General features: G+C 73.0%; 35 protein-coding genes (2 of these 35 cut by a window edge). 16 read left to right on the forward strand and 19 right to left on the reverse strand.

The annotated features are described in order from the left end of the window. A protein-coding gene (locus IF30_RS0112250; protein ID WP_030236185.1) for a glycoside hydrolase family 48 protein crosses the window boundary here: on the forward strand, positions 1 to 167 show its 3' portion. Its footprint begins 2,815 nt before the window's first position; only the last 167 of its 2,982 coding nucleotides appear in the window; its start codon lies off the left edge, out of view; its stop codon occupies positions 165 to 167. A 138-nt stretch (positions 168 to 305) separates the two neighbouring features. Here IF30_RS0112250 and IF30_RS0112255 read toward each other — a convergent pair whose 3' ends face one another. The 11 genes from IF30_RS0112255 to IF30_RS0112305 all read right to left on the reverse strand — a co-directional run bounded on the left by IF30_RS0112255 (position 306) and on the right by IF30_RS0112305 (position 15,656). Next, on the reverse strand, positions 306 to 2,894 hold the full coding sequence (locus tag IF30_RS0112255; RefSeq protein WP_051709993.1) for a glycoside hydrolase family 3 protein: 2,589 nt from the start codon (positions 2,892 to 2,894) through the stop codon (positions 306 to 308). A gap of 4 nt (positions 2,895 to 2,898) precedes the next feature. Next, a complete protein-coding gene (locus IF30_RS43440; RefSeq protein WP_030236190.1) occupies positions 2,899 to 3,690 on the reverse strand; it encodes a PIG-L deacetylase family protein in 792 nt (263 codons plus the stop codon). Further along, complete coding sequence (locus tag IF30_RS0112265) at positions 3,687 to 4,700, reverse strand: glycosyltransferase (protein WP_063752603.1); 1,014 nt, start codon at positions 4,698 to 4,700, stop codon at positions 3,687 to 3,689. Before IF30_RS0112265 ends, IF30_RS43440 begins: the two co-directional genes overlap by 4 nt. Beyond that, positions 4,697 to 5,974, reverse strand: a complete 1,278-nt coding sequence (locus tag IF30_RS0112270; RefSeq protein WP_051709994.1) for a sugar efflux transporter — start codon at positions 5,972 to 5,974, stop codon at positions 4,697 to 4,699. Before IF30_RS0112270 ends, IF30_RS0112265 begins: the two co-directional genes overlap by 4 nt. After that, entirely contained in the window at positions 5,971 to 7,527 is a 1,557-nt protein-coding gene (locus tag IF30_RS0112275; protein ID WP_078891339.1) for a flavin-containing monooxygenase, read from the reverse strand. Before IF30_RS0112275 ends, IF30_RS0112270 begins: the two co-directional genes overlap by 4 nt. A gap of 120 nt (positions 7,528 to 7,647) precedes the next feature. Then, on the reverse strand, positions 7,648 to 8,790 hold the full coding sequence (locus IF30_RS0112280) for a radical SAM protein (protein ID WP_051710004.1): 1,143 nt from the start codon (positions 8,788 to 8,790) through the stop codon (positions 7,648 to 7,650). Between the two features lie 300 nt (positions 8,791 to 9,090). Then, positions 9,091 to 10,539: a GH1 family beta-glucosidase gene (locus tag IF30_RS0112285; protein ID WP_030236203.1), complete on the reverse strand. Its 1,449-nt coding sequence runs from the start codon at positions 10,537 to 10,539 to the stop codon at positions 9,091 to 9,093. Positions 10,540 to 10,593: 54 nt separating this feature from the next. After that, positions 10,594 to 11,562: a carbohydrate ABC transporter permease gene (locus IF30_RS0112290; protein ID WP_030236206.1), complete on the reverse strand. Its 969-nt coding sequence runs from the start codon at positions 11,560 to 11,562 to the stop codon at positions 10,594 to 10,596. Between the two features lie 17 nt (positions 11,563 to 11,579). Beyond that, complete coding sequence (locus IF30_RS0112295; protein ID WP_030236207.1) at positions 11,580 to 12,581, reverse strand: carbohydrate ABC transporter permease; 1,002 nt, start codon at positions 12,579 to 12,581, stop codon at positions 11,580 to 11,582. A 148-nt stretch (positions 12,582 to 12,729) separates the two neighbouring features. Next, a complete protein-coding gene (locus IF30_RS0112300) occupies positions 12,730 to 14,031 on the reverse strand; it encodes an extracellular solute-binding protein (RefSeq protein WP_037899781.1) in 1,302 nt (433 codons plus the stop codon). Between the two features lie 599 nt (positions 14,032 to 14,630). Next, positions 14,631 to 15,656, reverse strand: a complete 1,026-nt coding sequence (locus IF30_RS0112305) for a LacI family DNA-binding transcriptional regulator (protein WP_030236212.1) — start codon at positions 15,654 to 15,656, stop codon at positions 14,631 to 14,633. Between the two features lie 303 nt (positions 15,657 to 15,959). On the opposite strand from IF30_RS0112305, the gene IF30_RS0112310 reads away from it, so the two are divergent. From IF30_RS0112310 to IF30_RS43445, 11 genes are all read left to right on the forward strand, one after another. Beyond that, positions 15,960 to 16,934, forward strand: a complete 975-nt coding sequence (locus tag IF30_RS0112310; RefSeq protein ID WP_051710007.1) for a glycoside hydrolase family 6 protein — start codon at positions 15,960 to 15,962, stop codon at positions 16,932 to 16,934. Between the two features lie 167 nt (positions 16,935 to 17,101). Continuing rightward, positions 17,102 to 18,409 carry a glycoside hydrolase family 6 protein gene (locus IF30_RS0112315; RefSeq protein WP_030236218.1) on the forward strand — a complete coding sequence of 436 codons (1,308 nt, stop codon included), beginning with the start codon at positions 17,102 to 17,104 and terminating at the stop codon, positions 18,407 to 18,409. Between the two features lie 266 nt (positions 18,410 to 18,675). After that, positions 18,676 to 20,868, forward strand: a complete 2,193-nt coding sequence (locus IF30_RS50200; protein ID WP_030236220.1) for a cellulose binding domain-containing protein — start codon at positions 18,676 to 18,678, stop codon at positions 20,866 to 20,868. A gap of 309 nt (positions 20,869 to 21,177) precedes the next feature. After that, on the forward strand, positions 21,178 to 22,167 hold the full coding sequence (locus IF30_RS0112325) for a LacI family DNA-binding transcriptional regulator (RefSeq protein ID WP_051710009.1): 990 nt from the start codon (positions 21,178 to 21,180) through the stop codon (positions 22,165 to 22,167). A gap of 483 nt (positions 22,168 to 22,650) precedes the next feature. Next, complete coding sequence (locus tag IF30_RS0112330) at positions 22,651 to 23,634, forward strand: ABC transporter substrate-binding protein (RefSeq protein WP_030236227.1); 984 nt, start codon at positions 22,651 to 22,653, stop codon at positions 23,632 to 23,634. 77 nt (positions 23,635 to 23,711) lie between these two features. Further along, entirely contained in the window at positions 23,712 to 25,235 is a 1,524-nt protein-coding gene (locus IF30_RS0112335; protein ID WP_030236228.1) for a sugar ABC transporter ATP-binding protein, read from the forward strand. Further along, complete coding sequence (locus IF30_RS0112340; RefSeq protein WP_030236231.1) at positions 25,232 to 26,314, forward strand: ABC transporter permease; 1,083 nt, start codon at positions 25,232 to 25,234, stop codon at positions 26,312 to 26,314. The genes IF30_RS0112335 and IF30_RS0112340 overlap by 4 nt, the downstream gene beginning before the upstream one ends. Further along, a complete protein-coding gene (yjfF, locus tag IF30_RS0112345; protein ID WP_078891341.1) occupies positions 26,311 to 27,282 on the forward strand; it encodes a galactofuranose ABC transporter, permease protein YjfF in 972 nt (323 codons plus the stop codon). Before IF30_RS0112340 ends, yjfF begins: the two co-directional genes overlap by 4 nt. A gap of 221 nt (positions 27,283 to 27,503) precedes the next feature. Next, positions 27,504 to 28,943: a family 43 glycosylhydrolase gene (locus tag IF30_RS0112350; protein WP_030236236.1), complete on the forward strand. Its 1,440-nt coding sequence runs from the start codon at positions 27,504 to 27,506 to the stop codon at positions 28,941 to 28,943. Positions 28,944 to 29,004: 61 nt separating this feature from the next. Further along, positions 29,005 to 30,426, forward strand: coding sequence for a glycoside hydrolase family 43 protein (locus IF30_RS0112355; RefSeq protein WP_030236239.1), 1,422 nt, complete (start codon positions 29,005 to 29,007; stop codon positions 30,424 to 30,426). A gap of 178 nt (positions 30,427 to 30,604) precedes the next feature. Beyond that, positions 30,605 to 31,372: a hypothetical protein gene (locus IF30_RS43445; RefSeq protein ID WP_051710011.1), complete on the forward strand. Its 768-nt coding sequence runs from the start codon at positions 30,605 to 30,607 to the stop codon at positions 31,370 to 31,372. Between the two features lie 79 nt (positions 31,373 to 31,451). On the opposite strand, the gene IF30_RS0112365 is transcribed toward IF30_RS43445, so the two are convergent. The 6 genes from IF30_RS0112365 to IF30_RS0112390 all read right to left on the reverse strand — a co-directional run bounded on the left by IF30_RS0112365 (position 31,452) and on the right by IF30_RS0112390 (position 49,885). Next, positions 31,452 to 32,324 (reverse strand): TauD/TfdA dioxygenase family protein, encoded by an 873-nt coding sequence (locus IF30_RS0112365; protein WP_030236243.1) that lies wholly within the window; start codon positions 32,322 to 32,324, stop codon positions 31,452 to 31,454. Positions 32,325 to 32,359: 35 nt separating this feature from the next. Further along, the gene (locus IF30_RS0112370; RefSeq protein WP_030236244.1) at positions 32,360 to 33,055 is read right to left on the reverse strand and encodes a hypothetical protein; all 696 of its coding nucleotides are present in this window, start codon (positions 33,053 to 33,055) and stop codon (positions 32,360 to 32,362) included. Then, positions 33,018 to 34,067, reverse strand: coding sequence for a GSCFA domain-containing protein (locus IF30_RS0112375; protein ID WP_030236246.1), 1,050 nt, complete (start codon positions 34,065 to 34,067; stop codon positions 33,018 to 33,020). Before IF30_RS0112375 ends, IF30_RS0112370 begins: the two co-directional genes overlap by 38 nt. A gap of 105 nt (positions 34,068 to 34,172) precedes the next feature. Then, on the reverse strand, positions 34,173 to 43,832 hold the full coding sequence (locus tag IF30_RS0112380) for a non-ribosomal peptide synthetase (RefSeq protein ID WP_030236248.1): 9,660 nt from the start codon (positions 43,830 to 43,832) through the stop codon (positions 34,173 to 34,175). Further along, complete coding sequence (locus tag IF30_RS0112385; RefSeq protein WP_063752605.1) at positions 43,832 to 48,055, reverse strand: non-ribosomal peptide synthetase; 4,224 nt, start codon at positions 48,053 to 48,055, stop codon at positions 43,832 to 43,834. Before IF30_RS0112385 ends, IF30_RS0112380 begins: the two co-directional genes overlap by 1 nt. A gap of 1,026 nt (positions 48,056 to 49,081) precedes the next feature. Then, on the reverse strand, positions 49,082 to 49,885 hold the full coding sequence (locus tag IF30_RS0112390; RefSeq protein WP_030236251.1) for an exodeoxyribonuclease III: 804 nt from the start codon (positions 49,883 to 49,885) through the stop codon (positions 49,082 to 49,084). A 359-nt stretch (positions 49,886 to 50,244) separates the two neighbouring features. Here IF30_RS0112390 and IF30_RS0112395 point away from each other — a divergent pair, with 359 nt between their 5' ends. Next, positions 50,245 to 51,027 carry a GntR family transcriptional regulator gene (locus IF30_RS0112395; protein WP_051710030.1) on the forward strand — a complete coding sequence of 261 codons (783 nt, stop codon included), beginning with the start codon at positions 50,245 to 50,247 and terminating at the stop codon, positions 51,025 to 51,027. A gap of 133 nt (positions 51,028 to 51,160) precedes the next feature. Here IF30_RS0112395 and IF30_RS0112400 read toward each other — a convergent pair whose 3' ends face one another. Together IF30_RS0112400 and IF30_RS0112405 are read right to left on the reverse strand one after the other, a co-directional pair. After that, on the reverse strand, positions 51,161 to 52,324 hold the full coding sequence (locus tag IF30_RS0112400) for an ROK family protein (RefSeq protein ID WP_030236255.1): 1,164 nt from the start codon (positions 52,322 to 52,324) through the stop codon (positions 51,161 to 51,163). A gap of 449 nt (positions 52,325 to 52,773) precedes the next feature. Beyond that, a complete protein-coding gene (locus IF30_RS0112405; RefSeq protein WP_158834954.1) occupies positions 52,774 to 54,318 on the reverse strand; it encodes a hypothetical protein in 1,545 nt (514 codons plus the stop codon). 276 nt (positions 54,319 to 54,594) lie between these two features. On the opposite strand from IF30_RS0112405, the gene paaK reads away from it, so the two are divergent. From paaK to IF30_RS0112420, 3 genes are all read left to right on the forward strand, one after another. Continuing rightward, complete coding sequence (paaK, locus tag IF30_RS0112410) at positions 54,595 to 55,929, forward strand: phenylacetate--CoA ligase PaaK (RefSeq protein ID WP_030236258.1); 1,335 nt, start codon at positions 54,595 to 54,597, stop codon at positions 55,927 to 55,929. Positions 55,930 to 56,201: 272 nt separating this feature from the next. Beyond that, complete coding sequence (locus tag IF30_RS0112415; protein WP_030236260.1) at positions 56,202 to 57,335, forward strand: sugar ABC transporter substrate-binding protein; 1,134 nt, start codon at positions 56,202 to 56,204, stop codon at positions 57,333 to 57,335. A 70-nt stretch (positions 57,336 to 57,405) separates the two neighbouring features. Next, a protein-coding gene (locus tag IF30_RS0112420; RefSeq protein ID WP_030236262.1) for a sugar ABC transporter ATP-binding protein crosses the window boundary here: on the forward strand, positions 57,406 to 57,671 show its 5' portion. The gene runs 514 nt beyond the window's last position; 266 of the gene's 780 nt are visible here — the first part of the coding sequence; it begins with the start codon at positions 57,406 to 57,408; its stop codon lies off the right edge, out of view.

The raw sequence follows: 57,671 nt of genomic DNA on the forward strand, positions 1-57,671 counted from the left end.
TCCGGCCCTGGTACACCAGCGACCCGCAGTGGTCCAAGGTGCAGACCTACCTCGACGGCGGCGCCGCGCCGACCTTCAACTACCACCGCTTCTGGGCGGAGGCGGACATCGCCACCGCCTTCGACACCTTCGCCCAGCTGTTCCCGACGGTGAACCCGGGCAGCTGAGCGGCCCACCGACGCCGACCGGGCGGGGGAACGGATCCCCCGCCCGGCCGGCGTCGCGGAACTGCGCCTCACGGAGGACGCGCTACGGCATGCGCGCCGCGGACGGCGCCCTGCGGCATGCGCGCTGCGGACGGCGCGCTACGGAAGGCGCCAGGAGACGTCGGCGACCTCCAGCTCCGCCGTGCCGTCCGTGTAGAGCATGAACGGCACGTCGACGTGCCGCAGGTCCGTACCGACCGCGGCCAGCTCGGTCAGCGGGACGGAGACGGTGGTCCAGTCCGTCGGCCCGGCCGCGCGCAGCCGCTCCGTCAGGTCGACGCCCGGCTGGGCCGGGAAGTCGTCGTGGCAGGCCAGGTAGAGCGGGGCGGAGGGCGGCTGCAGGACCCGCACGGCGAACCGTACGTGCGCCCCGCCCTCCAGGTACCCGCGCAGGTCGGCGGGGCGTCCGGTCGGGGATTCGGCGTACACGAAGGCCGGGTTGCCCTTGAAGCGCAGCCGCAGGGCGGTCCCGTCCGGGGTGGGGAACGGCGTGGCGTGGACGATCAGGCAGTCCATCGGCTTGTCGAGGCTGACGTCCTCCCGGGACCACGTGTTGTGGCCGCCGACCCGGAGGCGGTAGGCCGTGCCCTCCGCGTCGAGCACGCGCAGCGGCCCGCCGACCCGCGGCGCCGGGGGCGCCGGCGCCGGAGTGTGCAGCGGCAGCGGCTCGCCGACCGGGGCCGGGTCGTGCAGCGACAGGCCGTAGCCCACCGGGAACAGCGGGGTGTGGCTGCCCTCCGGCGCCGTCTCCTCCGCCGGTACGCGGTAGTCCGGCAGGTGCGCGGGGACGGCGTTGACGGCGCTGGCGTCGCGCGTCCTCGGCCAGGAGGAGGGCAGCCGCCCCTGGAAGTCGTGGGCGGGCGCACCGTCCTCGGCCGCGAACAGCACGTCCGTCACCCCGCCGGCGTACGGGCCCGGCAACCAGGCGACCACGAAGGCGTCCGAGAGGTTGATCTCCTCCGTGCAGTACAGCGGACGGCCGGTGAAGAGGACGGTGACCGTGGGCACGCCCGCCGCGCGCAGCCGCCGCAGCAGCTCCAGGTCCCGCGCGTAGCTCCGCTTGAGGTCGGCGTAGCCCATCGAGCGCCAGGGCCTGACGGTGCCGCGCATCTCCGCGTAGGCGTCCTCGCCGATGCAGACGACCGCGACGTCGTACTCCCCGGGGGCGGTGGGGGCGGGTGCCGGGTCCACCGTGCAGTCGGCCGCGCCGACGACCGCGCGGACCGCGTCGGCCATGGTGGCGCCGCCGGGCAGGTCGGCGCGGTCCAGGTCGTCGCCCTGCCAGGTGAGGGTCCAGCCGCCGCACTGCTTGCCCAGGTCGTCGGCCGCGCTGCCGGTGACGAGCACCCGTCCGGCCCGGGGCAGGGGCAGCAGCCCCGGGGTGTGCTTGAGCAGCACCAGGGACTTGCGGGTCGCCTCGCGGGCCAGTGCCCGGTGCTCCGGCGAGCCGATCACCGCCGGGGCACCCGGGACGGTCAGCGACCGCTGGGACGGCCGGGGCTTCTCCCACAGGCCGGCGCGCAGCTTGACCCGCAGGACGCGGGAGACGGCGTCGTCGATCCGCTCCTGCGGGATGACGCCGGCCCGGACCTGCGCCACGGCCGTGCGGTGGACGCTCTGCCAGGCCTCCCGGCCCGCCACCATGAGCACGTCGAGGCCCGCGTTGATCGCGTACCCGGCGTCCCCGGCGGAGCAGCGCGAGACCTCGGCGTGCGCGTCCCAGTCGCTGATCACGATGCCGTCGAAGCCCACGGCGTTCTTGAGCACGTCGGTGATCAGGTACCGGCTGCCGTGCACCTTGTGGTTGTAGGGCTCGCCGCGGTCCGGCGTGTGGTCGTAGTTGGCCGGGTGCTCCCAGCTGCTGAAGGAGACCATCACGCTCTGCGCCCCGGCCCGGATGCCGGCCAGGAAGCCCTGGGCGTGGATGTCGCGCAGGACCTGTTCCGAGCACCGCGCGGTGCCCCGGTCGCGTCCGTCCGCCGTGCCGCCGTCGGCGATCCAGTGCTTGAGCGTCGCCAGGACCCGCTGGTCGGTGCGGAGGGCGGCGAGATCGCCCTGCAGGCCCTCGATCATGGCCTGGCCGTAGGCGTGGCCCAGCGCCGGGTCCTCCCCGTAGCCCTCGTAGTAGCGGCCCCAGCGGCGGTCGCGCGGGTTGGTGACGGTGGGGGCGAAGATCCAGTCCATCCCGGTGGCGGCGACCTCGCGGGCCGTGGCGGTGCCGATCCGGCGGATCAGGTCGGGGTCGCCGGCCGCGCCGAGGCCGATGTTGTGCGGGAAGACCGTGGCGCCGTGGACGTTGTTGTGGCCGTGGACGGCGTCGGTGGCCCACATGAACGGGATCCGGAAGGGCCGGTCCTGCCAGGTCTGCTCCGCGGCGGTCCAGAAGTGGTCCACCAGCTCCACCCAGTCCCGGACGGTGGCGTGGCGGCGGCCGTGCGGCCAGATCCCGGCTCCGTTGAGGGCCGACCCGATCTTGTACTCGCGGATGTCCTCGGCGGTGAGCTGGGCGAGCTCGGGCTGGACGAGCTGCCCGACCTTCTCCTCGAGCGTCAGCTGGGCCAGGATCGAGGCGACCTGCTGCTCGACCAGGGGGTCGGGTGCGATCGCGGAGGCCACCCGGGGCCAGGCCGTCAGCGGCGCGAGCGCGGGCAGCGGGGTGCGTCCGGTGGACGGCAGGGGCTCTGACACTGTGTCACTCCGTTTCCGGCCGGGCGGGCGCCGGCTCGCTGATCCAGAACTCCTCGACGGCGGAGGCGAGTACGCGTTCCTGGAACGGCTCCGGCACGACCGGGCGGGTCTGGCCGGGGGCGAAGAGCTCGACCTGGGTGCGGTGTTCGCGGAAGGCGGCCCGCTTGAGCGGCAGCTGCTCGGTGATGTCGACGGTGACGAGTCGCTCGGCCGCGCCGGCGCCGTCGGCGGGCGGGTTCCGGTTGACGAAGGCGAACTCCTGCTCCGTCCGCTCGTCCCAGACCACGTAGCGGTAGACGGTCGGTGTGAGGTCCAGCTCCGCGAGGCAGCCGAGCACGGTCTCGCCGGTCAGCCGGTGGTCGGCGTTGAGTTCCCGCACCTCGTGCGGGAGGTAGATCTCGGCGACGCCCGGGTGGACGCGGAGCAGTTCCAGGACCCTGTCGTGGAACGGCTTGAGGTGGTCGGCGAGCCGGGTGTCCGGGAAGTCCAGGAAGTGCACGGCGTCCTCCGGCAGTCCGAGCGCCCGCGCGGCCGCCCGGGCCTCCTGGCGGCGGATGACCCGCAGCTCGGCCGGGGTGGGGTCGCTGTGGATGCCGAGCACCGCGGAGTGCGACATGGCGCCGTCGGTGGCGAAGACCACCCGCACGCCGGTGCCCTCGGAGACCAGCCGGGCGATGGTGCCGCCGCAGGCGATCACCTCGTCGTCGGGATGCGGTGCGAAGACCAGCACGCTGCCGCGGGAACGCCGGGTGCGCAGGTGCCATTCGGTCCACGTGCCGAGGAGCGGCGGAGTCATCGGCTGCTCCCCTCGGTGACGGCCTGCGCGACGGCCCGCCCGGCGACGCGCCCGGCGGGCTGCTCGGCGGGCGGGCCCGGTTCGGCGGCCCGGTCGATCGCGCGGGTGACCGTGCCGAAGAGGTCGGTGACAGCTCCCTCGGCGAGCCCGCGGGAACGCAGGATGTCCTCGATCTCCTCGAAGTGGTGGTCGGGGACGAGCCTGGCCACCGGAGTGTCGAACTTGTCTGCGAAGTAGCGGTAGTTGGCGGCCGCCGCCGCCATGTTGTCCTGGTAGCTCTTGGGGTGGGGCACGTGCAGCGAGGCGGCGTCGCGGCTCAGCTCGAACCGGGCGCCCGCCTGGTGCAGCCGGTAGCCGAGGTCGACGTCCTCGGCTCCCCAGGAGCGGTACGCCTCGTCGAACCCGCCGACCTCGCGCAGTTGGGCCGTGTTCGCGGACACGTGGCACGTCCACCACATGAGCCAGGGCGCGGTGAGTACGCCGAGCTCCTCGCCGTACCGCTCGTAGTAGGTCTCCCGGAGGTCCAACCAGCGGCGCTGTTCGCCGAACCGGCGTATGGAGGCGTCCGGGTCGGCGAAGTCGATCTCCTGGAGGATCCGTTCGCCGTCCTCGTTGCCCTCGTTGAAGCAGTGGACGTAGCCCTGGACGGCGACCGGGCCGTCGGCCCGGCGGTGCGCGGCGAGGTGTGCGGCCAGCGCCCCGGAGTGCAGGACGACGCCGGAGTCCACGAAGACGCAGATCCCGCTGCGGGCGTTGTCGATGCCGACGTTGCGGGCCTTGGCGACCCGGTAGCCTTCGTCCTCCTGGAAGAAGTAGTGGGCGTCGAGCCGGTCGTGGTAGCCGGCCACGACCTCGGCCGTGTCGTCGGCGGAGCCGTCGTCGACGACGATCACCTCGAAGGCCTCGCCCGGGGCGAGGCGTTGGCGGGCCAGTGAGTCCAGGGTGTGCCGGAGCAGCTCCGAGCGGTTGTAGGTGGGCACGATCACCGTGCAGGCGGGCAGCGCGGTCATGCGGCGTTCCCTTCGGGGATCTCGGTCGGTGCGGAGGTGCGCGGGCTGCCGGGTGCGAAGACCAGCAGGCCGGCGAGGGCGGTGAGGCCGGCGCACACCCAGAAGACCTGCCCGTAGCCCGTCCAGGTCGCGACCGTGCCGACCACCAGGCCGCCGAGGAACATGCCGGTCTTGAAGGCACTCGCGTAGAGCGAGGAGGCGGTGCCGGGGCGCCCGGGCAGGGAGTCCTGGAGCATCACGACCGGGATGTTCATCACGACCGCCGTCCAGAACGCGTTGGGCAGTTGGAGGAGCAGCAGCAGCGTGCGGCTGTGGACCAGCGGCAGGGCCGCGAAGAAGAGCGTGGCGCAGACGGTGGCCAGCAGCAGCAGCCTGGTCTTGCCGATCCGGTCGGCCCAGACGCCGACCCCGATCATCAGCGGGATCTCCAGCACCGCGCTCAGCCCGAGCAGGAGGCCGGCGAAGGCGGTGCTCAGGTGGAGCTCCGAGGTGACGCGCAGGGAGAGGTCGATCTGGTACATCATGTTGGCGCCCAGCAGCAGCACGATCGCCGCGAGCAGCCGCGCGGTGTGCGCGCCGAGCCCGGCGAAGAGTCCGCGCAGCCCGGGAGCGGTGTCGGCGGACGGGTCGTCCGGGGCCGGCCGGGGGAGCCGGGGCAGGCCCCAGCGGCAGATCGCCGCGGCGAGCAGCGACAGGCCGGCCGCGCTCGCGTAGAGCACCGTGAAGGACCAGCGGGCGACCAGCCAGAAGGCGACCGGCGGCCCGATCACCCAGGCGAGCGACGTGATCGAGCGCTGGAAGCCGTTGAAGAACGGTGCGTCGACCTGCCTCGCCTCGGCCAGCTCCCGGGTGTAGGCGAAGAGTTGGCCGAAGCAGGCGCCCCCGAGGCCGAAGCACACCATGCCGGCCGGCAGCAGCAGGTAGTAGTCGCGGAACACGGAGTAGCAGAGCGCCCCGACGGCGTTGCAGAGCGCGGTCAGCACCAGCACCGTACGGCGGTCGCGCAGCCGGTCGGAGACGACGCCCATGGCCAGGTCGGTGCCGATCTCCCCGACCGACCTGACGGCGAAGAACAGGCCGATCATCAGCGGGGTGGCGTGGACGGCGTCCGCCAGGAAGAGGCTGACGGTCGGGATCACGAACGCGCCGGCCAGCCCGACCACGCCGTTCGCGGCGATCAGGCTCTGGACCGACCGGTCGGCGAGCAGGCGCCACCGGCTGACGGCGGGCACCGGGGCGACGGGCACGGCGCTCTCGACGGGTTCCGCGGTCATGCCGTCGCCTCCTCGGGCCCGCCGGTGCGCTGCCGGTACGGCAGCCAGGGGGCCAGCTCGCGCCCGGCCGGGACGCGGGCGGCCGCGGCCAGGTCGTCCGGGCCGATCACCGCCCCGGCGAGCAGGCGTTCGCGGGTGTGCGCCGGGAGGGCGGCCAGGATGCGGTGCCGTACGCCGGCCAGGTCCAGCCGGTCGTCGAGCGCGGCCGGGATCGGCGTGGCCCGGCCGGGCTCCAGGTTTCCGGGGGCGACCTGGCTGGAGACGACCGTCCAGTACGCGGCGAAGTCGACGGCCGGGTCCGGCAGGCTGCCGCTGAGCAGGCCCAGCCGGATGGTCTCCAGCCAGCAGTCGAGGTAGCGGCGGTCCTGGAGGGCGCCCATGTGGCGGCTGCACCAGTCGGCGCGGGCGTCGGCGTCGGGCAGGGCCGCCTTCCCGGTGATGACGGCGATCGCCCAGCCGGCCACGGCTTCGAAGTACGGGCAGGCGGTGCCGAACGCCTCGGTGTCCACCGGGGTGTTGACCACGGCGAGGGTCGGGTCGTGGCGCCAGAAGTGGTGCTCGTACAGGTCCTCGCGGCGCAGTCCGTCGATGAAGCCGTAGTCGGGCATCTCGTAGCCGAGGCACAGCACCACGGCGTCGTACTCGCGGCGGGAGCCGTCGGCGAACTCCACCGAGCCGTCCTCGGCGAACCGCTCGAAGGCCGGCGCCGGGTGCACGTCCCCGGCGTGGACCCGGGGGACGATCCGGTCGTTGACGTGGACCGCGCCGTGGAAGCCCTCCTCGGGCAGCAGGCCGGTGGCCCGGTACATCGCCATGTACTCGGGGAGGTGCTCCGTGAGCCAGTCGAGGTAGACCGCGTACGGCACCTCCTCGACGGCGACGCGTCCCGCGTACGAGAAGAGCGCGTCGTTGTAGAGGTCTCCGACGAGGCGCGGCAGGAAGAGCTGGTGGCGGCGCACCGACCAGTCCACGTGCGCGGCGGCGCCGCCGAGGTCGGCGGCGATGTCGGCGCCGCTGACACCGCCGCCGACGACCAGCACCCGCCGGCCGGTGAACTCCGCGGGGCCGCGGTACTCGGGGGCGGTCAGGATCCGCACGGGCGCTGTCGGGGCCGGCAGGCGGGCGGGCAGCCGGGGCTGCCAGAGCTCGCCGTTGGCGACCAGGACGGCGTCGGCCGTCCCGGTGTGCTCCCGGCCGTCGGCCGTGCGGGTGGTGACCTGCCAGCAGCCGTCCGTCCTGGCGACCCGGACGACCTCGGTGCCGAGCTCGACGGCATCGAGGAGGCCGTACCGGGCGGCGTAGGAGCGCAGGTAGTCCTGGACCTCGTGCTGGGTGGGGAAGTCGGTGGTGAACCCGGGCGGGTGGTCGCTGAACGGCATGCTCATGCGGGAGCTCTGCATGCGCACACCCGCGTAGGCGCCGCCGCCCGAGGGGTTCCAGATGCCGCCGAGGTCGTCGCGCTTCTCGTAGCAGACGACGTCGAGGCCGGCGGAGCGGGCCTGCCGCACGCAGGTGAGCCCTGCGGGGCCGGCTCCGATCACGACTGTTCGCATGGAGTCTCCAGGCTCATGGTCGGGTTCACGGGCGCGTTCACGGGCTCGTTCACGGGAGCGTTCGTGGGAGCGTTCACGGGCGGGCGCACGGTCGGGCTCGGCACGGGATCCGACCGGCCGTCAGATGAACGGGTCGAAGTCGTCGCACAGCTCCGCCTCCGGCCTGCTCGGCAGGATGGCGATCTCCTGGTTGGAGGGGTGTCGCGCGCAGACGAACCGGCAGTCCCGGCTGGGGTCGATGACGCCGGTGTCGGCGGCCGACCACATCTCGGCGAAGGTCGACTGCTGGATGTCGCCGATCCGGCCCTTGGGGTTGCCCCGGTGGTACGGGCAGACGTAGACGCCGGTCGGCGTGACGGTGGTGCGCAACTCGGCGACGGCGCACCGGTGGTAGTCCTTCTCCTCGACGGAGTCGGTGCTGCTCCGCACGGACTGCCAGTTGGAGGAGTGCAGGACGTGGAAGCCGTCGTCCTCCAGCTCGCGCAGCCGGGCTATCTGCTCCTCGACGGCCGCGATGTCCTCGGCGCGCTGGTTGACCGTGTAGTGGTCCTCGTCGAGCATCGCCTTGACCTCGAAGTAGTCGCAGCCGATCTCCTTGGCGAGCACGCCGGCCCGGTACACCTCGGCGTAGTTGGAGTCGGTGACCCGGCCCGCCTCGTCGAAGCGCTGCATCAGCAGGAACGAGTAGCCGAGCCGGCCGGACTTGCGGGCGGCCAGCGTCCGCATGTTGTCGATGACCTGGGGGAACGCGCTGCGCTTGCCCCGGCTGGGGCGGAACTTGGCGTAGGTGTCGGCGGTGCCGGCGTCGATCGAGACCCGCACCCAGGAGAGCATGTCGGCGAGCTGGTCGAGGTAGCGGTGGATCTGGGTGCCGTTGGTGACGAGGCCGAGCTTGATCCCGGCCTCGTGCAGCACCTCGATGATCCGGCCGGCGGAGCGGTGCATCAGCGGCTCGCCCCCGCCGATCAGGATCACGGCGAGGACCTTGGAGTCGGCGAGTTCGTGGGCGAGGCGCAGGATGCGGTCCTGGCCGATCTGCCCGTGGTGCAGGACCTGGGAGGAGATGCACTCCGGGCAGGCCAGGTCGCAGACGGTGGTCGGGTCGAGGTCGACGACGAGGGGGGAGGCGAGGCGCCGCCCCTGTGCGACGTCGAGGACGGCGGGGTGGACGGAACGCTGGTAGAGCTTGCCGACGAGGTCGAGATTGCGCTCGACGAACTGGGTGCCGACGGCGTCACCCAGCTGAGTACGTGGCTCGTCCATGCGGACTTCATCTCCTGTCCGGCGCAGATTTGGGAGCGCTCCCACGCAAAGGTTGCAAGAGCCCCGTGTCGAAGTGGAAGCGTTTCCGTGAAACTAGCCCGGCTCGGTGCGCCGAGTCAACGGACATCGGCGGCGGGCTGCCGGGCGGTGAACCACGGTTGAGGACCTGTCAAATCGACCAGCGAACAGGCTGGTTGCCGGTCGTCCGAGAGGGCATGGAGAGGCCGGACGGCACCCGGGCCCCGGGCGCCGTCCGGCTTTGCCGTCCTCCCCTCGGCGGCCTCCCCGGGCCGCGCGCCGTCAGTCCAGTCCGCCCCGGCGGATCACCTCGGAGTACCAGCGGGCGCTGGCCTTCGGCGTGCGCACCAGGGTGTCGTAGTCGACGTGGACGATGCCGAAGCGCTTGTCGTAGCCGTACGCCCACTCGAAGTTGTCGAGCAGGGACCACAGGAAGTAGCCCCGGACGTCCGCGCCGCCGGCGATCGCGTCGGCGACCGCGCCCAGGTGGGCCCGGAGGTAGGCGGTCCGCTCGGGGTCGTGCACGGTGCCGTCGGGCGAGACGGTGTCCTCGAAGGCGGCGCCGTTCTCGCTGACCATCAGCGGCAGGCCGAACTCGCGGTGCATCGCGAGCAGCGCGTCGGACAGCCCGGTCGGGTCGATCGGCCAGCCCATGGCGGTGAGGTCGTCGTTGGCGAGGTGGAAGGCGACGTCGTCGGCGCCCGGCCAGGGGGAGGACTGGCCGCCGCCGTGCCCGTCCTGGCGGGGGAGGCGTCCGGCGTCCGCCGGGGCGGAGACGACGGTCGGGTTGTAGTAGTTGAGGCCGAGCAGGTCGATCGGACGGGAGATCTCGGCGAGGTCGCCGTCGTGGACGAGGCCGTCCCAGTCGACCAGGTGCGCGGTGTCCTCCAGGAGGTCCTCGTCGTACCGGCCCTTGAGCATCGGGCCGGTGAAGACCCGGTTGCCGACGGCGTCGATCCGGCGGGCCGCCGCCAGGTCCTCCGGGCGCTCGCTGAGCGGCCGGACGACGTGCAGGTTGAGCGAGACGGCCACCTGGGCGGCGGACGGCAGCGCGGCGCGCAGGGCGCCGACGGCCAGGCCGTGGCCGAGGTTGAGGTGGTGGGCGGCGCGCAGGGCGTCGGCCGGATCGGTGCGGCCCGGGGCGTGGACGCCGGCGCCGTAGCCGAGGAAGGCGCTGCACCAGGGCTCGTTGAGGGTGGTCCAGGTGGACACCCGGTCGCCGAGCGCCTCGGCGACGAGCGTCGCGTAGTCGGCGAAGCGGTAGGCGGTCTGCCGGGCCGGCCAGCCGCCCCCGGCGGGGCCGCCGTCCGACGGGGTCTCCAACTCCTGCGGCAAGTCCCAGTGGTAGAGCGTGGCGACCGGGGTGATGCCGTGGGCGAGCAGTTCGTCGGTGAGCCGGCGGTAGAAGTCGAGGCCCTGCTGGGCGGCCGGGCCGCGTCCGGTGGGCTGGACGCGGGGCCAGGCGATGGAGAAGCGGTAGGAGGTCAGGCCGAGGTCGGCCATCAGCCGGACGTCCTCGCGGAAGCGGTGGTAGTGGTCGAGCGCGGTGTCTCCGGTGTCGCCGTTGGCGACCTTGCCGGGGGTGTGGCTGAAGATGTCCCAGATCGAGGGGGCGCGGCCGTCCTCCGCGACGGCGCCCTCGATCTGGTAGGCGGCGGTGGCCGTCCCCCAGGCGAAGGCCGGCGGGAAGGCGCGTCGGGCGGTGCGGATGTCCGGTGAGGCCACGGTCATGACAGGGGTACTCCAATGGTGTGTGGTGGTCGTCGGGTGCCGGCCGGGGGCCGGTCACCCTTTCAGTGCGCCCTGGGTGATGCCGCCGACGATCTGGCGGCCGAAGACGGTGAAGACCAGGAGCAGCGGCACGGTGCCGACGAGCGCGCCGGCCGTGATGACGGACCAGTCGGTGGACCAGCCGGTGCCGAGCCCGGCGAGGGCGACCTGGACCGTGGGGTTGACGGCGCCGTTCATCGCGATGACGGGCCACAGGAAGTCGTTCCAGGACTGGACGAAGGTGAGCATGCCCAGTACGGCCATGGCGGGCCGGGCGACGGGCAGGACGACGTGCCAGACGACGCGCAGCGAGTTCGCCCCGTCGATCCGGGCCGCCTCCAGCAGTTCGGTGGGCAGGGCCTGGGTGAGGTACTGGCGCATGAAGAACACGCCGAAGGCGGTCACCAGGGTGGGCAGGATGAGCGCGCCGAGCTGGTTGCCGAGCCCCAGGTGCCGCATCAGGATGAACAGCGGCACGATGCTGACCTGGGCGGGCACGGCCATGGTGGCGACGACCAGGGCGAGCATCGGGCCGCGGCCGCGGAAGCGCAGCTTGGCGAACGCGAAGCCGGCCAGGACGGAGAACGCCACCGTGCTGACCGCGACGGTGCCGGCGACCAGGGTCGAGTTGAGCAGCGCGACGCCCATGCCGCGCGCCCCGGCGTTGTGCCACACGTAGCCGATGTTGTGGAACAGGTTCGAGCCGGGCACGAGCGGCGGGGGTGTGGAGACCACCCGGTGGCTGTCGGTCGACGCCGCCACGAGGGTCCAGTACAGCGGGAACAGCGAGGCCAGGGCGGCCAGGACCAGCGTCGCCAGGGCGAACGGACCGGCCCGGTGCTGGCCGCCCGCGCCGGGGGAGCGCAGCCGGTTCCGGCGCCCGGTGCCGGCCCGGCCGGCGGTCGGCTCCGCCGGCCGGGCCGCCGGGGCGGCGGGGGAGGCGGGAGCGGGGGAGCCGGGGGAGTCGGCGGAGGTGGTGGTCATGTCGGCGTCCTTCGCGGTCACTTGGCGGAGCGCAGGCGGCGGGCGATCAGCGTGTTGGCCAGGCCGACCAGCAGGAGCAGCCCGAACATCAGCCACGCGATGGCGGAGGCGCGTCCGAGCATGCTGTAGTGGAAGCCCTGGTCGTACATGAGGATGCCGAGGGTCTCGTACTGGTGGTTCGTGCCGCCCTGGTGGCCGCTCTGCCCGCCGAACAGGTAGGGCTCGCCGAAGAGTTGGGTCGCTCCGATGAACGAGACGACGACGGTGAACAGGATGGTGGGGCGCAGTTCGGGGATCGTGACGTTGCGGAACTGCTGCCAGCGGTTGGCGCCGTCGATCGCGGCGGCCTCGTACAGCTCGCGGGGGACGGCCTGCATGGCGGCGAGGTAGATCAGCGCGTTGTAGCCGGTCCAGCGCCAGATGACGATCGTCGAGACGGCGAACTGGGAGGTCCAGCCGCCGGATTCCCAGTGGACCGGTCCGATGCCCACGAGGCCGAGCAGCCAGTTGGCCATGCCGCCCTCGGGGCTGAAGATCAGCGCGAAGACGAGCGTGGCGGCCGCCACCGACGTCGCGTACGGCGCGAGCAGCGCCGTGCGGAAGAAGCCGCGGGCCGGGAGCCGGTAGTTGAGCAGGTGGGCGAGGCCGAGTGCGATCAGCAGCTGCGGGACGGTGGACAGCACGCCGAGGGTGACCGTGTTGCGCAGGGCGTGCCAGAAGAGCTCGCTCGGCGGCCCGAACAGCAGGTCGGTGTAGTTCTGCAGTCCGACCCAGTCGGCCTGGTCCACGTTGTAGAGGCTGACCTGGTGCAGGGAGAGCCAGCCGGTGTAGACGAGCGGGAAGAGCCCGAACACCGCGAACACGACGAAGAAGGGCGCGACGAACATGTAGGGCGAGCCGGCGTGGTCCCAGCGCCGGAGCCGGGCGCGCAGGCCCGTCGGTGTCGCCCGGCGCTCCGGAGGGTTCGTGGCGGGCGGCTCTGCCGGGTCTCTTCGGTGGGTGCGGGTCGAGGTGGCCACAGGGTTCCTCCGTGCCGGGTCGACGGCCGGGCGGGGTCGTCGCGTCGTTCTGGAAAGGGTTTCGGTCGGTGCCGGCTGCTCGCGGGCGGACGCCGTACGGACCACGTGCGGGGCAGGGCCGGGGCGGTCCGTACGGCCGGGCCCGCGGCTACTGGATGGTGCTCGCGATCTGCTTCAGGGTGGCGGCCCAGGCGTCGTCGGAGCTCATGTGGTTCTGCTCCATCAGCAGCACGCCGTTGCTGAACACCCCGTGGAAGTCACCGTGGTGCGGGCCCGTCTCGGCGGGCTGGATGGCCTTGGCCGCGGTGGAGAAGATCTGACCGGTGGGGGCGTTGGGGCCGATGTAGGGGTTGGTGAAGTCCGTGACGCCCGGGAGCGTGTACGCCTTCTGGTTGGCGGGGATGTTGCCGACCTTCTGGAACACCTTGGCCTGCTGCTCGGGCGCCGTCAGCCAGACGGCCAGCGCCTGGGCCTGGGCGACGTGCTTGCCGGAGGCCGGCACGGCCAGGAACGAGCCGCCCCAGTTCCCGGCGGCGGGAGCCTGGGCGATGTTCCACTTGCCGGCGTTGTCGGGACCGGAGAACTTCTCGATGTTGGCCTGCTGCCACGACGGGCAGACGGTCGTGGCGAACGTGGAGTTGGAGAAGGCCGTCTGCCAGGGGGTGTCGAACTCCTTGAGGCCCTGGGTGATTCCGGCCTGGACCGCGTCGGCGGCCAGCTTCCAGCCGTTCTTCACGCCGGCGGAGTTCTGGTAGTCGGCCTTGCCGTTCTTGTAGTACTGCTCGGCGTCGGAGGAGACCACGCCGTTGTACAGGCCGGTGGCGGTGTCCATGAAGGCGGTGCCCTTGGGGGCCTTGGCCTGGTACTGGCGGCCGACCTCGACGTACTTCGCCCAGTCGCCCGCCCACAGGGCGCTGACGGCGGCCGGGTCGGCGGGCAGGCCCGCCGCCTGGAAGAGGTCCTGGCGGTAGCAGATCGCCATCGGGCCGACGTCCGTGCCGAGGCCGACGGTCTTGCCCTGGGCGGTGGTCGCCTGCTTCCACTTCCACGGCAGGTAGGCGTCCTTCTCGACACCCTGGGCGTGCGCCAGATCGGTGAAGGCACCGCTGAGCTGGTCGGAGGTGGCGAGCGCGATCCGGGTCACTTCGAGTGCCTGGATGTCGTCGAGTCCGCCGCCCGACAGGCGGGTCTGCAGGGCGGTCCAGTAGTCGCCCTCCTGGGTGGTGGTGTTCTCCTTGATCGTGATGTTCGGGTGGGCCTTCATGTACTCGTCGAAGAGCCCGGACTCCTTGTAGCCGAAGGTGCCGAAGTCGCCCACGGTGAGCGTGATCTTCGCGTTGGGGTCGTCCGAGCCGGCCTCTCCCGAGGCGCATCCGGTGGCCAGGGCCGCGGTGACGACGGTGGCCGACAGGAGGGCGGCGGCTCTGCGGGAACGGCTGCGCAGGAACATGGGGTTCTCCAGGAGCGGTAGCGGGATGCGCGAGGGTGGTCGCGTGCTCGTGGCGCCGGGGGCGGAGCCGCGAGCGGGCGCGAGGGGGTGAGGGGGAGGGGCCTGGGCGCGGAATCGGTCGGACGGCCCCGGGAGCGCCGTCCGAGAAGTGGAAGCGCTTCCAGTTGGGAAACCCTGCTCCCTGGAGCGGGAGACTGTCAAGAGGTGTTCAAGGGGTGTCCCGCCGAGGGGCTTCGAGCCGGTGCGCCGGTCGCGGGCAGGGCGGATCGCCGCACCAGCGGGGTGCGGTCACGACTGGTCAGCTCCGTCGCGGGCGCGGTTCGACGCGCGCAGGGCAGGGCCCGGGCGACGGAGCCGGGGCGCCCGCCGGGCCATCGGTCCGGGCGGCGGCGGACGATGGTGGAAGCGCTTCCGGAGCGGACGGCGGGCCGGATCGGCACGCGCCGGATCGGCACGCGTTCGGGCCGGTCCGCGCCGAGGGCCGGAAGGCGCGGTCGGAAGGCGCTCAGGGCCGGGACGTGCTCAGGACCGACGCTCAGGACCGGAAGACGCTCAGGGCCGGAAGGCGCTCCGCGGTCGGAACGCCGCCGCGGGCGAGGTCAGCCGGCCGTCGAGGGCGCGGATTCGCGGACCGTCAACCGGGTGGGGAGCACGAGGGGGCTCGGGTCGTGGCCGTCGATGACGGCCGCGAGCATCCGGGCCATCTCCAGGCCGAGCGCCCGCACCGGCTGGCGCACGGTCGTCAACGGCGGGTCGGCGTACAGGGCGCTGGCGAGGTCGTCGAAGCCGACGACCGCGACGTCCTCGGGGACGCGTCTGCCGTGTCGGCGCAGGGCGCGCAGCGCTCCCAGCGCCATGCCGTCGTTGGCGGTGAACACCGCGTCGATGTCCGGGCGGTCCGCGAGCAGCCGCTCCATGGCGGCCTCGCCGCCGGCCTGGGTGAAGTCGCCCGGCACCACGCCCGCGGCGGACCGCCCGGCCAGCACGAGCGCCTCGCGGAAGCCCTGTTCGCGGGCGACGGCCGCCTGCAGGTCGACCTGGCCGGTGATCATCGCGATGTTGCGGCGTCCGCCGCGCACCAGGTGCTCGACGGCCAGGCGCGCGCCGCCCCGGTTGTCCGGGTCGACGTACCAGCGGGGCGTGCCCGCCAGTGGCAGGCCGCCGAAGACCACGGGCAGGTCCGTCTCCTCGGCCAGGCGGCCGAGCGGGTCGTCGCCGCGCACCGCCATCAGCATCACGCCGTCGGCCCGGTGGGAGCTCAGGATGCGGCGCAGCCGCTCCTTGCCGCGGGGCGTGTTGGCCAGCAGCAGGACCAACTCCAGATCCGTCTGGTCGAGGAAGGAGCTGACGCCCACCGTCACCTCGGCGAAGAACGGGTCGGCGAACAGGCCGGGTTCGTCGCTGGACACCGCCAGCACGACCGCCCCCGCGCGCCGGGTCGCCAGGGCCCGTGCGGTCGGGTTCGGCACGTAGCCGAGCTCGCGGACCGCCCGCTCCACCGCGGCGCGCTTGGCCGCGCTGACGTGCGGCACGTTGTTGATGACGCGGGACGCCGCCGTGCGCGAGACACCGGCCCGGGCCGCGACCTCGTCCAGCGTCGGCTGGCGTCGTGGAGACGTCTCCATCGCGATTGCTGATCCTCCTGTTGCCGTCGGGCTTTCTCCGGACCATGGTTCCACAGGCGTCCCGTGCCACCAGGGCGACCGACCGGCCCGCGCGCCCCCGCTGATCGGAAGCGCTTCCACACTCTAGGCCAGCCGCGCCCGGTTTTGCCGGGACAGCGGTGACTCCGGTCGATTTCCTGCGGGGACGACGGTGCGCCGCAGTTGCTGCACGCGTCTTGACACCGGGTTCGGATCGGCTCAATCATCTGGCAACTGGAAGCGCTTCCAACTTCCGCCCCCACCCCACCCAGTGGAGGAAGCACCATGCGCCGCTCCCCCCGTAGGCTCTTCCTGCTCCTGGCCCCAGCGCTGACCGCCCTCCTGCTCGCGGTCCACCCCGGCACCGCGTACGCCGCCGACCCCACCACCATGACCAGCGGCTTCTACGTCGACCCCGACTCCTCCGCGCGGCAGTGGGTCAACGCCCACCCCGGCGACGGCCGCGCCCCCGCCATCCGCTCGTCGATCGCCGACGTGCCCACGGCACGCTGGTTCGGCAACTGGAGCGGCACCATCGGCACGGCGACCGGCGCCTTCGTCGGCGCGGCCGCCGCCAACCGCAAGCTGCCCGTCCTGGTGGCGTACAACATCCCCAACCGCGACATCTGCGCCGGCCAGTCCGGCGGCGGCGCGGGTTCCGACGCCGACTACGCCACCTGGATCGCCGCCTTCGCCGGCGGCATCGGCAACCGGCCGGCGGTGGTCGTCCTTGAACCCGACGCACTGGGGGACGAGTCCTGCATGACGCAGAGCCAGATCGCCGCGCGCAACGCGCTGCTGAACAACGCCATCGCGCAGTTCAACGCCAAGGCCCCGAACACCTGGGTCTACCTGGACGCCGGCAACCCGGCCTGGCTGAGCGCCACCACCATGGCCCAGCACCTGGCCGCGGCCGGGGTGAAGGGAGCCCACGGGTTCTCGCTCAACGTGTCCAACTCCTTCACCACCGCGCAGAACACGGCGTACGGCAACTCCGTCAACGCGGCCCTGCGGTCGTCCTACGGGTACACCAAACCGTTCGTCGTCGACACCAGCCGCAACGGCAACGGATCCGACGGCAACTGGTGCAACGCGGCGGGGCGCAGGATCGGCACGCCCACGCAGATCGGCGGCGGCGCCGAGATGCTGCTGTGGATCAAGGCGCCCGGCGAGTCCGACGGCAACTGCGGCACCGGCGCCGGATCGAGCGCCGGGCAGTTCCTGCCGCAGGTCGCGTACAACCTGATCTACGGCTACTGACCGTGGACCGGCACCGGCCCCCGCCCCCCGGGACCGGTGCCGCCGCACGCCCCGCCCACTCCGCCCCCACACCGCTGCACTCGCGCCCCGGCCACTCCGCCCCCACACCGCTGCACTCCCGCCCCCAGCCCTCCTGCCCCGCCCCGAGAAACCGACAAGGACACCTCGTGAGACCACGCATCCCCCGCTCGCTGATCCCCGTCGGCATCGCCGCCCTGCTGATCGGGCTCGCCGTCCCGGCGCAGGCCCAGGCCCAGGGCCAGGAGCAGGGCCAGGGCCGCCGGGCGACCGGCCACACGCTGCCCGCCGACACCCGCTTCTACGTCGAACCGGACCGCGACGCCGCCCGGCAGTCCGTCACCGACCTGCTGCACGGCGACTTCGCCGGCGCCACCACCATGGCGAAACTCGCCAGTTGGCCCGGCGCCCACTGGTTCTCCGACGGCACACCGGCCGAGGTCGAGGAGCAGACGCGAACCCTGGTCCGCCGCGCGGCCCGCACCGGGACCGTCCCGGTCCTGGTCGCCTACGACATCCCGGGGCGGGACTGCTCCCAGTACTCGAGCGGAGGCGCGCAGTCCGACGCGGACTACCAGGCCTGGATCGCCGCGCTGGCCCGCGGCGTCGGCCGCGACAAGGCGGTGGTCGTCCTCGAACCCGACGGCCTGGCCAATCTCCCCCGCGACTGCTCTCCCACCACCGACCCCACCGGCACCCTCACCGCGGGGCGCATCGCCGACCTCCGCTACGCCGTCGACGCCCTGGAGAAGCAGCCGAACACCACCGTCTACCTCGACGCGGGCAACAGCCACTGGCAGAGCGTGGGCACCATGACGCAGCGCCTGATGCAGGCGGGCGCCGACCGCGCCCAGGGCTTCTCGCTGAACGTCTCCAACTTCTTCGCCACCGACCTGTCCGACCGCTACGGCACCTGGGTGTCGGACTGCCTCTGGTACGCCACCAAGGGCCCGGAGGCCGCCCGCGGGCACGCCGAGGCGTGCGCCGGCCAGTACTTCTCCCCGGCCGCCCCCAACGACGGCCGCCCCGGCAACGCCGTCGACGTGGACGACCCCGCCACCTGGCACTGGACCGACCTGTGGTTCCAGCAGAACGTCGGCACCCCGCCCGCGGGCGAACGCACCCACTTCGTCGTCGACACCAGCCGCAACGGGCAGGGCTCCTGGACGCCGCCGGCCGGCAAGTACACCGGCGACCCGCAGATCTGGTGCAACCCGCCCGGACGCGGCATCGGCGACCGCCCCACGGCCGGCACCGGGACCGCGCTCGCGGACGCCTACCTGTGGATCAAGACGGTCGGCCAGTCCGACGGACAGTGCAACCGCAACATCCCCGGCGGAACGATCGACCCGGAGTACGGCATCGTCGATCCGGCGGCCGGCGCCTGGTGGCCCGAACAGGCCGCCACACTGGTGCGGAACGCCCGCCCGGCACTGACCTTCAACAGCGGGTACTGAACCCGGGCCGGACGGCTCCCCCTCCCCGGCATGAAAGTTACGCCGTCCACCGCACCGTTCACCGCAGCTCAGCCCGCCGCCCCGACCCGGGCGGCGGGCCGTGCCGTTGACGCGCGACGGCGCCTCCGCCGACTCTCGGGGCACCGTCGGCGACCCGCGCCACCCCCACCCGCGTTGCCCCACGGCCCCACCCCACCCGCGTTGCTCCCACGGCCCCACCCGCTCGCGTTGCTCCCACGGTCCCACCCCCCGAGAGGAACACGCCCATGCCCCTGCGGCCCCCACCGGGCACCTCGCGCCTGCCCGCCGCCCTGGCGGGCCTGGCCCTGCTGGCCGCCGGCCTGCTCTGGAACACCGCTCCGAACGCCGACGCGGCCGCCACCGCCACCACCACCGCGGCCGCCACCGCCACCACGGCAACGGTGAGCGTGAACGCCGCGCAGTCCCTCGCCACCGTCCCCGCCACCGCGATCGGCACCAACGGCTCGGTCTACGACAGCAAGCTGACCGACGCCGCCGTGCCCGGCCTGCTCAGGCAGGCCGGCGTCGGCCTGGTCCGCTTCCCGGGCGGCAGCTCGTCCGACAGCTACGACTGGAAGACCAACACCGACCTCACCAACGGCCCCCAGGCCGTCGACTTCGACCAGTACGCCGCCATGCTCCGCCAGTCCGGCGCCCAGGGCATGGTGACGGTCAACTACGGCAGCGGCGACACGATCGGTGCCACGAAGTCCCCGGCCGAGACCGGTGCCCAGCTCGCGGCCGACTGGGTGCGGTACGCCAACATCACGCACGACTACCACATCAAGTACTGGGAGATCGGCAACGAGATCTACGGCAACGGGACCTACACGGCCGACTGGGAGACCGACAAGCACTGCACCGGCGCCGCCCCGGCCGACTGCGGCCCGGCGGTGTACGCGCGGAACACCAAGGCGTACATCGCGGCGATGAAGGCCGTCGACCCGACCATCGAGATCGGCGTGGTGCTCACCGCGCCCGGCAACTGGCCGGACGGCGTCACCTCGGCGGGCAGCCCGCAGCCGTGGAACCAGACCGTGATGACCGCACTGGCCGGGCAGATCGGCTTCGCGGACGTGCACTGGTACCCGCAGAACCCGGGCAGCGTCAGCCCGCCCGGCCCGACCGACGCGGGCCTGCTCGCCGCCTCGGCGCAGATCCCCACCATGGTCGGCACACTGCGCTCGCAGCTCGGCCAGTACGCGGGCGACAGCTCGGTGCCGATCATGGTGACCGAGACCAACTCGGTCTCCTCCAACCCCGGCAAGCAGACCGTCGGCCTGGTCAACGCGCTCTTCCTGCCGCAGGACTACCTCGGCTGGCTCGCCAACGGCGTCTCCAGCGTGGACTGGTGGCAGATCCACAACGGCATCGTGACCACCGGTGACAACGGCTCCGCGCTCTACGGTTCGGCCGCCTACGGCGACTACGGCATGCTCGCCGACGGCAGCTGCGGCACGGTCAACGGTGCGCAGGTGTGCGAACCGGCGCCCGACACGCCGTTCCCGGCGTACAACGCGATGACGCTGCTCGGCAGGTTCGCCCACCCGGGCGACACCCTGGTTGCGGCCGGGTCCAGCCGGCCCCTGCTCAAGTCCTACGCGGGGCGGTCCGCCGACGGCTCCCTGCGGGTACTGCTGGTGAACGACGACCCGACCGACAGCTACCAGGTGGGCCTCGACTACGCCGGGTTCACCCCGGCCCCGGGCACGCCGGTGGTGACCACGATGGCCGGCCCCTCCGCCGCCCTGACCACGGCGAGCACGGGCACCGCCGCCTCGCAGACCGTCGCACCGTACAGCGCGGTGCTGATCACCCTGCAGCCGGGCGCCGCGGCGACCCCGCCGACCACGCCGGGCACGCCCGTGGCCGCGGCCGTCACCAGCGGGTCGGTGCAGCTGAGCTGGGCCCCGTCCACCAGCTCCACCGGTCTGGCGGGCTACGACGTGGTCCGGGTCGCGGGCGGCACCGAGACCGTGGTGGCCTCGCCCACCGCCGCGAACGCGACCGTGACCGGCCTGCAGCCGGACACCGCCTACACCTTCGCCGTCTACGCCAAGGGCGCGGCGGGTGACCGCTCGGCCCGCTCCGGCACCGTCACGGTGACCACGGCGCCGGCCGGCGGCGGCACCTGCAAGGTCGGCTACTCGGTGACGGACTGGGGCAGCGGCTTCACCGCGACCCTGGTGCTCACCAACACCGGCAGCACACCGGTGAACGGCTGGACCCTCTCGTTCGCCTGGCCCGGCAACCAGCGACTGAGCACCGGCTGGAACGCCGCCTGGACGCAGTCGGGCAGCACGGTGACCGCCGGCAGCCTGGCCTACAACGCCACCCTGGCGCCGGGCGCCGCCACCACGCTCGGGCTCAACGCCTCGTACTCGGGCGCGAACCAGCCCCCGAGCGGCTTCACCCTGAACGGCACGCCCTGCGGCTGACGGGGGGCGACACGGGCCGTCCGGGCAGCGGAGTGCGCTGTCCGGACGGCCGTGCCGGAGACACCCGCGAGTGGGACGGGCCGGCACCGCGCGGGCCCCCGGCCGGACCCGACTCGCCCCGGCTCCCGATCCGGGGCAGGCCAAGGCCTGCCCCGGATCGTTTGTGAGCGCTAACATCTAGGCGGCACCCTGGCGGCATGAGACAGTGGCGCCGCTGCCCGCCGACCTGGCGGACGGTCGGACCGGGGGTATCAGTGGGGGCTGCGCGTGGGAACTGAAGCGGTCGGTACGGAGGCACGACAGCCGGTGATGGCTGACGTCGCGAAGCTGGCCGGCGTCTCCCACCAGACGGTGTCCCGGGTGCTCAACGGTGCTCCGCACGTGCGGTCCGACACCCGGGAGCGGGTGCTAGCCGCGATCCGCGAACTCGACTACCGGCCGAACTCGGCAGCCCGCGCCCTGGTCACCCGCCGCTCGCAGACCCTGGGCGTGGTCAGCTTCGACTCCACCCTGTACGGCCCCGCCTCGATGCTCGACGGCATCGAACGCGCCGCGCGCACCGCCGACTACTTCGTCAGCGTCGCCAGCCTGCGCTCCCTGGACAGCCGCTCCATGCAGGAGGCCGTGGACCGGCTGCGGGACCAGGGCGTGGAAGGCGTCGTGGTGATCGCCCCGCAGATCTCCGCGGTCGGCGCCCTCGCCAAACTGTCCAGTTCGGTACCGGTGGTCGCGGTCGGATCCGGCAGCCAGTCCCGGATGCCGATGGTGTCGTTCGACAACCGGTCCGGCGCCGAGGTCGCCACCCGGCACCTGCTCGACCTCGGCCACCGGACCGTGCACCACCTCGCCGGGCCGGCCGGCTGGCTGGAGAGCGCCGACCGCCAGGACGGCTGGCGGCGCGCCCTGGAGGCCGGCGGCGCCCGGGTGCCGCAGGTCGAGAGCGGCGACTGGAGCGCCCGCTCCGGCTACGAGGTGGGCCGCCGGATCGCGCACGATCCGGAGGTCACCGCCGTCTTCTGCGCCAACGACCACATGGCCCTCGGCCTGATCCGCGCCCTGCACGAGGCGGGCCGCGCCATGCCGGGCGAGATCAGTGTGATCGGCTTCGACGACATCCCCGAGGCCGCGTACTTCACCCCGCCGCTCGCCACCGTCCGGCAGGACTTCGGCGAACTCGGCCGCCGCGCCCTCGAACTCCTCCTGGAGGAACTGGCCGGCGTCGCCCACACCCGCGACCACGTCCAACTCTCCCCGGAGATGGTCCTGCGGCGCAGCGCCGGCCCCGCCCGCCGCGCCTGACCCGAGCCGGCGCGCCTGACCCGCGGGACCGCACCGCCGCACCTGACCCGCGCCTGCGCGCCTTGCCTGCACCCCGCTCCTGACCTGCGCCGCCGTGCCCGACCCGGCCGCCGAGGTGGCTGTCGGCGGCCGTCGGCGCGAGCGTTGCGAGCAGGTGAAGTCGTCGCGTCGTTCCCCCCGGTTCGACGGTTCTCCGTGCGCCGCGTTCCAGGTGGGCGGACGTGCGCGTCATCCGGGCACCGCGTGGTGCGCGCGGCAGGGATTCCCTCCCAAAACGGCTCAACTCCCCTCGGTGCCGTCGAGTTGATGTTGGTTCGGGTTCTCGCCGACGGAGCTGGTCAAGATTGGGTAACGGGGTGCGAGGGCCTTGCCGGTGTGGATTGTGAGCGTTAACAATCTGATCGAGCGAAGCGGCGCCGAAACCTCGCGTTCATGTGACCGGTGCCGTTCGCGCGATCGATGATCCCGAGAGGAAGTCCCACCATGTCCAAGAGAGCTGCGGCGGCCCTGGTCGCCGGTGCGATGGTCACCGTCCTCACCGCGTGCGGTTCCGGCGGCGGTGGGGGCTCGACCGACAAGGGTGCCGGCCACAAGCTCGTCGTGGGCTTCTCGCAGGTCGGCGCGGAGAGCGGTTGGCGCACCGCGAACACCAAGTCGATCCAGGAGTCCGCGAAGAAGGCGGGCATCGAGCTGAAGTTCTCCGACGCCCAGCAGAAGCAGGAGAACCAGATCAAGGCGATCCGCTCCTTCATCCAGCAGAAGGTGGACGTGATCGCCTTCTCGCCGGTGGTGGAGTCGGGTTGGGACACCGTGCTGAAGGAGGCGAAGGACGCCAAGATCCCGGTGATCCTCACCGACCGGGCGGTGGACTCCAAGGACGACTCGCTCTACGTCTCCTTCCTCGGCTCGGACTTCGTCGAAGAGGGCAAGAAGGCCGGCGACTGGCTGGTGAAGGAGTACCAGGGCAAGTCCGACGACGTGAACATCGTCGAACTGCAGGGCACCACCGGTTCGGCGCCGGCCAACGACCGCAAGGCGGGCTTCGGCGACGTGATCAAGGCGGACGCCAAGTTCAAGGTGGTGGCCTCGCAGACCGGTGACTTCACCCGGGCGAAGGGCAAGGAGGTCATGCAGGCCTTCCTGAAGGCCCAGCCGAAGATCGACGTGCTGTACGCGCACAACGACGACATGGCGCTGGGTGCGATCCAGGCCATCGAGGAAGCCGGCAAGAAGCCCGGCACCGACATCAAGATCATCTCGGTGGACGGGGTCAAGGACGCCTTCACCGCGATGAGCCAGGGCAAGATCAACGTCGACGTGGAGTGCAACCCGCTCCTCGGTGACCAGCTGATGGACCTGGCGAAGAAGGTCAAGGCCGGCGAGCAGGTCCAGAAGCGGATCAAGACGGAGGAGAGCGTCTTCACCCAGGACCAGGCCGCCGCCGCGCTGCCGACCCGCCAGTACTGACCGGGCCCGTCCGCCCGGGGAGCGATCGGCGGACCGCTCCCCGGGCGGCCCGGGTTCGTACGAGGAGAGGAGAGCCGGTGCGTCAGCAACCGGTCCTGGAAGTGCGGGGGATCCGCAAGGAGTTCCCCGGGGTGGTGGCGCTGGACGGAGTCGACTTCCGGCTCTTCCCCGGCGAGGTGCACGCCCTGATGGGGGAGAACGGCGCCGGCAAGTCCACGCTGATCAAGGTACTGACCGGGGTGCACCCGGCGGACGGCGGCGAGGTGGTGCTGGCCGGACAGCGGGTGCGGATCGCCGGTCCGTTGCAGGCCCAGCAGGCGGGCATCAGCACCGTCTACCAGGAGGTGAACCTCTGCCCGAACCTGTCGGTCGCGGAGAACATCTTCATCGGCCGCGAGCCACGCCGCTTCGGCCTGATCGACTGGGCCGAAATGCGGCGCCGCGCCGCCGAGTTGGTCCGCACACTGGAGCTGGACATCGACGTCAGCGCGCCGCTGGACAGCTACTCCATCGCCATCCAGCAACTGGTCGCCATCGTCCGCGCCGTGGACGTCTCGGCCAAGGTGCTGATCCTGGACGAGCCGACCTCCAGCCTCGACCGCGACGAGGTGCACCAACTCTTCACCGTGATGCGCCGGTTGCGCGACCAGGGCGTCGCCATCCTGTTCGTCTCGCACTTCCTCGACCAGATCTACGAGATCTGCGACCGGATGACCGTGCTGCGCAACGGCCGGCTGGAGGGCGAGTACCTGACCAGCGAGCTCAACCAGGTCGAACTGGTCTCCCGGATGATCGGCTCGGAACTCGCCGGGCTCGACCAACTCGCCGGCGGCAAGCGGCGCGAGCGCTCCGCGCCGGCCACCGACCGGCCCTTCCTGGCGGCCGAGGGCCTGACCCGCAAGGGCGCCGTCGAACCGTACGACCTCGCCATCAGCCCCGGTGAAGTGATCGGCCTGGCAGGCCTGTTGGGATCCGGCCGGACCGAGGCCGCCCGGCTGCTCTTCGGCGCCGACCACAAGGACGGCGGCACCCTGCGGATCGAGGGCACCGAGACGGACCTGCGCAACCCGCGCGACGCGATCGCCCACGGCATCGCGTTCTGCTCGGAGAACCGCAAGACCGAGGGCCTGGTCGGCGAGCTGACCGTCCGGGAGAACATCGTGCTGGCGCTGCAGGCGGCCCGCGGCTGGGCCCGCCCGCTGTCGCGCACCGTGCAGGACGCGCTGGCGCTGCGCTGGATCCGCGCCCTGGACATCCGCCCGGACAACCCCGAGGCACTGGTCCGCAATCTCAGCGGCGGAAACCAGCAGAAGGTGCTGCTGGCCCGCTGGCTGATCACCGACCCCAAGCTGCTGATCCTGGACGAGCCCACCCGGGGCATCGACATCGGCGCCAAGGCCGAGATCCAGAAGCTGGTCGCGGACCTCGCCGAGAAGGGCATGGCGGTGCTGTTCATCTCCGCCGAACTGGAGGAGGTGCTGCGGCTCAGCCACCGCGTCGGCGTGCTGCGCGACCGCCGGATGGTCGCCCAACTGCGCAACGACGACGAGCTCACCCCGGAGCGCGTCCTGGCCACCATCGCGAGCGGAGCGGAACAATGACCACGGCGCCGACCACTTCGGGGGTCCGGGCGGTGACCCGGCACCGGCTGTTCTGGCCGGCCGCGGTGCTGATCGCGCTGCTGCTCGGCAACCTCGCCTTCACCCCGGACTTCTTCGCCGTCCACCTCAAGGACGGCCACCTGTACGGCAGTTCGATCGACATCCTGCACTTCGGCGCCCCGCTGATCCTGGTGTCGCTCGGCATGACCCTGGTGATCGCCACCGGTGGCATCGACCTGTCGGTCGGCTCCACCGTCGCCATCGCCGGCGCGCTGGCCTGCCAGCACATCAGCGAGGCGGCCGACCCGGCGAGTCTCGGCACGGTGTTCGGCGCGGTCGGCATCGCCCTCGGCACGGCGGTGCTCCTGGGCCTCGCGAACGGGGTGCTGGTGGCCCGGGTCGGGGTGCAGCCGATCATCGCCACCCTGATCCTGATGGTCGCCGGCCGGGGCGTCGCCCAGCTGATCACCGACGGCCAGATCATCACGATCACCAGCGAGCCGTACAAGCTGATCGGCGGCGGGTACTGGCTGACGATGCCGTTCGCGATCCTGCTCAGCGGCCTGGTCGCGCTGCTCACCGCGCTGCTGACCCGCTCCACCGCGCTCGGCCTGCTGCTGGAGTCGGTCGGTGGCAACCCGGTGGCCAGCAGGCTGGTCGGCATCCGGGCGATGCGCCTGGTCGCCCTGGTGTACGTGTTCAGCGCGCTGTGCGCGGCGGTCGCCGGACTGATGGTCTCGTCCAACGTCTCGGCGGCGGACGGCAACAACGCCGGCCTGTGGATCGAACTCGACGCCATCCTCGCGGTCGTGATCGGTGGGACCTCGCTCAACGGCGGCCGGTTCTCGATCGGCGGCACCGTCCTCGGCGCGCTGGTCATCCAGACGCTCTCCACCACCGTCTACACCATCGGCATCCCGCCGGAGACCACGCTGGTCTTCAAGGCCTTCGTGGTGATCACGGTCTGCCTGGTCCAGTCGCCGAACTTCCGTGCCAAGCTCGCCCGACGCGGCGCCGGGCGCCGCAGCGCTGCCCGGCCGAGTCCTGCCACCACCACCAACCGGGAGGTCGGCGCGTGAACGCCAACACCCTGCTGACCAGAGTGCGCGGACAGATCCCGCTGCTGGTCACCTCCGTCCTGCTGGTGTCGATGTTCACCGTCGGCTCGGTGCAGTACGACGGCTTCTTCTCCGGGCAGGTGGTGCTCAACCTGCTCATCGACAACGCCTTCCTGCTCGTGGTCGCGGTCGGGATGACCTTCGTCGTGCTGACCGGCGGCATCGACCTGTCGGTCGGCGCGGTGGTGGCGCTCTCCACCATGGTCTCCGCCTGGCTGGTGGAGCGGCACGGCTGGCCGCCGCTGGTGGTCATCCCGCTGGTGCTGCTGATGGGCACGGCCGGCGGCTGGGTGATGGGCTGGGTGATCCACACCTTCGAGATCCAGCCGTTCATCGTGACGCTGGCGGGCATGTTCCTGGCCCGGGGGCTGTGCTACACGATCAGCATCGAGTCGATCTCCATCACCGACCCGTCGTACACCGCGATGGCGCAGACCCGGATCCCGCTCGGAGACCTGTTCGTCTCGCCCAGTGTGGTGATCGCGCTGCTGGTGGTGGCAGCCGGCTTCGTCGTGCTGCACTACACCCGCCTCGGGCGGAACGTGTACGCGATCGGCGGCAGCGAGCAGTCCGCCCTGCTGATGGGCCTGCCGGTGGGGCGGACCAAGACCACCGTGTACGCGATCAGCGGCTTCTGCTCGGCGCTCGGCGGAGTGCTGCTCACCTTCTACATGCTCTCCGGTTACGGCCTGCACGCGGTCGGCCTGGAACTGGACGCGATCGCGGCCGTGGTGATCGGCGGCACCCTGCTCACCGGCGGGTCCGGCTACCTGCTCGGCACCCTGCTGGGTGTGCTGGTGCTCGGTCTGATCCAGACCGTCATCAGCTTCCAGGGCACCCTCAGTTCGTGGTGGACCAGGATCGTGATCGGCGGGCTGCTGTTCGTCTTCATCGTCCTGCAGCGCCTGATCACCGCCCGGCGCAGGTAGCCCCGGGCCGCCGGTGGCACCCCGCCGCCGGCAGCCGCCCGCTGCCGTCAGCCGCCCGCAGCCGGTTGCGCCCCGCTGTCGAAGAGCCCCACGCCACCCCGGCCGGCCCCAGCCGCGCCGGGGGCGTGGGCTCCCGATTGTTAGCGCTAACAATTCGCCCCGGTCGAGCAGGCGGCGACGTGACCGCTCCCTGTTCGCCCACCGAGGAGAGACCCCCACCGATGAAGCGAACCCTCCCGCTCGCCGCCGCGGCCGCCGTCCTGGCCGCCCTGCTGCTGCCCGCCCCCGCCGCGCAGGCCACCGCCCCCGCCCCGCCCGCGGCCACCTACACCAACCCGCTGGTCAACCAGCGGGCGGACGCCCAGATCTACAAGCACACCGACGGCTACTACTACTTCACCGCCACCGTCCCCGAGTACGACCGGATCGTGCTGCGCCGCGCCACCACCATCCAGGGCCTCTCGACCGCCCCGGAGACGGTGATCTGGACCAGGCACGCCGGCGGCGCGATGGCCAACCACATCTGGGCGCCGGAGATCCACTTCATCGACGGCAAGTGGTACGTCTACTTCGCGGCCGGCGACTCCGCCGACCAGTGGAAGATCCGGATGTACGTCCTGGAGTCCTCCGCCGCCGACCCGCTGAGCGGCGGCTGGACGGAGAAGGGGCAGATCGCCACCCCGATGGACTCCTTCGCCCTGGACGCCACCACCTTCACGGTCAACGGCGTGCGCTACCTCAGCTGGGCACAGAAGGACCCGGCGATCGCCACCAACTCCAACATCTACCTCGCCAGGCTGAGCAACCCCTGGACCATCTCCGGCACCCCGGTGCGGCTCAGCGTGCCCACGTACGGCTGGGAGACGGTCGGCTACAAGGTCAACGAGGGCCCGGCGCTGATCGAGCACGGCGGCAAGGTCTTCCTGACCTACTCGGCGTCCGCCACCGACAGCAACTACTGCCTGGGCATGCTGACCGCCTCGGCCACCGCCGACCTGCTCGACCCGGCATCGTGGACCAAGAGCGCCACCCCGGTGTTCACCAGCAACGCGGGCACCTCCCAATACGGGCCCGGGCACAACCAGTTCACCGTCTCCGAGGACGGCAAGAGCGACATCCTGGTCTACCACGACCGCTCGTACAAGGACATCACCGGCGACCCGCTGAACGACCCCAACCGCCGCACCCGGGTGCAGAAGCTGTACTGGAACGCCGACGGCACCCCCAACTTCGGCATCCCGGTCGCCGACGGAGCCACGCCGATCCGGCTGTCCTCGTACAACTACCCGACGTACTTCATCCGGCACTGGGACTACCGGGCCAAGCTGGAGCCCGACGTCGCCAACCTCGCCGACTCCCAGTTCCGCACCGTGCCCGGCCTGTCCGGCAGCGGAACGGTCTCACTGGAGTCGGCCAACCATCCCGGCTACTACCTGCACAGCCGCAACGGCGAGGTGTGGGTCGAGAAGAACGACGGCACCGCCGCGTTCAAGGGCAGCGCCAGCTTCTACCAGCGCGCCGGTCTCGCCGACAGCGCCGGCGTCAGCTACGAGGCCTACGGCAGCCCCGGCCAGTACCTGCGGCACTACGACTACCTGCTGTACACGCAGCCCGTCACCACCACGGTCGCCAAGCAGGACGCCACCTTCTACCAGCAGTGACACCCGCCCCCGGCCCGACCGTACGCCACGGTCGGGTCGGACCCCTGACGAGAGGACGACGATGTCCCGCTTCCTCGCCCGGGCCCGCCGCGCCGTGAGCGGCCTGCTCGCGGCCGGCGCCCTCACCGCCGGGCTGCTCGGAGCCGCCCCGGCCCACGCCGCCGTGGCCCGGCCCTCCGCCGCCGTGCTCCAGGCACCCACCGCCGTGACCCAGGGCCCGGCCGCCGCGCCGTCGGTCGGCACCGCGACCCGGTACACCATGACCGCGTTCACCAACAGCAGCGAATCCAACATGTACGTCTACGAGTCGCCCGACGCCACCGGCTACCGGCTGCTCAAGGCCTCCGCGTACACACCGCCCAGCGGACTGATCCGTGACCCGAGCATCATCCGGCACACCGACGGCCGGTACTACGTCACGTACACCACCGACTGGGACGGCAACACCATCGGCTTCGCCACCAGCACCGACCGGGTGAACTGGACCTTCCTCGGCAACCAGACGCTGCCGTTGAGCGGGGTGAAGTCCACCTGGGCGCCCGAGTGGTTCGTCGACACCGACGGCACGGTGCACGTGGTCGTCTCGGTCTCCACCACCGGCAGCGACTTCAAGCCGTACCTGCTCACCGCCACCAACGCGGCGCTCACCGAATGGAGTCCACCCGTCCCGCTGGCCGGGATCGGGCCGAACTACATCGACACCTTCGTGGTCAAGGTCGGCTCCACCTACCACGCGTTCAGCAAGAACGAGACCACCAAGTACATCGAGCACTCCACCGCGAGCAGCCTGACCGGCCCCTACACCTTCAACGGCACCGGAAACTGGGCCGGTTGGGGCAACTGGGTGGAAGGGCCGGCACTCGTCCCGCTGGACAACGGCGGCTGGCGGATCTACTACGACGGCTACAGCGCGCACAAGTACTACTACAGCGACAGCTACGACGGCCTGGCCACCTGGACGGCTCCCACCGAGCTGCCCGGACTCAGCGGCTTCGCCCGGCACTTCACCGTGCTCAAGGAGACGGTCAGCGGAGGAGTGGCCCTGCCGGTCGGCACCGACCGCTCACTCCGGTCGGTGAACCACCCGACCAGGTACGCCAGTTCCCGAGCAGGCCTCGGCTACCTCGACCCGGTGGACGCGAACAGCCCCGCGACCGTCAAGCAGGACGCCACCTTCACGATCGTCCCGGGCCTCGCCGACGCCGGCTGCTACTCCTTCCGCGCCGCCGACGGGCGCTACCTGCGGCACTGGGACTTCAAGCTGAGCCTCGGCGGTGACGACGGCACCGCCGTCTTCCACGGCGACGCCACCTACTGCGCCCGCCCCGGCTCGGCCCCCGGATCGGTCGCGTTGGAGTCCTACAACTACCCGGGCCGCTACGTCCGCCACTACGACTACGCACTGCGCGTCGACGTGTACCAGGACAGCGACACCTTCCGGGCGGACAGCTCCTTCCTGCCCGTCACCCCCTGGACCGCCTGAACCGGACCGGGCGCGGCCTGCCGCATGCCGTGCTCCGTGAACCGGAGCGCACCCCGAGGAGTCACGCTTTCGACACGCCACTGGAGCGGCGGCCCGATCTCCCGGAGACTGGGAAACGCCACCACGCGAAGACGTGACGGCCCGAAGCAAGCGGACAGCCCGTACAGGAGCAGAGCAGATGACCCCACCCGAGACCTCCTCGGCCTTCCACGCTTCACCCGGCGCCGCCGCCCAGGCCCCCGGCGGGGCGGCGACACCGGGTGAAGGGCCGGTCCTGCCGCTCTGGCTGGCGGAGGTGTCGGAGGCGCTGTCCGACGGCCTGGAGGCCGGTGCCGCGCGGGAGTGGGCGCGGCGGGTGCGCCAGGAGGCGGAGCGACTGGACGGCAGGGTGCCCTTCAGCGTGGTCCATGACTGGTACTGCTCCGCCGTCGGCCCGGTCCTGGCCGAGGCGAGCGTGCGGCGCGGCGGGTCCACCGCGCCGCACCAGGCCGTACTGGCCCTGCACGCAAGCGCCCTGAAGGGCCGCCGGATCGACGAGGACACGTGGCGCGCGGCGCTCGAACCGGAGCTGCGGGAGCTCTTCCACCACGCGTACCCCTATGCCGAGGCCTACGCCACGGCCGCTGCCGCCGCCGGCTCCTTCGCGCTGGCGAACGGCTACGGCGAGACCGAGGCCGCCGAGTACGGCGAGACCTACGCGGAACTCAACACGACGGCCAACGTGCGCGCCCACGCCGACGCGAACGCCCTGGCCAACGCGGCCGCCGTGGCGGCCGCGTACGCGGCGGCGGACCCGGCCGCCTACGCCGCGACCTACCCGTCCGCCCGGATCCGCGCGGTGGTCCGGGCCGATGCCGGACGACCGGACGAGCACGGCGAGCACACCACCTGGGCGCGGCTCGCCGACGGCCTCGCCGCCGCCCTGTCCCGCGCGGACGCGGCCTGAGCCGAACCGCTCGGCCCGGCCGCGACCGGGGCCACGGCGTCGTCGGTCCCCGGGCCCGGCCCGGGGACCGACGACCGGCTCAGCCCTTGAGCGGCCCGCCGTCGATGGCGACCCGGCGGCCGTAGCGGGTGTGCGGGTAGTAGTCGTACGTGGCGTGGTGCTGGACGCAGCGGTTGTCCCAGAACACCAGCGTGCCGGGGCTCCAGCGGATGCGGCAGGTCAGCATGGGCCGCTGGGCGGGCAGGGCGAAGAGCAGGTCGAGCAGGGCCCGGCTCTCGTCGGCCGACAGCTGGGGGATGCGCGCGGTGTAGGCCTTGTTGACGTAGAGGATCTTGCGGTCGGTCTCGGGGTGGCGCACCACCAGCGGGTGCTCGCTCTTGGGTATCACGTACCCCGCGGGCGGGGTGTAGCCCTGGAAGGCGACCAGGCCGTCGTGGATCGCGGTCAGGCCGTCGAGCAGCTCGCGCATCGTCGGGGACAGCATCTCGTACGCCAGGTGCATGTTGGCGAACAGGGTGTCGCCGCCGCTGCCCGGCTCCGGCACGCGGGTGATGTAGAGCATCGAGCCGAGCGAGGGTTCGGCGTCGGCGGTGCCGTCGGCGTGCCAGCCGTTGCCGGCGACGTTCTCCGCCTCGGCGCTGGTGCGGATCTCCAGGATGTACGGATCCGCGTCGACCGGGGGCGGGTTGACCGGGCGCAGCTCGCCGAAGTGCCCGGCGAAGCGCTTGTGGTCCTCGTCCGTCAGGTGCTGGTCGCGGAAGACGAGGACGTGGTGGTCGAGGAACGCCTGCTTCACCTCGGCGAGTTGCTGGTCCGGGAGTTCCTGCGCGAGGTCGACGCCGGAGACCTCGGCGCCGATCACCGGGGTGACCGGGTCGACCGTGATGGTCCGGTACTCCCTGGCGGGCCTGGTGGTGACGGCCTTGACGGCGTCCAGTTCGTACTGCTCCATGACGTGCTCCTGTGGTGTGGGTGGGGTCGGTGTCGTCACAGCCCGCGAGCCAGCAGATCCGCGAGGACCAGCCGGCCGAAGGCGAGGTTGCCGTGGATGGAGTCGTCGGCCTGGCACAGCTCCGGGCGTTGGAAGCCGTCCGGTCCGGTGGTGCGGGCGCGGAGGTCGACGACCTCGACGCCGAGCGCGTCGAGCGCGCTGCGGACCGCCTCCTGTGCGGCCATGAACACCTCGGGGTCGGACTGTTCGGGCACCCGCTGCGGCGGCAGCACGGCCAGCACCCGCAGGCCGAGCCCGAGTGCGTGGCGGTAGAAGGCCAGCGCGTCGCGGACGGTGGCGAGGACGATGGCGTCGAACAGCGGCCCGGACAGGAAGCCCGGGGCGAAACCGCCGTCGCGCCGGCGGTAGAGGCGCCAGTTCTCGCTCGTGGCGACGAAGTGCGCGCTGAGGCCGAAGGTGCACACCAGCGGGACCTCGAGCCGTCCGAGGCCGGCCACGCCCAGCTCCGCCAGGAAGGCCCGGTAGTACTCCTCGGCCTCGGCCTTGCGGAACACCACGTCGTGCTCGCGCGGCTCGAAGAAGTCGTCGGTGAACTCACGCCCGGCACCGATCGGACCGCCCTGGAACGGGATCCGGGCCGCCTTCGCGGCCCGCCCGATGGGCCCGGCGTGCGAGTCGCCCAGCAGCAGGAACCTAGCGGGGGCGGTAGTAGTCGAGGACGGCGTCGTCACAGGTGTCCACCCCCTTCGGCTCCGCCACCGGCCGGTCGGCCCGGGCCGGTCGCGGACCGGCGGCGGACCGCGACAGCGCGGTCATGAAGTGGCGCATGACGAAGTCGACGCCCTCGGGCGTCACTTCCCGCAGGTTCGGTGCGTAGAACCTGCTCCGGAACGGGATGCCGGTGACGAGTTCGTACGAGGGGAAGTAGTCGACGTCGTCGAGGTCCCGGGTCAGCTGCCCGGCCACCGTCCGCAGCAGCGACTTGGAGTAGGTGTTGGCGGTGAGCACGTGGGCGCCGGTCGCGGTCGCCGTCAGCGGATGCGGTGAGACGGTCAGCAGGACGCGCAGCCCCGGATTGGCTTCGCGGGCCAGCGCGATGGCGTCCGCCAGGTCGCGGCGGACCTCCTCGAAGGTGAAGGCGTGGAAGACGTGCCGCTCCGGGTCGAAGGTGCCGCGCACGGTGCCGGGGCAGGACGAGTAGACGGTGCCGTCGGCGCGGTCCCGCCACGCCTCGGTCAGGCCCATGGTGAAGACCAGGCAACTGGCCTCGGTGACGGCGTCGCGGATGGCGGCGAGGGTCGTCCCGCGGGCCGCCAGCATCGCCTCGGCGGAGGCGTGGCCGCCGGGCTCGACGGACGGGCGGAAGGGGTCGTGGTACCGGCCGTCCTCCAGCCACGCCTCGGTGGGCGGGGTCGAGCGGCCGAAGGCCCAGGAGAGCCACTGGCGCAGCACGGCTGCGGTGTAGACGGTCCCGGTGCGGAACGAGAACACCCCGTAGTGGCGCGCCCTGCGCTCCTCCTCGGTCAGCCCCGGCGGGGCCGGCTCCGCGTCGTACCAGTTCATGCCGCGCTCCAGCAGGGCGCGGCCGATGTGCGCGGCGAAGCAGGACCCGACGGTGAGGACGGGGTCGTCCTGCCCGATCGTGAACGCGGGCGTCCACAGGTCGTCGATGGCGAGCGGGTCCGGCTCGGCCACGGCGGAGCGCCAGAACGCGCGCGCCGGTAGGGACTGGTAGGGGTTCACTGGCGGTGGTCTCCGATGGTCGGGCGGCGGCGGAGGTCGGACGGCGGCGGAGGTCGGACGGCAGTGGCGGTCGGACGGGGCGTCGGTGCGGGGAGGGCGCCGGGCTCACGCCCGGGGGTGGTCGGTGCCCTCCCCGGGCGCGCCGCCGGACGCCGCGTCGATCGCCGCCGCCACCGCGTGCACGTGAGGCGGGCGGACGATGCCGTAGTGCGTCGTGTCGAGGCGGTGCCAGGTGCTGGGTTCCGGGAGGTGCGGGCGCCACAGGTCCCGCTGCTGCTCCGGTGACCCCAGCGAGGGCAGACCCTCCACCGCCCGCCCGGCCAGCCACAGCTGACTCGGGGTCGCGCTCAGCAGCGGCATCCGGAACCCGGCCATGCTCCGCAGGTTGGCCCGGCAGCACCGGACCAGACGTTCGGCGTAGCCGGTCGCCTCGGGACCGGACGACGCGGGCCGGCCCTGGTTCAGCTCGTTCGCGAACACCGCTTGGAGCTGCGCCTCGTCGTAGTCCTGGAAGAGCGCGCCGGAACCGGGCGGCGGCGGATCGATCAGGTGGAGGCCGTGCACCGGCCGGCCGATCGCCTCCGCCTCCGCGGCCATCCCCACCGCCGCCCAGGCGCCGAAGGACCAGCCGGCCAGGTGCAACCGCCAGGTGTCCTGGGCGAAGCGCGCCCGCAGGGCGGCGGCGTAGCGGCGGGCCCGTTCGGCCAGGGTCCAGTCGGCGATCCCGGGCCGTCCCAGCGCGGGATCGGCGATCAGGCAGACGGTCAGCCGGGGGCCGAGCCCCGACACCAGGGACCGGTAGGCCTGGATGTCGCCGCCGACCGGGTGCACGAGGCAGAGCACGTCGCTGCCGGTGCCCTGCTGCCAGACGTCGAGGACCACGTCCTCCGCGTCCGCCGCCCCGGCGGGTACCGCCTCGGCCAGCCGGGCCAGGATCTCGGTGAGGGAGACCCGGTGGCTGAGCCGGGAGAGCTCCAGCTCGACGTCGAAGTAACGTTTCACCACGCCGATCAGGTCGAGCAGGGTCAGCGAGTCGACACCCAGGTCGTAGAGCGGGGCGTCGGGGTCGATGTGGTCGAGGTCCAGCCAGTCGCACAGCCAGTCGCCCAGCAGGGCGGCCGCGGTCCCGCCCGACGCGGCGGGCGTCGTGGTCGCGGTGGTCACCGCGGGCGCGGCGGCCGCCGTGGCTCCGGTGACCGCGACGGCGGCTCCGGTGGTCGCGGGCGGTACGGGGGCCCGGGTGCCGGGCGCCGAGTAGAACGCGCGGGACTCGTGCAGATCGGTGGTGGAGACCAGCAACTGCGGCAGTTGCAGCCCCGAGGCCCGCGCGAACACCCGCTTGCCCTCGGCCACCGTCAACCCGACCGACAGGTGGGCCTGGTGGCGCGCGTCGGTCAGCGGCGCGCGCAGCGCCATGCCGGTCTCGTTCCACACGTCCCAGTTCACGCCGAGCCGCACCGTCGTCTCGGCGTCGCCGGACCGGTACTGGGCGAAGCCGTCGAGCAGGCCGTTGGCAGCCGCGTAGTCGAACTGGCCGACGCCGCCCAGCTCCGCGGCCATCGACGAGCAGTAGACCGCCACGGACGGCCGGTAGCGCTCGATCAACTGCTCGACCAGCAGGGCTCCCTGCAGCTTGGCGGCGGATCCGTGCCGCATCGCCTCGGCGTCGCGCCGGGCGATCATGCCGCCGGTCGCCACTCCGACGGCATGGACCACGCTGTCGAGACGGTCGGTGTGACGGCCGATACGGGCCAGGACGTCCTCGGGCGCCCACTCGGTGAGATCGGCTTCCACCAGCTCGACCCGGTCGGCCCAGGGCACCAGCTCCTCCGGCAGCCTAGGACGTCGGGCCAGCAGCAGCACGCGGTCGGCGCCGTGCTCCAGCAGACAGGCGGCGACGCTGCGGCCGATCCCACCGGTGCCGCCCAGGACCAGGTGCACGCCCCCGGCGGCCAGCCCGGCCGGGCCGGTCCCGGCCGTGGACACCGGCAGCACGACCTGTTCCCACCAGTGGCCCCGCCGGAGAGCCAGCCGGCGCGGAAGTCCGGCCGCGTCCGCTGTCGTGGCAGCCCCGGCCAGCAGCGCCGCCAGCGGTGCCGCCCAGTGGGCGGGGTCCGGGTCGGGGAGGTCGAGCCAGTGGCCGTCCGCGGCTCCCTCCTGGGGTGCCACCTCGGCGGCACCGGCCAGCAGGCCCGCCTCCGGCCGCAGTACCGGGCCGTCCACCGGCCTCGCCCCGTACGACAGCCACCACGGCCTCAGCCGAAGGGGCGCGGGGGCGTCGGCCACGGCCCGCACCAGGGCGGCCGGAGTGTCCAGACAGGCCCAGCGGGCTCGGGCCAGGCTGTCCTGACCGACGGGACCGTCGATCCCCAGCGGCAGCGCGTGCACCCAGTCGATGCCGTCGTCGCCCGGGCCCGTGCCCGGGCCACCCGTATCCGTGCCGGTGCCGGTGCCCGTGCCCGTGCGTGTGCCCGTGCCTGTGCCCGTGCCCGCCAGTGCGTCGAGAAGCCGGCCGAGCGAGGCCGGATCGGCCGGGTCGACCTCGTAGACGTCGTCGCCCAGCCTGGCGAAGGCCCCGGCGGCGCTGACCCGCACCACCCGGGTGTAGGCAGCCGCGAAGGCGCCGACGAGGTCGGGGCGTGCCGGACCGTCCGTGAGCAGCACCAGCAGCCGGGAGGTGCGCGAGCCGACCGCCGTGCCGGCGCGGCGCAGCCGTGCCCAGTGCGGCTGGTGCAGCCAGGCGTCCTCCGGAAGGCGCCGCGGGAGGCCGGTGGCAACCGGAGTGGTCCCGTCCGGTGCCGCCGAGGCACGGGGGAAGTCGAACTCCGTCAGTTCGAAGGCGGGCGGCGGGAAGTCCCAGGGGGCCTGGGCGGGGCCGGCGGGCCAGCCGACCCGCTCGCCGGACAGCCAGGCGGCGGCCGTCTCCTCCGCGGTGCGGCCCTCGCTCGGGACCGTCGCCCCGGTACCGGTCTCCACCGCTCCCACGTCCGTGATCCGGTCCACAGTGCGCAGCCAGGCCACGGCGGTGGAGGCGTCGGGGCAGACCGCCGCCAGCCGTCGGCGCCGGGCGGGACGGCCCGCCTGGAGGTGACGCAGCACCTGCGGATAGGCGGCGGGCCGGGCCGCCAGGTAGTCGGCGATCCGGGCGGCGTCGGCGCGCAGGCCCGCTTCGCTGCTGCTGGAGAGCAGCAGGCAGGGGAGCGCGGTGGTGTCCGGTGCCGCTTCGCCCGGGGCCGGTGCCGTTCCGCCCGGGGCCGGTGCCGCTTCGCCCGGTGCCGCTGACGTTCCGCCCGGGCCCGGGCCCGGTCCGTCGGCCTCCAGCAGCACATGGGCGTTGGTGCCTCCGATCCCGAAGCTGCTCACCGCCGCGACCCGGTCCCGGTCGGCGGCCCACGGCCGGGCCGCGGTGGGTACGTAGAACGGCGTGGGGTCGCCGCCGAGCTGCGGATTGAGGGCGTGGAAGCCGACGTTGGGCGGGATGACGCCGTGGTGGACGGCGAGTGCGGCGCGCACCAGCCCCACCACTCCGGCGGCCGCTCCCAGGTGCCCTATCTGGCTCTTGACCGAGGTCAGCGCGCAGTGGCCGGAGCGGTCCAGGTCGAAGGCCTGGCGCAGGGCGCCGACCTCGACCGGGTCGCCGAGCCGGGTGGCGGTGCCGTGGGCCTCGACGTAGCCGACGTCGGCGGCACTGCGACCGCTGCGGCGCAGGGCCGCGCGAATCACCTCGCGTTGCCCGGCGAGCGAGGGAGCGCTGTAACCGAGCTTGTCGGAGCCGTCGTTGTTCAACGCCGAGCCGGTGATCACGGCGTACACGGTGTCGCCGTCGCGTCGGGCCAGCCGGAGCGGCTTGAGCACGACCATGCCGACGCCGCTCGCGCCGATGGTGCCGCTCGCGTCGTCGCTGAAGGGCCGGCAGAGGCCGTCCACGGAGAAGATGTGCTGCGGCTGGTAGCGGTATCCGTCGGTGAGGGTCGGGTCGACGAGGACTCCGCCCGCCAGCATCACCTCGGCATCGCCCTGGCGCAGCAGGCCGCTCGCGACATGGACGGCCACCAGCGAACTGGCGCAGGCCGCCTGGGTGGTGAAGGCGGGGCCCGTCAGCCCCAGGTGGTAGGCCGCCTTGGTGGCGAGGTAGTCCTTGTCGTGGTGGAGGGCGAGTCGGAAGCCGTCGGGCAGGCGGTCGGGGTCGGCCTCGCGGAGCATGGACTGGAAGTAGGTGCTCTCACCGGCCCCGGCTACCAGGCCGACGCGCAGGGCCGACGGGTCGGCGATCCCGGCGTGTGCCAGGGCTTCGACGCAGCTCATCAGCAGGTGCCGTTGCTGGGGGTCCATCAGCCGGGCCTCGTGCCGGCTGATGCCGAAGTGGTCCGGGTCGAAGGCGAGGGGGCCGTCCAACTGGCTGCGTGCCCCGACCAGGCCCTCGGCGGCGTCGAAGTGCTCGATGCCGATGCCGCCCGTGGTGACCATCTGCCAGAACGCGGCGAGATCGGACGCGCCGGGGAGCCGTACCGCCATGCCGACGACCGCGATCGGCTCGTCGGCGGCGGTCCGACCGGCCGGGTCGGCCGGCGCGGTGGCGGCGGTGATGGCGGTGGCGGCGGTGGCGGCGGTGGTGGTGGCGGCGGTGGCAGGGGTGCCGCGGTCCGTGGCCGGCGCGGACCGGTCCAGGAAGTCGGCCAGCGCCCGCACGGTGACGTGCTCGAACAGGTCGGCGACGGTGAAGCGCAGACCCAGTTCGGTGGTGCAGCGAAGCTGGAACCGCATCAGTCCCAGGCTTGAGGCTCCGGCGTCGAAGAAGGTCTGCCCCGGGTCGATCGGCGCACCGGTGACCGCCTCGAACGCCCCGGTCAGCAGGGCTTCGCGCGCCGACAGGCCGGCCCTGCGGGGAGTCGGGCGGCGCAGTTCCCGCCCGGCGGAGCGCAGCGCGCCCCGGCGGTCCAGCTTGCCGCTGGGGGTCCTGGGCAGCTCGTCGACCAGCCGGAAGCGGGCGATCCGGACGTGGCCGGGCAGCAGCGGTGCCAGGTGTGCGGTGAGGTCCTGGGATGCGGGCGCCTCCCCGCGGCACTGCAGGCAGGCCACCAGTTCCTCGCCGTCGCGGACCACCACGGCGTTGACGACGGACGGGTGCCGCAGCAGGGCCGCCTCGACCTGGCCCAGTTCGAGGCGGTGCCCGCTCAGCTTGATCTGGTCGTCGTCCCGGCCCAGGAAGTGCAGCAGACCCTGCCGGTCGAACCGGGCCCGGTCGCCGCTGCGGTAGCAGAGGCCGAGGCCGGGCAGCTCGACGAAGCGCGCGTCGTCGAGCGCGGGGTCCCCCAGGTAGCAGCGCGCCGCCATCGTGCCACCGATCAGCAGGGCACCGGAGCGGCCGGGGGGCACGGCCTGGTCGGCCTCGTCGACCACCGTGAGCACCGCGTTGGCCACCGGCCGGCCGATGGCGGGGCGCTCCGGCCACAGGGCCGGATCGCCGTCCAGGCACAGGCTGCTCACCACGTGCGTCTCGGTCGGGCCGTAGTGGTTGAACAGCCGGGCGCCCGGCAGCCCCGCGAACCAGCGGCGGATCGCCTCGGTGCACACCAGCTGCTCGCCGGCGGTGACCACCTCCCGCAGCCGCGAGGGGTAGCGGCCCAGGTGGACTCCGTGCTCGGCCAGGAGCTGGAGTGCCACGTAGGGCATGAAGACGCGTTCCACCCCGGCCGTCTCCAACTGCTCCAGCAGCGCGGGGGCGTCCTGCCGCCAGGCGGGCTGGACCAGGTGCAGGCAGCCGCCGCCGCACAGCGTCCCGAAGACCTCCTGGAAGGACACGTCGAAGGAGAGCATGGAGAACTGCTGGGTGGCCGCCGCGGCCGCCAGGCCTCCCGACTCCGCCTGCCACTGCAGCAGGTTGCACAGGGTGCGGTCGGGCACCTGCACACCCTTCGGGACACCGGTGGAGCCCGAGGTGAACAGGGTGTAGAGCGGCCGGGTGCCGCTGTGCGCCGGGCCGACCGGGCCATCGGCGGGTGCGGGTGCGGGTGCGGGTGCGGGTGCGGGTGCGGGTGTGGCGGTGGTGCTGGCGGCGGGCGACAGCACCACCGGGTGGCGCGCGATGCGGCCCGGGTCGACGGCGTCGAACTCCGGGTCACCGCCGGGCGGGAGCAGCACGCACAGCGGCTCCACCTGGTCCAGCACCTGCCGGCGCAGGGCCGGCGGATAGGACGGGTCCAGCGGCACGATCGTCACGTTGAGCCTGGCCAGCGCCAGCAGCGCCACCACGTGCTCGACCGACGGCCGTAGGTGCAGCGCGACGCAGCACGGGCGGTCGTCCTCCGCCGGCAGTGGGTGGGCGGCCCGCAGCTCGGCGGCGAGTGCCGCCGCGTGGGCGTCGAGAGCGGCGTAGCTCACCGACCGGCCTTCGGACACCAGGGCCGGTGCGTCGGGTGTGCGTGCGACCTGCCGGGCGAAGCCCTCCGCCACCGTCGTCCAGGTCAGCTCCGCCGAGTCGCCGCGACCGGGCTCCGGCAGTCCGCGGCGGTAGGGCGCCGCGAGTTCGGCCGGGGTCGCCGTCCCGCCGTCGGCGAGCAGGTCCAGGCCCCGCCGGAACAGGGCGGCCATCGCCGCCACTTCGGAGGCGTCGAAGCGGTCGTCGGCGTACTCCCACAGGCAGTCGAGCCCGCCCGCGTGCTCGACCACGGACAGCGTCATCGGGCACTTGGCCTCGGCCGGGGCCCACCACAGGGGGCGGGAGGCGCAGTCGGGCAGGGCCAGTGCGCCGAAGTCGGTGTTCTCCAGGACGAACAGGTAGTCGAAGGGGGAGTCGCCCCCGGCCGGTCCCCGATCGGCCAGCACGTCGGCCAGCGCCACGTCCTGGCGGCCCAGCACATGCCGGGCGTCGGCGCTCTGGCGCAGCAGCTGGCCGCGCAGGTCCTCGCGGGGCTCGACGGCCTGCGGCAGCAGCACGGTGTTGGCGAACATGCCGACACTGCCCTCGAACTCCTGGACCGGCCGGTTGGCCACCGGAGCGGCGATCCTCGGCCGGGTCGCGCCGGTCACCCCGTACAGGCTCCAGGCGAAGACGCCGAGCAGCAACTCGAAGCGGGTCATGCCGAGTTCGGCGCAGAGCCGGTCCACGGCGGCCCGGCGCACGACGTCCAGCGACGTGTGCAGCAGGCGGGCGGCGGAGAAGGGGGGCACGCCGGACGGTTCCCCCGGCTCCCGGTCCGTCGCCTCGTCCGACCGGGCGTAGTGGGCCCGCAGCTCGGCGCGCTGGGTCAGGTAGGCGGGGCTGGCGAACCAGTCGGCCTGCCAGGCGGCGAAGTCCAGCGGGGTGGGCACCGGCGAGGATGCCGGGGCGGCCGCCGGGGCGGTGCCCGCCCGCTCCGAGTCCTGCGAGTCCTGCCAGGTCAGTGAAGCCTGGGAGGCCCGCGCGGCGGCGTCGCGCGCGTGCCGGTAGCCGGACGACAGGTCGCTCAGCAGGACGTTGAGCGACCAGCCGTCGACCGCGATGTGGTGCAGGTGGAGCAGCAGCACCCCGCCGCCGTCCTGCGGCAGCCAGCAGGCGCGCAGCATCCGGGGGTGTGCCAGGTCGAACGGCACGGCGAAGAAACGGTCGGCTTCGGCGCGCGCGAGGTCCGCGCCGCCGCCGCCGCTGCTGCTGCCGCCGACGCTGCTGCCGCTGCCGCTGCCGCCGACCGTCTCCGGGCCGGGTTCGACCCACGGGTCGTAGGGGTGCCCGACCGTCTGGCGCAGGCCCTCGGGCGCGGCCTCGAAGGCGGTGCGCAGGGCCGCGTGCTGCCGCACCAGCCCCCGCAGCGCACTGCGCAGCGCGTCGGCGTCGACCGTGCCGTCCAGCCGGAAGGCCAGCTCCACGGCGTAGGCGCGGGAGCGCGGCGCCCGCTGCTGGAGCAGCCACAGGCGCTGCTGCTCGCTGGTGGCGGACGCCGAGAGTGCCAGGGTGGGCGCCGGCGGCACCGGGTAGGGCGAGTCGGCGGCGGATCCGGCTTCCGCCACGGCCCGGGCGATCTCGGCCAGGTCCCCGGTGAGGACGCGCGCCTGGGGCAGTTCGCAGCCCCAGCGCCGGCGCACCTCGAAGCGCAGCCGCAGCGCCTTGAGCGAGTCCCCGCCGGAGGCGATCCAGCGGTCGTCCAGCCTGAGGTCGGGCACCCCGAGCACCTCGGCCGCCAGGTCCAGCACCTCACGCTGGCGGGCGGTGGTGGGCGCGGCGGCGGGGCGGTCGCCTTCCGGGCGGCGCCAGGGGCGGTCGTCCCGGCGCAGCAGCGCGGCCTGGTCGACCTTGCCGTTGGCGGTCAGGGGGAGCGCGTCCACGAGGTAGACGTGATGGGGCCTCATGTAGCCGGGCAGTCCGGCCGCCAGATGGCGGTCGAACTCCTCGAACGGGACCTCGTCCCCGAGCACGACGTAGGCGAGCAGTTCGTTCGGGCCGTGCTCCCCGGCCCTGCGGGTGCAGACGTACGCCTGCCGCACCGCCGGATGCGTGACGATCTGCCGTTCCAGCTCGCCGGGTTCGATCCGGAAGCCGCGGACCTTCACCTGGCGGTCGGCGCGTCCGACGTACTCGATCCGGCCGTCGGCGTCGGCGCGCACCAGGTCGCCGGTGCGGTAGTACGTCGTGCGGCCGTCGTCGTACCAGGGCAGGCGGACGAAACGGCGCTCGGTCTCCTCGGGCAGGTTGCGGTAGCCGGCCGCGAGTCCCGCACCGGCCAGGTGGAGTTCGGCCACCTCGCCGGTCGCCGCGGCCCGGTCGCCGTCCGGGACCACGAGCACGGCCCCGGTCTCCGGCAGCACCCGGCCGATCGGGACCAGGTCCCCGTCGAAGTCGCGCGGGATGGGGTGGCACAGCGCGAAGGTGGTCGTCTCGGTGGGGCCGTAGACGTTGAACAGCCGGGTGGGGGCGGCCGCGTTGTGCCGGTACCAGCGGCGGATCAGCCGGGCGTTGAGCTGCTCGCCGCCGACCAGCAACTGGCCGACCCCGGCGAAGCAGGACGGCTCCGTGTCGACGACCGCGTTGAACAGGGCCACCGTGACGAAGGCCGTGTCGATGCGCTCCCGCAGCAGGGCGGCCGCCAACTGGTGCGGTGTCTGGACGGCTTCGTCGCCGAGGACGACGCAGCAGCCGCCGGTCAGCAGCGGTACCCAGACCTCGAAGCTGAGGGCGTCGAACGCCGGATTGGACAGGCAGGCGTAGCGGGCCCCCTCCTCGATGCGGATGTACCCCGGCTGCGCCAGCCGCAGGATGCCGGCGTCCCGCACCTCGACGCCCTTGGGGCGGCCCGTCGTGCCCGAGGTGTAGAAGAGGAAGGAGACCGGCGCCCCGGTGAAGACCGCCACGGGGTCGCCGGGCCCGGCGGCGAGCAGCGCCGCCGCGTCCAGCGGGCGCACCCGGTCCGGCAGGTCGTCGGCGGCTGCCCCGCCGTCGCCGTGGACCAGTGCCACGCTGGACGAATCGGTCAGGATGTGGCGCCGGCGGTCCACCGGGCTCTGCGCGTCCAGCGGGACGACCTGGGCGCCCAGCCGCAGGATGCCCAGCATGACGCAGACGAGCTGCCAGGAGCGCGGCAGGCAGACCGCCACCGCCTGGCCGGGGCGGACGCCGGCCCGGCGCAGGCCGTGGGCCACCGCTGCCGCGGCGGCGTCGAGGCCGGTGTAGTCCAGCCGGACGTCGCCGTCGACCAGGGCGACGGCGTGCGGGGTGCGCAGGGCCTGCTCGTACACGGCTCGGGCCAGGCCGGTGGCCGAGGGCGTGACGGGTGCGGCACTCTCGGTACGCATCAGGCCTCCACGGCGGACGCGGCGGCCGACTGTCCGGCGGCGGGGGAGGGCGACGGCGAGGCCGGGAAGGAGGGCGGGGCCGGGGGCGCGGGCGCGGCCGGCGGCGGGGGAACCTGGAACCGGTCCAGTTCGGCCGCGATCAACTCGGCTATCCGAGGCACCTCCTGGCTTTCCAGCAGGTCCCAGTGGCCGCAGGCGACCGGCTCGACCAGCAGACCGCCGCCTGCGCGCCGCTGCCAGAACGCGCGTACGTCGGTCGCCTGTTCCTGGGCCTGCGGCTCCTGCTGCGCGCTGCTCCCGGCGCCGGCGCTGCCCTCGTCGCCGGTCCGGTCGGCGTCGTCGGCGCCGGTCCTATCAGAGTCGACGGTCCTATCAGCGTCGCCGGTCCCGGCGGTGTCGTCGGTGCTGTCCCCGGTGGCCTCGACCAGCACCAGCCGGGCCGGTGAGGGCGGCGCCTGGTAGCCGCCGGCCGTCATCCGGTTGTGGTTGTAGATGCGGAAGTACCGGTCGATCTGCTCGTCCTCGATCCCCGGGTACATCCCGTTGAACCTGATGAGCTTGTCGCGGAACTCCGCCATCGGCACCGGCTCGATCGAGGCGAGCTGCTCCGCGTCCTCGGTTCCGTGGGTGTCGAGCAGCACCACGCTGAGCCGGGTGTGCCCGGCCAGGGCCAGCCGGCGCCCCATCTCGTGGGCCACCAGGCCGCCGTAGGAGAGCCCGCACAGCACCAGCGACTCGTCCGGTCGGGGTTCGACCAGGGACAGGTAGTGCTCCGCCATGGCCTCGATCGTGGGCAGCGGCGTCTCGCCGGGGTTGATGCCCGGCGACTGCACGCCGAGCACGCCGACGTGGTCGGGCAGCGCCGCGGCCAGCGACAGGTAGCAGAAGGCGGTGCCGCCGGCCGGGTGGACGCAGACCACCCGCTGCTGCCCGTCCCCCTTGCGGAACTCCACCAGGTTGCCGTCCGGTGCGCCCGCCGCCCCGGCCCGCAGCCGTTCGGCCAGGGCCTCGATGGTCGGGTTCTGCACGATGTCACGGATCGGCAGGGACTCGCCGAACTCCTCGCGGACGGCCAGGGCCACCTTGATGGCGGATATGGAGGTACCGCCCAGGTCGAAGAAGTTGTCGGATATCCCGATGCCGGGGTGGAGGAGGACCCGCCGCCAGATGGTGTGCAGGGCCATCTCCACGTGGTCCCGCGGGCTGGCCGTGTTGACCTGGGCGGGAGTCGCGGCGCGGGCCGCGGCGAGCAGCGCGGCGCGGTCCAGCTTGCCACTGCGGTTGAGCGGCAACTGCGGGAGTTCCACGAAGAGCGCGGGAACCATGTAGTCCGGCAGCCGCCGGGCCAGTGCGGCCCGCCACTCGTGCGGTCGGCGCGGCTCGGCGTCGCCCGTGCCCAGGCCCGCGACCAGGCGCAGCTCGCCCGCGGCGTCGCGGTCGGCCAGGACCGCCGCCTCCTGGACGCCCGGGAGGGCCAGCAGCGCGGCCTCGACCTCCCCCGGCTCGATCCGGAAGCCGCGCAGCTTGACCTGGTCGTCGCTGCGGCCGAGGTACTGGGCGTTGCCGTCCGGGAGCCAGCGGGCCAGGTCGCCGGTGCGGTACAGGCGTTCGCCGGGCACGAAGGGGTCGTCGACGAACCGTTCGGCGGTCAGGTCCGGCCGGTGCAGGTAGCCCCGGGCCAGGCTCGCCCCGCCGAGGTAGACCTCGCCGGACACCCCGGTCGGCACCGGCCGGAGCCGCCGGTCGAGCAGGTAGAGGCGGGTGTTGTCCAGGGGGCGGCCGATGGGGCACTGCCGGTCCAGCGGCTGCGGGTCGGTGTAGGCGGTGCTGTAGAGGGTGGCCTCGGTCGGCCCGTAGCCGTAGCAGACGCGCAGACCGGGCAGTGCCTGCCGGAGGCGGTGCAGCGCCATCTCCGGGAGGGACTCCACGCCGGTCAGCAGCTGACGCAGCACCAGCCCGTCCAGGCGGGCCACGGGGTCCTCGTCGATCCACTTGACGTAGGACGGCGGCAGGAACGCCTGCACGATGCGGTGCTCGCGCATCCAGTCCAGCAGTCCCTCGGGATCGCCGCGCAACTCGTCGGGGACCAGGTGCAGGACGGCGCCGGTGGTGAGCGGCATCAGCAGCTCGTGCACCGAGGCGTCGAACCCGATGCTCGACCAGGCGGAGGCCGCCTCGCCGGGGGTGTCCCCGAACCGCGCGAGCCAGGTGTCGAAGAGGTTGGTGACGCTGCCGTGGGTCACCGCCACACCCTTGGGGCGGCCGGTGGAGCCGGAGGTGTAGATGACGTAGGCCAGCCGCGACGGCCCGACGGTGATCCCCGGCGCGTCGTCGCGCTCCGCCTCGGCCTCGACCGCGCCCAGGGACAGCCAGCCCTCGGGCGGGACGTCGGCGTCGCTGAGCACCAGGGCCGGCACCGCGTCCTCGACCATCGCGGCCAGGCGCTCGAGCGGCTGCCCCGGGTCGAGCGGCAGATAGGCGGCGCCCGCCTTGAGGATGCCGAGGACACCCACCACCAGTTCGGCCGAGCGCCCGGAGTGCAGGCCCACCACCTGGTCCGGGCCGACACCGCGGGCGATCAGCGCGTGCGCCAGCCGGTTGACCCGGTGGTCGAGAGCGGCGTAGTCGAACCGCTCCCCGTCGCAGACCAGGGCGGGAGCGGTGGGGCGGCTTCGGACCTGGGCCTGGAAGCGATCGACCAACCCGGCCGCGGCGGCGCCGTCACGGTCGGGTTGGTCACGGTCGGGCTCGTCGGCCCGGTCGGCCCGGTCGGCACCGCTCCAGTCCGAGAGCACCCGCCGACGCTCCTCCTCGCTCATGAGCTCCAGTTCGTCCACGCCCAGGTCGGGCCGGTCGACCAGCTGGGTCAGCACCCGGCGCAGGTAGCCCGCGTAGCGCTCGGCCGTCTCGTGGTCGAACAGTGCGCCGGCGTAGTCCAGATGGCCGACCACCCGGCCGTCATCCTCCTCGGCCAGCGACAGTGCCAGGTCGAACTTGGCCCCGGCGTAGGGGATTTCGAGCGGTTCGACGTCGATTCCCGGCAGGTCCAGCAGGTCCTTCCTGGACGGGTGCCAGGCGAACATGGTCTGGAACAGCGGCGTGTGGGCGGTGCTGCGCGGCGGGTTGACCAGCTCCACCACCTGCTCGAACGGCAGGTCCTGGTTCTTCAGGGCGTCCCTCAACGCACCGCGCACCTGCTTCAGCACGGCCGACCCGGTCGGCGAGTCCGACAGGTCGACCCGGATGGCGAGGGAGTTGACGAAGAATCCGATCAGGTCGGAGAAGGTGCCGCGGCGGCGGTTCGCGGTCGGGACGCCGACGACGACGTCGGTCTGCCCCGTCAGCCGCGACAGGACGACGGACCAGCCGGCCAGGACGGCCACGAACAGGGTGCCGCCCTGCTGCCGGGCGAGCGCCTTGAGGGCGGTGCCGAGTTCCCGGTCGAGGCGGACCGGCACCCGGCCGCCGCGGTAGTCCTGCTCCGGCGGGCGCGGCCGGTCGGTGGGCAGTTCGAGCAGGGCCGGCGCGTCGGCCAGGGCTTCCCGCCAGTGCGCGGCCTGCGCGGCCGGTTCGTCGCCGGCCGCCCACTCCTGCTGCCAGCGGGTGTAGTCGGCGTACTGCAGGGCCAGTGGCGGCAGCGGGGAGTCCGCGCCGTCCCGGAACGCCGTGTACAGCGTTCCGAGCTCGCGCAGCATCACGTTCATGGACCAGCCGTCGAACACCGCGTGGTGCAGCGTCAGCAGCAGCACGTGGTGCTGCTCGGCCAGGACGATCAGCCGGCCGCGTGCCAGCGGGCCGCGGCCCAGGTCGAAGGGCGTGTCGGACTCGGCACGCTGCAGGGCGGTGACGCGCGCCGCGGCGTCCGCGAGCCCGGTCAGGTCGTCCACCGTGAGGCAGTAGCCGGAGTCGGGCGGACCGATCAGCTGGTGGACGCCGCCCCCGGTGGCGACCAGCCGGGTGCGGAGGACCTCGTGCCGGGAGACCAGTTCGTCGAGCGCACGGGTGAGCGCCGCGCGGTCCAGCCGGCCGCGCAGGGTGAACGCCATGGTCTCGTTGTACGCCTGGCTGGCCCCCTCCAACTGCGAGAGCACCCAGAGCCGTTGCTGTCCTGACGACAGCTCGGGAAGCCGGCCGTCGGCGGCCGTCGGGGTGTCGGCGTGCCGCGCGGTACGCGCATCGGCCCGGTCGGTGGTGGTGCCGTGGGGGTGGTGCGTCTCCGACAAAGCCAGACCTTTTTCCTGAGGGGGCCATTGCAGGGATCGAAGCGCCGTGATCGGCGCCCCCGATCAGGTCGCTTCGACCGGGCGCGGGGCGCAGGTGGTGACAGTCGGTCAGCTGCCCGTGGGAGCAGGCGAACCGGGGCGGCGCATGGCGGTGCCGTCGAGGTCAGCGGCGATCGAACGTGGTGGATCTATGACCATGGATGCCAAGTTAAGATCACTAACTCGGCCCGAGGCAAGAGTCTGCGACCACTTCCCCTGCCGACCCCCAGGTACGGGCCGGTCGGACACGGTGCGTCACGCGGCAGCGCCAGCGCGCCCGATCCGGATCCGGTACCGACGAGGTCGGCCACCGCTCGACCCCGCCGCCGAGGGGCCAGCCCGGAGCGGGCCCTCGGCGGAAGCGGTCAGAGAATCGGCTCGCAGCCGATCGCCTTGCTGCCGGCGGTGAGGAACCGCCGTACGGGGTCCGCCTGGTCGGGGAGCAGGAAGGCGTCCCGAGGCCGTTCGGGCGGCCGCCGTCGACGGTGAAGAAGGTGTCCTTGCCCTGGCAGGTGGTGACGAGCGTCCCGTCGGCGACCCAGCGGGCCTGCCCGAGACCGGACGCCTGCCTGCCGTCCTTCCGGGTCAGGGCGGTGGTTCGCGGCCCGATCGTGATCACGAAGACCTCTGCCCGGCCGTCGTGCCGCGGATCGCCGCCGACCGTGCCGGACCAGATCGGCCGAACGCGGTGGTGGCCTGTTGCGGCATCCGCCAACGGGCCTCGGGGTTCTTCGCCGGGGCGAACCCGGGCAGCCCGCCGAGGTCGGACCGATCCGGGTCGGTCGCGGCACCCACGGGCGACAGGCCTTTCGGCGCCGGCAGCTCCCGGGCCGCGCGGGAGCGTGCCCTGCCGCGCCGTTGGCGAAGTGGCCTCGTTGCCTACCCGCCGCGAAGGGGCGCCGTGCGCCGGAGGTGCGGGGGGCCGGCCGGGGCACCCCTGCCTCCGGGCACCCGCGCGTGCTCGGGAGTCCTCTCCGCAGGGGGCGGTCAGAACTCGTGGTCGTACACCACGGTCACCGGAGCGTGATCGCTCCATCGCTCGGCATGGGTGTCGGCCCGTTCGACGTAGGCCTCGATGGCCTTCGCGGCGAGGCCGGGAGTCGTGCACTGGAGGTCGATGCGCCAGCCGGAGTCGTTGTCGAAGGCGCGGCCGCGGTAGGACCACCAGGTGTAGGGGCCGGTGCGGTCGGGGTGGAGGGCGCGGACGACGTCGACGTAGGCGGCTTCGGCGTAGACGCGGGAGAGCCAGGCGCGTTCTTCGGGGAGGAAGCCGGCGGACTTCTGGTTGGCCTTCCAGTTCTTGAGGTCTTCGGGGCGGTGGGCGATGTTCCAGTCGCCGCAGACGACGACTTCGCGGCCGTCGGCGGCGGCTCGGGTGCGCAGGGCGGTGAGGTGGTCGAGGAATTCCGCCATGAAGCGTTCCTTCTCGTCCTGGCGGTCGGTGCCGGCCTCGCCGGAGGGGAGGTAGAGGCTGGCGACCGTCAGGCCGGGCAGGTCGATTTCCAGGTACCTGCCCGATTTGTCGAATTCCTCCGACCCGAATCCGATGACGGTGCGCTGTGGCTCCGTGCGGGACAGGATGGCGACGCCGGCGCGGCCCTTGGCGACGGAGGGGGCCCAGACCGTGTGCCAGCCGTCCAGGTCGCGCAGTTCGACGGGCAGTTGCTCGGGTTCGGAGCGCACCTCCTGGAGGCAGATCACGTCCGCCTGGGTGCCGGCCAGCCATTCGATGAAGCCCTTCTTGGCTGCGGCCCGGATTCCGTTCACGTTCACACTCGTCACCACGATCACCCGGGCAGCCTACCGACTGGCCGTACCCGGCCCGAATCGTGACGCGCGGCAGCCCGGTGGGTGGGCCGGATGTCGGCAGTTGCTGACACGAACTGACACGAACTGACGTGAGCTGACATGGGCTGACATGGGCTGATGCAAGCTGACGTGAACGCGGCATGAAGATGTGCGACAGTCGCATCACGCCTCCGCATTGGTCTTGACCATCTCCGGACGCAGCCCCTAGGGTCGCTTACTGCAAGGACCTTTAATAAAGAAGGACGGATAAAGGCTCGCTCTCCCACCTGCCGCAACAGCGGGCAGCGGGCCCGGATCCGCCCTCCTTGGCGCAGGGCGGACGGACACAGGTGGAGGACGCGGTGGGAACGACTGGACAGCTTTCTGCGGTGCCGGAGCCGAAGTACTGGCACCTGCGCACGGTGCTGCTGCGGGCCATCGACTCGGAGTTCTCCATCGGTCAGATCCTGCCCAACGAGCGTGAGCTGGCCGCCCGCTTCGGCGTGGCCCGGGCGACGCTGCGCCAGGCGCTCGACCAGCTGGAGCTGGAGGGCCGCCTGGTGCGCCGCCGGGGGATCGGCACGCTGATCGCGGCCCCGCGCGTGGGTGTCCCGGTCAACCGGCAGGAGGAGGGCTGGCCCGGGGTCGGCCGCAGCCAGGCCTGGCGGACGGTCGACTGCACCACCGCCCCCGCCTCCGCGCAGCTGGCGACGGGCCTGGGCATCGCCGAGGGCGCCACCGTGCACACCGTCCGCCGGGTTCGCCTGGTGGAGGGCCGCGCGATGGCCACCGAGTCGCTGCACGTCCCGGCCGCCGCCCTGCCGCACCTGCCCGGCTTCCGTGCCGAGAGCGACCGTGCCCGCTCGGTGCTGCGCCAGCTGGAGCGACTGGAGGTGGACGGCGAGTCGCGCGCGGTCGAGCTCGGCGTCGCCGAGGCCGAGGAGGCCGCCCTGCTGGAGCGCCCGCCCGGCTCCCCGGTGCTGGTCATGACCACCCAGTACGTCTCCACCGGACGTCTGGTGGCGCTCGCCGTCTCCACCTACCGTGCGGACACCTGCAAGCTGACGTTCGGCGAGACCGGCCTGGTCGAGGTCACCCCGGCCGTCCCGGTCGCCGCGACGGCGGAGGTCCGCACCGCCTCCTGAACCGCCTCCCGCAAACCCTCGGGCCGAGGCCCGGTCGCCCAAGTGGCGTCCGGGCCTCTGCCGTTGGCCGCGGTGGGCGTGGCGACCGTCCGCCGCGGCCGTCGTCGGCCGGCCGGTCCCCGCCGTCGCGCGGTCAGGTCCGCGGCGGGTCGACCGCGAAGAGCTGGTCCTCGACGTGGTCCAGGGCCACGCGCAGGGCGCCCATCGCCACCACCTCCGATCCGAGGGCCGCCAGGGCGACCTCGGGGGCGCGCAGGGTGAACTGGGCGAGGCGTTCGCGCAGCGGACCGAGGACGCCGTCGAGGCCGGCCGCCCAGCCGCCGATGACCACCAGTTGCGGGTCGATGGCCAGGACGAGCGCGGCGACGCCCTGGACGAGGCGGGTGAGGAAGCGGTCCATGGCGACCTTGGCGACCTCGTCGCCCTCCCGGGCCAGGCGCAGGACGCGGGCGACGGCGGCCTCGTCCAGGGGGTTGAGCGGCTTGCCGGTGGTGGACAGCAGACGCTCGGGGGTGACTTCCTGGCCGAGCAGGTGCAGGGCACCGATCTCGCCGGCCGCGCCGCCGTAGCCGCGGTGCAGCTTGCCGTTGATGAGGGAGCCGGCGCCGGGGCTGAGGCCGGCCATCACGAAGACGACGTCGTCGGCGCCGACCGCCGAGCCCTGCCAGTGCTCGGCGATGGCGGCGAGGTTGGCGTCGTTCTCGATGAGGACCGGGCAGCGGAACGAGCGCCGGAGCCGGGCGCCGAGGTCGAGGCCGGTCCAGCCGGGCATCGCGGTGCCGAGTTGCACGGTGCCCTCGCGGTCCACGATGCCGGGGGTGCCGATGCCGACGGACCACAGGTTGTCGCGGGAGACGCCGGCCTTGCGCAGCACCTCGGCGACGGCGGTACGGACGGCGGTGAGCCGGTCCTCGGCGTCCAGGGTCTCGTCGACGGGCTTGAAGTGACTGCCCACCACCTCGCCGGTGAGGTCGGCCAGGATGACGCGGATGTCGTGCACGCCGATCTCGATGCCGAGGATGTGCCCGGCCTCGGCGCGGAAGCGGAACCAGCGGGCCGGGCGGCCCCGGCGGCCGGGCCCGGGTTGCCCGTCCTCCTTCGGCTGCTCGACCTCGGCGACCAGCCCGGTCTCGACCAGGCCCTCGATCACGCCCTCGACGGTCGGGCGGGAGAGCCCCGTCTCGCCGACGAGCTGAGTGAGGGTCACGGAGTGGCCGTTCCGCAGCGCCCGGAGCGTGACCGCCGCGTTGATCCGCCGCAGCAGCGAGGAGTCTCCTCCGGTGAGCCGATCCGCCAATGCGATGCCCTTCGCCGTTCGCGCGACTGCCCTGGCGCGCGGTGTCGAGTGCGCGGTGCCCACCGAGTGGCCCGCGGGGGTGCACCCCCGGAACGCGTCAGGGCGGCGGGGGCCACCTGCGCGGGGGCCGGAGGACATGCGGAGCCTACCCGGGCACGGGGCGGGGCGGCGAGGATCCTTGCAGCTCATCCGGGCTTCGGTATCGAAATGGTACGGATCGGGTTGCGGCGCGTGACCCGGGCTTCACCGGGCGTCCACGGACGGGTCCGCCGTGGGGCCGACCGGGCCGACCGGGCCTGCCGGGCCTGCCAGGACTCGAGGCCGGCCCGGGTGCTGTCCGGCGCCTGGTTCGGGTCAGGCCCGGTTCACTCCGGCTCCGGTTCACTCCAGCCCCCGGTTCAGTCCAGCCGCCGGCTCACTCCGACCCCCGGTTCCATCCGCCCCCCGGCTCAGTCCACCCGGGCCGCGAACAGCCGTTGCCCCAGCAGCCCCATCGGGTGCCCGTCCTCCGGCAGCGTCAGGACGGTCGGGCAGCCCGCCGCGGCGAGGGCGTCCCGCCAGTGCTCCGTCGGCCGGGCGGGCAGGGCCCGGCCGTCGCCGGTGACGAGGAGGTCGAGCTGTTCGGCGGTGGGTGCGAGCAGGAGCAGCCGGCCGCCGGGGGCGAGCAGCCGGACCAGCGCCGGGACGGCTTCTTCGGGTGGGGCGGTCGCGGTGGCGACGATCAGGTCGTAGCGGCCGCCGTCGGGGCTGAGGTGGTGTTCGGCGTTCGGCCGGGGCCGGGCGGCGAGGGAACGGGCGGCGGCGGTCTCGGTGCCGTCGGGGTCGGGTTCGAGGACGCGTAGCGGCGCGGGGCCGTCGTGCGCTTCGACGGTCCCGCGTATGAGCATGCCGAGGGCGGCGCCGAGGTAGCCGCGGGCGGCGGTCCAGCGGACCGGGGCGGCGCCCGGGCGGGGTGCTTCCTCGCCGGTGATGAGCCGGGGCAGCCGCAGCGCGCCGCGCCGTAGGCGGTCCAGGGCGGCGGCGGGTCCGAGCCCGTCGGCCCAGGCTTCGACGGCGGGGCGCCAGGCTTCCCGGGCTTCGGCGGGGGTGATTGCGGGGCCGCCGTGGAAGACCGCGCCCTGGGCGCCGCCGTCGTGACGGGTGATCATGCCGTGCCGGGCGAGGGCTTCCAGCCAGCGGGCGACGCGGGGGCGCTGGGCGGGGGCGACCATGGCGGTGGCGAGGATCTCGGCCTCGGGGTGCCCGCGGTCGGGGTCGGTGAGGACGCCGTTCTGCTGGAGGGTGAGGAGCAGGGCGTGGAGTACGGCCCGGTCGAGGTGGGTGCCGAAGTCGAGGAGGTGTTCGGCGGTGACGCCGATGCTGTGTTTCCAGGCGGCGGCCGTGGCGGCGTCGGCGTCGGCGCGCAGGCGGCGGTCTGCGGCCTCGGCGTTGCTGTCGGGGGCGCGGACGTGGGCGAGGACGGCGCCGAGTGCGTCGACGGCGGCGTACACGTCGTCCTGGCGGGGTTCGGGGCCGACGTGCAGGACGAGGCGCAGCGCGCTGAGGTCGTGGGTGCTGTGGCCGGGGGTGCGGCTGAGCCGCCAGAGCAGGGCGGAGGGCAGGCTGAGGTGGGTGGTGCCGTTGGCGGCGATGGCGGCGAGCTGCTGCTCGGGTTGCTGCTCGGGGTCGGCGCAGTGGACGGTGCCTCCGGCGAGCAGGGTGGCGAGGGCGAGTTCGACGGCGAGGTCGGTGACGGGGTGCAGCACGGTGTGCCGGATCGGGGGCGGGCCGAGGACGCCGGCCCAGTAGCGCAGTCGTTGTTCGGCGGCGCGGGCGGCGGTGGGGGTGAGGGCGGCGTGCTCGGCGACGCGTTCGGCGAGGGCCCGTGGCAGGGCGCCCGGCGGGGAGGCGCCGAGCAGCAGGCCGGTGCCGCTGATCGCGCGCCCGTCGGCGACGACGGCGGGTCGGTCGCCGCGTTCGCGCAGCGCGCTGACCAGGGCGGGAGTCGTGGGCACGGTGATCACTTCCGGGTGCGGGGGAGAAACCGCACCACTGAACCATGCGGTCGGGCAGCGGGAGGCCGTCGGTGAGTCAAAATTCTGTAATGATTTTCATATCGGACAGCCAAGCGGCCTGGGCGAAGCCCTTGCGAAATGGACGGAACTTCGCATTCCGGAAGCGTGGCGCGATCCCTTGACAGTCGGTGCGGGTACTGGATTACTAGGCCCGAACGCTCCTGACCGAACGATCGGTCGGCAGCTCCGGATCGGCCGACCAGCGAAGGAGCGACGATGACCGGCAGCGCACCCGCCCCGCGCCGACACCTCGGGGAGCCGATCCCGCCCGCGCTCCTGGACGCCGGTGAGCGCATGGGCCCGGACGAGCTGCGTGCCCACCAGCTCGCCCGGCTGCAGGCCACCCTGCGGCACGCGTACGACAACGTCGAGCTCTACCGCCGCAAGTTCGACGCGGCCGGCGTCCGTCCCGAGGACTGCCGGGCTCTGGCGGACCTCGCCCGCTTCCCCTTCACCACCAAGGCCGACCTGCGCGAGGGCTACCCGTTCGGCATGTTCGCCGTCCCGATGGAGCAGGTCCGCCGGATCCACGCCTCCAGCGGCACCACCGGTCAGCCGACCGTGGTCGGCTACACCGACCGCGACCTCTCCATGTGGGCCGACGTCGTTGCCCGCTCGATCCGCGCGGCCGGCGGCCGGCCCGGCCACAAGGTGCACATCGCCTACGGCTACGGGCTGTTCACCGGCGGCCTCGGTGCGCACTACGGCGCCGAGCGGGCCGGCTGCACCGTCATCCCCGCCTCCGGCGGCATGACCGCCCGGCAGGTGCGGCTGATCCTGGACTTCGAGCCCGAGATCATCATGGTCACGCCGTCCTACCTGCTCACCATCCTGGACGAGTTCGAGAAGCAGGGCGTCGACCCGCGCAGCACCTCGCTCAAGGTGGGCATCTTCGGGGCCGAGCCGTGGACGGAGGAGATGCGGCGCGAGATCGAGGAGCGGCTCGACCTGCACGCCGTCGACATCTACGGCCTCTCCGAGGTGGTCGGTCCGGGCATCGCGCAGGAGTGCGTGGAGACCAAGGACGGCCTGCACATCTGGGAGGACCACTTCTACCCGGAGGTCGTCGACCCCTTCACCGACGAGGTGCTGCCCGAGGGCGAGGGCGGCGAACTGGTCTTCACCTCGCTCACCAAGGAGGCCCTGCCGATCGTCCGTTACCGCACCCGCGACCTCAGCCGCCTGCTGCCCGGCACGGCGCGGCCGGCGTTCCGGCGGATGGAGAAGGTCGCCGGGCGCAGCGACGACATGATCATCCTGCGCGGGGTGAACCTCTTCCCCACCCAGGTCGAGGAGATCCTGCTGCGCACCCCGGGCGTCGCGCCGCACTTCCAGTTGCGGCTCACCCGGGAGGGCCGGCTGGACCGGATGACCGTCCGGGTCGAGGCCCGGCCGGAGGCGTCGGCCGGGCAGCGGGCGGCAGCGCGGGAGGCGATCGTCCGTGCGGTGAAGGACGGGATCGGGGTGACGGTCGCGGCCGAGGTGGTCGAGCCGTACACCCTGGAGCGCTCGGTCGGGAAGATCAAGCGGGTGGTGGACGAGCGGGGCTGAGCCGCCGCGCGGAAGGCCGGCGCGCGAGGGCGGACACCGGCGCAGGAGGAAGGGCCGGGGCCGGGGGAGGTCGGAGGCGCGCGGCTGTCCGGGGGGTGATGCCGCGCACCTCCGACGTCTACAGAACTGTAGACGAACGGCGCGCGGGCCGTCCAGCCTGACGGCGAGCGGGCGGCGGCCTGCCTCCGTTCGGCGCAGCCGGGATCGTGCGGACGGCCGGAGCTGCGCAGACTCGGATGCGTGGGGGCGGACTCGACAGGAGAGGCATCCTCATGAGCATCCGGCTTCGCCGCGCCCTCGCGGTCGCCGCAGTGGTCACCCTCGGTCTCGGCGCCGCGTCCTGCGGCAGCGCCAAGCAGTCCTCCGGTGGCGGGTCCTCCGGCGGCTCCTCCGGCGGCGCGAGCGCGAGCGGCAGTGTCGCCGTGGGTGCCGTCCGGATCGGTCTGCTGCTGCCGGAGACCAAGACCACCCGCTACGAGCAGTTCGACCGCCCGCTGATCGAGCAGAAGATCAAGGCGCTCGCGCCGGACGCGCAGATCGACTACTACAACGCCAACCAGGACGCGACGACCCAGCAGACCCAGGTGGACACCGCCCTCACCAAGGGCGACAAGGTACTGATCCTGGACGCGGTGGACGCCAAGTCGATCCAGTCCTCCGTGCAGAAGGCCCATGACGCCGGTGTCAAGGTGCTCGCCTACGACCGGCTCGCCCAGGGGCCGGTCGACGCGTACGTGTCCTTCGACAACCACAAGGTCGGCGAGCTGCAGGGCCAGGCCCTGGTGGCGGCGGTGGGCGGCAAGGCGAGCGCCGGCTCGATCATCATGATCAACGGCTCGCCGACCGACCCCAACGCGGCCGACTTCAAGGCCGGCGCGCACAGCGCGATGGACGGCAAGCTGAAGATCGGCAAGGAGTACGACACCCCGCAGTGGGATCCGAACCAGGCCAACCAGGAGGCCGCGGCGGCCATCACCGCGATCGGCGCCAACAACGTGGTCGGCGTCTACTCCGCGAACGACGGCATGGCCGCCGGTATCGCCACCGCCCTCAAGGCGTCCGGCCTGAGCGTCCCGCTCACCGGGCAGGACGCCCAACTCGACGCCATCCAGCGGATCCTGGCCGGCACGCAGACCATGACGATCTACAAGCCGTTCAAGCCGGAGGCCGACATCGCGGGCCAGATGGCCGTCGCGCTGGCCGCCGGCAAGACCCTCGACTCCACCCTCGCGCCGACGACGGTGACCAACGGCAGCGGCAACAAGGTGCCGGCCAACCTGATCACCCCGATCGTCGTCACCAAGGACAACGTCAAGGACACGGTGGTCAAGGACGGCCTCTACACCGTCGACCAGATCTGCACGCCGGACTACGCCGCCGCCTGCAAGTCCGCCGGCCTCCAGTAGCCGACGTCCCCCCTCGAACCCGAACAGGCCCCGCCTCCACGACGGAGGTGGGGCAAGGGAGTTGGTCACTGTGGCAGGTGAGACCGTACTGGCCCTGCGCGGGGTCTCCAAACGGTTCGGCGCCGTCCAGGCGCTCACCGACATCGAACTGGAGGTGCACCGCGGCGAGGTGGTGGCCCTGGTCGGCGACAACGGCGCCGGAAAGTCCACCCTGGTCAAGGCGATCGCCGGGGTGCACCAGCCCGACGACGGCGTCATCGAGTGGCAGGGCCGCGCGGTGAGCATCCACCGGCCCCAGGACGCCCAGCAGTTGGGCATCGCCACCGTCTACCAGGA

Source organism: Streptomyces sp. NRRL S-350, assembly GCF_000719705.1.
Lineage (GTDB): Bacteria > Actinomycetota > Actinomycetes > Streptomycetales > Streptomycetaceae > Kitasatospora.

Excerpts from the sequence above, each read along its gene's own strand:
- IF30_RS0112265 (WP_063752603.1), bottom strand. The coding sequence starts at position 4,700 with ATGACCGCGCTGCCCGCCTGCACGGTGATCGTGCCCACCTACAACCGC.
- IF30_RS43445 (WP_051710011.1), top strand. The coding sequence starts at position 30,605 with ATGACCCCACCCGAGACCTCCTCGGCCTTCCACGCTTCACCCGGCGCC.
- paaK (WP_030236258.1), top strand. The coding sequence starts at position 54,595 with ATGACCGGCAGCGCACCCGCCCCGCGCCGACACCTCGGGGAGCCGATC.
- IF30_RS0112325 (WP_051710009.1), top strand. The coding sequence starts at position 21,178 with ATGGCTGACGTCGCGAAGCTGGCCGGCGTCTCCCACCAGACGGTGTCC.
- IF30_RS0112340 (WP_030236231.1), top strand. The coding sequence starts at position 25,232 with ATGACCACGGCGCCGACCACTTCGGGGGTCCGGGCGGTGACCCGGCAC.
- IF30_RS0112300 (WP_037899781.1), bottom strand. The coding sequence starts at position 14,031 with ATGTTCCTGCGCAGCCGTTCCCGCAGAGCCGCCGCCCTCCTGTCGGCC.
- IF30_RS0112380 (WP_030236248.1), bottom strand. The coding sequence starts at position 43,832 with ATGCGTACCGAGAGTGCCGCACCCGTCACGCCCTCGGCCACCGGCCTG.
- IF30_RS0112415 (WP_030236260.1), top strand. The coding sequence starts at position 56,202 with ATGAGCATCCGGCTTCGCCGCGCCCTCGCGGTCGCCGCAGTGGTCACC.
- IF30_RS0112280 (WP_051710004.1), bottom strand. The coding sequence starts at position 8,790 with ATGGACGAGCCACGTACTCAGCTGGGTGACGCCGTCGGCACCCAGTTC.
- IF30_RS0112310 (WP_051710007.1), top strand. The coding sequence starts at position 15,960 with ATGCGCCGCTCCCCCCGTAGGCTCTTCCTGCTCCTGGCCCCAGCGCTG.
- IF30_RS0112270 (WP_051709994.1), bottom strand. The coding sequence starts at position 5,974 with ATGACCGCGGAACCCGTCGAGAGCGCCGTGCCCGTCGCCCCGGTGCCC.
- IF30_RS43440 (WP_030236190.1), bottom strand. The coding sequence starts at position 3,690 with ATGACTCCGCCGCTCCTCGGCACGTGGACCGAATGGCACCTGCGCACC.
- IF30_RS0112285 (WP_030236203.1), bottom strand. The coding sequence starts at position 10,539 with ATGACCGTGGCCTCACCGGACATCCGCACCGCCCGACGCGCCTTCCCG.
- IF30_RS0112350 (WP_030236236.1), top strand. The coding sequence starts at position 27,504 with ATGAAGCGAACCCTCCCGCTCGCCGCCGCGGCCGCCGTCCTGGCCGCC.
- IF30_RS0112355 (WP_030236239.1), top strand. The coding sequence starts at position 29,005 with ATGTCCCGCTTCCTCGCCCGGGCCCGCCGCGCCGTGAGCGGCCTGCTC.
- IF30_RS0112330 (WP_030236227.1), top strand. The coding sequence starts at position 22,651 with ATGTCCAAGAGAGCTGCGGCGGCCCTGGTCGCCGGTGCGATGGTCACC.
- IF30_RS0112275 (WP_078891339.1), bottom strand. The coding sequence starts at position 7,527 with ATGCGAACAGTCGTGATCGGAGCCGGCCCCGCAGGGCTCACCTGCGTG.
- IF30_RS0112365 (WP_030236243.1), bottom strand. The coding sequence starts at position 32,324 with ATGGAGCAGTACGAACTGGACGCCGTCAAGGCCGTCACCACCAGGCCC.
- IF30_RS0112290 (WP_030236206.1), bottom strand. The coding sequence starts at position 11,562 with ATGACCACCACCTCCGCCGACTCCCCCGGCTCCCCCGCTCCCGCCTCC.
- IF30_RS0112305 (WP_030236212.1), bottom strand. The coding sequence starts at position 15,656 with ATGGAGACGTCTCCACGACGCCAGCCGACGCTGGACGAGGTCGCGGCC.
- IF30_RS50200 (WP_030236220.1), top strand. The coding sequence starts at position 18,676 with ATGCCCCTGCGGCCCCCACCGGGCACCTCGCGCCTGCCCGCCGCCCTG.